The following is a 57671-nucleotide window of genomic DNA, read 5'->3' on the forward strand; positions in this document are numbered from 1 at the left end:
TGACGCACTGATAGCATTGATATCGGCATCTCTGTAACGCGAAATGCTTGTAAAATTGGCGTTAATCACGCCAGGGATAGTTGTGAAAGCTTCATCTCCCGGGTTACGCCACCTGTTTGCCAGCGCCCTGGTCGAACCTGCAAATCCAGGTGCTACGCCATTCAGCGGATAACCATTCGTGGTTACGTCCTGTTTCATAATCTTATGCCCCAGGTAGTAAGTGATCCTTGCCGAAAGACTTAACTGTTTGTAACGAACGGTATGCAGGAAACCACCAAACATCGGAGGTTGTCTGCGTCCCTGGTAGGTATAGTCCTCCGGTTTCAGTGCGCTTGCATCTGTAGAACTGATCGTTTTCCCTTCCGCTGTGCGGATCAACGTCTGCCCCCGATCATCCAGTCCGGCAAAATTCAATGCCATCAGGTAGTCAACCGGGTGACCTTCAATCGCTGTATTTCCGGTAATTGAACTAACCGTAGGGGCGAAACGGGCATCCGTCACTTTGTTGTAGTTATAAGAGAAGTTCAGGGTGGTATTGTAGCTCCAGTTTGCCCGGCGTATTACGTTGGCATTGATACCAAATTCAAAACCGTGACTGCGCATGGTTGCTGTATTATACCACAGGTTATCCCATCCGTAAGTCGTGTTGAATGGCAGGGAGGCGATGATACCGTAAGAACGCTTGCTATAGATATCAAAGTTAAGTGCCAGTAATCCATGAAGGATCTGTGCATCCAGGCCTCCATTGAGTGTAGCGGTAGTTTCCCAGCCCAGATCCTGATTACCCGGTGAGCCAATCGTGGCATATGGAAGACCTGTATTTACAGGCGCCGGATAAGTATTTACTACAGTAAAATTGGAGCCACTCATAGGAGCAGTACCTGCTGTACCATATGTTGCACGCAGCGATAAAGCGTCCAGCCATTTTATGCCTGACATGAATCTTTCCTGGTTCATATCCCATTTCAGACCAGTAGACCATAATGGAACGGCCCTGTTACGGCGATCCAGTCCAAAGACACTGAAATCATCAAATCGTACGCTACCTGACACATGGTATTTACCCATCAGGGAATAGTTGGCGTTGGAGAAGTAAGACAGGTAACGTCTGATATCCGCTGTTAACGCTCCATCCTCAAATCCGATGGAAGTATTACCTCCATAGAAATTACGGTACAGTACGGACGGATTAAACGGCTGGGCGGTACCCAGGTTCTCATCAAAACCGTATTGCGTCTGTCTGTAACCCTTCGATTTGGATTCACGGATGTCGGAACCAGCCAGTAATGTCAGGCGGTGGATGGTATTCCAGGTTTTGTTAATATTCAGCTGTACTCTTCCACTGTAATCTGTAGCGAAACTATTGGTACGTCTCAGCATACCTCCTACGGGAATACCGTATACCGGCTTTCCGTTCTGTATAGATGTAGCTGTATTCAGTTTATCTCTGGTAATATAACTTTCCAGTTCATCCAGCTGCGTCATTTCCTGAGAACTGCGCTGGTACATACCTGCTACCTGCAACTCGGCCCATGAGGTGATGCGGCTGGAAAGGTTCAACTGCATACGTGTGGCCTGCTTCAGGAACCGGGTATTGGAGTAGTTCAGCTGGTCGATAGCGCTGTATGTCCATGGCAGCATGCCCAGCTTATTGCGGAGACTATCTTCTATCTCCGGTTTGAACAGGATACTGTATTGTTTAGGGTTACCCTGTTCATCCAGTAACTGATCATAAGGTCTGAGGCCGAAAGTACCCGGTACCATGGCATTAAGTGCAGCTGAGTTCACGACGCTGTTAGAGTAGTTATGATTTAACCCCGCAGTCATCCTCACACGACCTCCCAGCATATCTGTTGTAAGGCTGCTGTTCATAAAATAGTTGGTCGTACCATTACTTTTATAAACCGGCTGATCTTTTGAATAGTTACCGGATACAAAGTAACTGCTGTTTTTTCCGCCACCGGATACAGACAGGTTATATTGCTGGGTGACCGCTGGTCTTAACAGCTCATTGCGTATCTGCGACTGGTTATTGGTATTCGCAAGTCCTTCCAGTACGGCGTCTCTCTCCTGCTCGGAGATTTCCCCACGTCTGGCGCGGAACATAGTAGCAATTGCCTGACTGGGGTTCTGGTACCGCCAGTGAGTAAATGGATCCTGGTAGAAGTTGGCGTCAAACATTTCCCTTTCCAGGTCAACATACTGACGGCTGTTCATGGCATTCAGGTTCTTCATATTTGCCGGCGCAGATATACTCATGGCAGCACCTGCTGAAACAACCGGCGTTTCTCCTCTCCTTCCTTTCTTCGTTTCAATAACGATCACACCGTTTGCTGCACTCGAACCCCAGATGGCAGTGGCAGCTGCATCCTTCAGGATGGTGATGCTTTCAATGTCTGTAGGGTTGAAAGCGCTCAATACGGAGCTGTTGGTACCTACCTGGTCACCGTACGTAGGCGTATAACCGGGACGCAGGTTAAGGTTCTGCTCCAGTGCCGGGAACCCGTCAATAACGATCAGCGGAGCGCTATTACGGAAGTTATTGACACTTCTGATCTGTATGTTATTGGTACGCGGATCAAAGCGGATACCTGGCTTCAGGCCTTCCAGACGTCTGGTGATATTGATATCCGGCGATGCCTGTATATCTCTTTCGGAGAAGGTCTCCACCGCTGCCGGTGAGTTAGCCTTCTCCATTTTCTGATAACCAGTGCTGATGACAACTCCCCTGAGCTCTACCTGCTGTGGCGTCATGGCAATCTTTACCTGCATATCGGCATCCTTCACGGTGATCTTCTTATGCGCAGTCAGAAAACTCAGGTGTCTTACCTCTAACGTATAACTACCTGGAGGAACATTGCTGAGTGTAAATGTGCCATCATCATTGGTATTAGTGCCGATATCGGGGGTCGGCATCAGGCGCACAATAGCACGCATGACCGGCACGCCTCTCTGGTCCACGATCACACCGGTAATGGCAACATTCCTTACAGGTATTGCATAAGGTACCGGTGTCGGCGTTTCCCTACGGGAAATAATAATAGTTTTATTCTCAATAGAATAATCCAGCGCCTGGTCATCCAATGCGTCCTTCAGGAATGATTCCAGCGGAAGATCTTTAGCGGAGATAGTTACCGGCCTGGTTCTGCTCATGATGTCCTGATCATAGAACACTACATAGCCTGTCTGCTGTTTAATTACTTTAAATACCTGTTCAAGAGGCGTATTACTGCACGAATAGGTAATACGCTGCGAATAGCTGTTCCTGGCGCTCGCCTGCATAATGAACACCAGCAGGATCATGGTTGATAATCGCATAACACGTCGCGTTTGATTCAATAACCGGCTACCCTTCAGGATAGGCATAGGCATCCCCTGCCGGTTACAAGAAGCTTGAAAAATCATACTTTTGTACTCGTTGTGGTTGATAATAAATAAGCGTCCGATGAAGACTGTTTGTTTATCTGTCAGCCAGACTTCAGCCGTTCTACCTGACCGTAGAGCGGCTTTGCTGTTGGTTGCTGTTTGTCCCTTTTTACATTACTATTAATCTGTTACCGTTCTCTATCCTGCATTGAACATCCATCTTTTCCAGGATGCGTAAGACCTGTTGTAAGGTGAGATCCCGCTGTATCTCTCCTCCGAATTTCCGGGTAGGAATTTTCCCTTCAAATACTACTTCTACATCGTACCATCTGGCCAGCTGCCGCAGTACTGCCGGCAGGTCCAGTCCGTCGAAATTGAACATGCCATTCTTCCAGGCCATGACCTGCTCAATGTTCACAGTGCTGTTCAGCTCAAGCCGATCTTTGTCTGCCACGGCCTGCTGAAAAGGATTCAGCACAACGCGCCGGTCAGGAGCATTGCTCCCCATCATCACTACCTTACCATCCAGCAGCGTTGTGCTGATCGGGCTTTCATCGGAATAGGCATGGATATTAAAGTTTGTGCCCAGTACTTCCACTACTGCGCGGTCATCGACCTGTACGCGGAATGGCTGTTGCGGATTTTTTGCTACTTCAAAATAGGCTTCCCCTTTCAGTGTCACGACCCTTTCTGAGCCGGTAAAGGCTGTAGGATAACGCAGGGAGGTAGCTGCATTCAGCCAAACGGCTGTACCATCAGGCAATACTACCTTGAACTGTCCACCGCGAGGGGTACTCAATGTATTAAACCCTGCTCCGGCACTACGATCTGCCGCGCGGTATTGCAGTACACCTCCGGCTTGCTGCACTGCAGTGGCTCCCTGTACCAGTTCCTGCCGCCCTGCACTATCCAGCGGTACTACCGTACCGTCTGCCAGTGTCAGCACTGCTTTATCTGTTCCCGGTGCTCTGTCATATGTTGCTACAAGCTGCTGTTGTGGTTTACTTGTATACAGATACCAGGTACCAGACGCGGCCAGTAGCACAACTGCTGCTGCTGCCCACCAAAGGCGTCTTCCTGACCGGATACGTAAGCCGGTCTCCTCTTTCGGCAATTCGTCTGTCAGGAATGACAGTCTGCCGAATACTTTGTCCACCGGCTGCCGGTGCCTGGAATACAGTTCTTCTGCTGTACCTTCTTCTTCAACCTCCGCCAGCATCTCCTGCCACACAGCGCTGAACCTGTCATTTGCAGCGTATGCGATCAGTTTCCTGACGTCGCCTTCAGTACAGGTCTTACGGAGAAATGCAGCAAACAGTTTACGCAGTTCTTCCTCATGAAAAACATCTTCCATAATAGCTATTACGAACGAAAAGGAATAAATAACTACTCCCCGTGAAAAATTATTTTATAATAAAATAGAGCAGGATCATACCAGCAATATCCGGGTGACCAGCCAGATATTCTCTGAGAAACCGGGTCGCCTTCACCACATGATTATTTACAGTAGAAGGAGAAATGCCCAGTAGCAGACTTACTTCATCATGACTCTTCCCTTCGAGCTTGCAAAGGGTAAATACTAATTTGCGTTGCGGGGGTAATGCATCAATAGCTTTCTGAAGGAGGAATGCATTCTCCTTTTGCTCCAGCCTTTCCTCTGTATGCGTGTAGTGATCTATACTAGCCTCAAGAAGCCTGTTAAGCAGCAGGGTGCTGCGGTTGGCCTTTCTGAAAAGATCTATGGCCAGATTATCGGCTATTTTGAATAAATAGGACCGGAAGGAACGTGTAGGATCAATCAGTGTATGTTTCTGCCATACTACTATAAATACTTCCTGCAACAGTTCTGTTGCCAGGTCTTCCGAATGCAGCAACTTCAGCAGCTTACCATAAATACGTGGTGCATAATGATAATAGATTGCCTGGAAGGCATCCTTATCACCTGCTGCCATTTTTTCAAGTAGAGCTGTTTCGTTTTCTAACATTCCAGGTAAATATAGGAATCAGCAATAATGAACCAGTAACTTATCCTCACTTGTGCGCCTGATTCACAACACTGTCCTGCGATTTTGATTACATTACTATTTCTGCAAATATACTCAGCGACCAGGCAATGCCACCTCACTGACATACAACGCTAATCACATGACGATATCTGTAAATATAACAGGGTGCCCCGGTTGTGGAAGCACCCTGACTAACTTTCAAGGGTTAAAAATAATAAATAATTTTCCTCGCGCAAATCACACATAGATGTAGCATTGCTGATCAGCAATGCCCTTCAGACTGAAATATCATGCTGTGATATTTATCGGCGTGATTCCGCAAACGTCCGTTTATACTTGTGCTAACACGGTACTAGTTCTTCACCACCGCCTGCCCTTCTGCAATCTCCTTCAGCTTCTCCAGCGCTTTTGGCCAGGTATTATTAAAATACTCCATATGGCTTTCAACAATATCTGTATGTACTACCAATTCGGTCTTACCATCTACGGCCTTCAGCGTATAATTCTCATGTGCGCCAGCCCATTCTTTCACTTCCGGACTCTCTGTATCTTCCTTACCTTCCTTTACATACCCAAGATGTTCAAACGACATGTATTCATTAGGGATGTTTTCTGCTACTGATGACAGCATCCCGCAATTTTCTGCATCCATAAAATATACTTTACTACCCTTCTTCCAGTCTGTTTTTGCCCACGATCCGGGTGCAAATGCCGACGTCCACTCTCTGTAAGTCTTGTCATCCCATAATACCTGCCATACTGTTTCCCGCGGACTATCAATCAGTATTCTAAATTCTTTCTTTTCCATAATACGTGTTTTTAGGTTAAAAGATAATGGCTCCTATAAGTGCTTGTTCAACAAAGGTGGTCAACTTTGGGCTGTTCCAGGTGGTGTGGATACGACATCTTAACGGGCTGAATGAGACGGAAAAGCGCCCGGCGACGAGCAACATTCCTCAATAGTCTGGGTACGTTTGTAACGGCAGTATGTAGGCCGACGCTAGGCCTGGTGGCAGATGATCGTTATTGCATATGGTTCCGGGAAGGAGCCCGGGGGGTATAACTTTGGCCCGCATGCACTATCTGGCGGATTCAACGTAATATTTGTCTGCGTATTTGTGTCCTGAAGTATACTTGTTGCTGTCAACCATCTCACAAAGGCACCTTTTACAATTCGCAAGACTATACTTACAAATCATTGATTGTATGTGCGTTATGATTATTTGTCTAAGTCAACATCAACGTGTAAATACAGTAAGCTGTATGATTCTGCGGTGTGTGCCCCCCGAAGTCAACAGTTCCCGTCCCGTTTGAAACACTGTTCAGATAGCTGTGTCAAATGCTATAGATATTTATAACCAGATACGTTTAATTTATGTCATATCCTCGGGGAACGTCAAAGAAAGACAGCCAATAGCTCTCTCTGACACCACAGCAGACGAAGACTATATAGTTCCTACAGACAAAACCAGACATACAAAACGTACACCTGGTCCGCCGGTTAATAGACCACTAACACTGCGCCTTTCTGCTGGATAGGCTGCCCAAGAATATCGATGCCCTGTATCAGCCAGACATATCCGCCGGAAGGCACCTTTTTACCATTGAAGGTACCATCCCAGCCGGCATTGATACTCTTAGTACTAAACACACTATTCCCCCAGCGATCCATTACAGTAAAGAGCGTATACGAGGCTACTCCCACGCCACGCGGCTTGAAGATATCATTCTGCCCGTCGCCATTAGGTGAGAAAGCAGTAGGTGCATATACTTTGATTGCATCCACCACATCTATCTTGAAGTAAGTAGTCGGACTGATACACTCGCCGAACTGATAGTTGATGCCAAAAGTGGTCGTAGTCGTGATACCGGTCAATGTAAATTCGCCCGTAGTGTTAGTCTCCTTCCAATCAGTACCCTGACGGAACAGGGTGTAATTACCCTGTAGCGGATTAGCAACTTTAACCTGAGCGCTCATGCCATCCATGATGACGATGTCCTTTACAGGCGGTGCAAGTAACAGGATATCTACCGCATCGATCGTGAATGGATCACTGTATACGATACAGCCATAACCATCCGTTACACGTAAAGTATAATCAAAGCCTCCTCTTAGTCGCTCGGCCCTGAGTGTAGTAGAGATGACCGCACTATCCGGATTCAGCCATTCATAACTCATCGGTTCCTTTCCGTTCACTGCCAATCCAGCAATCAGGCCGGTAGTGGTACTACAGATATCATCCAGGATAGAGACAAAGGCTTCATCAATAACAGGCAAATTGGGCGTCTTCAGTATGATGGTTGTTACTAGCTGCTCACATTGTTCAGCATCCTTCACATATAATCTGTAAATGCCATCTCTTGCATTATACAGATCTTTTACTGCACTTACTTCCGCATCTGCTCCGTCCAGCCAGCGATAGCTTACGGGTGTGCCACCGGAAAACGTCATGCCTGTAACGCTGCCGTTGTTCAGGTTGCAGACCGGGTTCTGCGTATTCACTGCTGATACGGTGATCAGCTCGGGTTGATGTATAGGGATCACAAAATCCTGCGTAGCATTACAGCCATAGGTATTAGTGATCTCCAGACGATAATTGCCCGGTGCCCTGTTGGTGAGATCCAGCCCACTACCCAGTAGCAGGCCATTCGTATCTACCCAGCGGATAATCTCCGCATTGGTTGCCTGTAAACCGGTGATGCTGCCATCATCCACTGTACAAGCAGCCTCCCTGATGGTCAGCGAAGTTCTGTTAATGAAAATCTCTCCCGGCGAGGTGATTACAAAAGGCTGTGATGGCGCTGCCGGACAACCCGACTGATCCGAAAATGCTAAAGTATATGTGCCGCCGGGAACATTAGTCAGGTCAGGTGTGCTGCCGGTAATATCGCCGCCGGCATTGGTCCAGGCATAAGTAATGACGCCTGTACCAGTTACCCGCAGACCGGTGACGCTTCCTGTCGGCTGACTACAAACTGCGTTCTGTACCTGCGCAGCACTGGCATCGAGTACAGGGGCATTTATGGCGCTGATCTCATAAGGACCGCCAACCACAGAACATGTATTTACCGTATCTGTTACTACCAGATAATAACTGCCCGGTGCCAGGTCGCGTATATCAGGTGCTATACCGATTACAGTAGCTGGCGCAAGTGCATTATACCAGGAAAATCTGAGGTTGATGCCGCTGATCTGTAAACCCGTAACACTGCCGTTATACAAGCCGCAGGTCGCAGGGCGTACAGTGCCAGTAGCTGCCTGTATGAGCGGCGTCCTGTCTTCAATAGTGTAGTAAGGTGAATATTGTATACACTCCGGACTGTTACATCCTGCTGCATACATCACCAGCCGGTATCGACCAGCAGGCACATTCTGCAGGGATGTATCTGTACCAACTGTATTGCCATTATCATCTTCCCAATGAAATGGCGTTGCATTGAACAAAACTTTATTGATGATACTCCCTGTTGACTTTCCACAGGCAGTATGAATGATCTGATCAGTAATATCCTCACTCCATACAGGGTTGCTGTAATCTGATGTTGCGCCTCCGGCGTCTGTAGCAGAGAATATTACGCCGCTGCGACCTTTTAAGGCGTAGGTCCATGCACCATCTGCGCCTGCAAAAAACGTTTCGATATAATTACGGCCGTCACACTTCCTGGCATCTCCGCACCTGTGAGGCACGAAGGCTTCCATCTTCGCATTTGGTGTAGCCTTTCCTGTTATAGTTGTAGCATTACATGTCAATACATGTACAAATGGTTTCTGCCTACCATCTGCAGGATTCCAGTTCATCAGGCTGATACTGTTTGCCGGACCTGTCTGAGTAGTATTGGTGTTATTGCAGAACATCTCATTCTGAGAGACCGTCACCTGATGAGAGGATACAATTGCTACCGGCACATCGTAGCTGCCGGCAATAATATTTTTATCTGCCATAGAACCGCCGATGGTACCTCTGCCACAGTCGCTGATCAATATACCTGAAGAACGCTGGCCGAGTACCGCACTGCCTGTCACCTCTGTACCAATCTTATTGCGCTGAATGCTGAAAGTACCGTTTCTTATTCCGTAAAGGCCGATACCATATATACTTCGTCCGGCAACCAGGTTATCCGTTACCGTTATCAGACTATTTGTACTACCTGCTATACTGAGATACGCCTCCTTTAACTGAGCGGATGCCGTTCCTTCCGTACCGGAAAAACTAGTGCCTATCTTATTGAAAGCAACTGTAACATCACCGGCGTCCGCAGAAAGATATGCGCCATACTCCATACCTACGATCACGTTACCCAGGTCAGTGCGATTACCTCCTAATGTTACGCCATTAAGGTGAGTGACCAATATAGGCTGATAACAGGAGCTGTCTGCACTCAGCACACCTCTTACAGGTATACCAATCAGGTTGGATTGTATTGTCAGATTTGAAATAACTTTAGGATCATGGTTAGGAGACACACCATAAATACCATACTTGAAACCATAGATAACGTTGCCTTTACCTGTACCACCAATAACGATGTTGTTACAATTACCAATGAGCTGTATTCCATAACTTTCGCCACGTATAGCACCCGTTGTGATGCATAAGCCATAGATCTCAACGTTGTTGGCGTTTTCGATCTTCAAAGCAGTATAAGTTGCTTCTGTATTGGCGCGCGTTATCCATACCCTGGCCGTACTGACCCCGAATACAGGCGACGCCTGTGTGGATGCATCAATGACGATGTTACTGGTCAGTGCAGGCAGCTCGTTTATCAGTATAATCTCAGGAATACCTCCGAAGGGCACATTGAAGTTGAAGTAAATGTAATCTCGTTCGGTTGTACCGTTACTATTAGCTTTTGTAATTGCATCTCTCAGAGAACCGGGGCCACTGTCGTTATGGGAGGTCACGGTAAAAACTGCCGCCCAGGACGAACTAAAAACACACAACAAAGATAGGGTAAGAAGCAGGAGTTTAACACCTGTAGGTTTCATATTAATCAAGTATATGGGATATTTAAAGCAGTGTTTCTGATGCTGCCAGCCGGAAAAATACACATATTTACCAAGAATGTAATATCAACAATGGGAATATTATAAAGATTTTAAAAGAAAAACACAGGCTGGAAGCGCAATTGCTTCACTATCAGTTACTATTACACTGACAAGCCATTCAACAATCGTAAAGGCATGAAAGCGCACAGGTAAAACTACGTGTAATACGCTTATGGTATTGAGTTACAGGCGATTTATGATTATAGCAATTTAGCGCTCGGCGGCTGGTCTTGTACAACGATATATGTACAGACATACATGCATGTCTGCATACGACGGCCTATTCCGATTGATAACAAAGACATTAGGCAGGTGTATAACCTGCGGTGCTGTTAGAATGTCCACATCAACCAGCGCTTTACCTGACGAAACCAGTCATTAACACAGTGCTGAACAGTTAAATAATCAGCACGTCTCTTACCGTCTCTTTACCGGGCAAATCCACGGCCGTTACCACAATTTCGCCCCCTGGAGGCAGCGCTGATGCTTTGTAATACCAATCCACACCGTTACGGCCTAATACAGCAGCTCCGCTTTCTGTAGTTACGCCTGCCTCATTTTTTACCTGCACCTGTACAGCCGCTACGCGGAATTTGTCCCGGGCAGTCACGACTACTTCATTGTCTTCCAGCCTGATATTTTGAATTTCCGGAGAGTTATACGCGTCCTTTATAGCCATATTATAGGCGTTTTGCCCGGGTCCGGCCAATGAGGCATAATAGGCCTTCAGTTCAGGATCGCTCAGCAGCCGGCCCGCATATGCCGCTGCAATGGTCATCTTATACCTCGCTTCCAGCTGCTTTGCAGTAGGCTTTTTATTGGACGGGCGACGCTTCTGCGCCATGATAATCTGTCCATTCCTTTCATAGATAGTGACTTGCTTCCCGATACTACCTCGTACCAGTTGCAACAGGATATTGTCTTTTACAATGGCCATACTAATTGATTTTCAGGGTTACAGCTACAAAGGTACAGTCTTCTACTGCGACGGGATTAGTGTTTTACATAAAACAGGCACCAATTCTTCATATGGATATCACTTCAATATCGATGGGATGTACAGATGCTCTCTACATGTCCTTATGATGACGGGATGAATTGCATATTAAAACGAAGCCAGATACAGAAGTATCCGGCCTGCTTTAACCACAGCGGGGAGGAACACAATTCCGCCCCCAGCGTCTTAGTAATGATATGTATAAGTGAAATTATGCTGATAAATGAACTGGCAGCATAAGTATGCATGGCGAATGCGCTGCACCCACAAGGCATGTACAGGGCAGCTGATTTATTGTAAACCAGTCAGTTACATTAAACTGCAATATATCAGTCGTATATGCCGGCTGTCACAGTGCATTCTGCAGATTACCGCTATAAACAATGCAGTAAGCATACAGGCTTTGGCCTGGTTTGCCGGGTAAAAGCCGAAAACAGGACAGGTAAATTATCCGGTTGGATAAGTGGGATAGCCGGCCGTTGTAGCAGGATTGACAGGTAATATCACCAAGGGGACTGACCGTCAATAGCGTAGACCGGACGTAAAGATTATCAGGTTTTCAATTTGAATAATGTGGTGTCTCACATAAATATACAAATCTTATATAAAGAAGTTATAACTTCTTTATCAGGAACTTTTGTCCTGGGGAGTATTTCTCTGAGCGTTCAGAAACTCGATATACAACGGCAATGTATCAAGTGTTGGGAAGTCTTCCGCCATCTCCCCTTCTGGTAATTCCCTGACAAGATACACACTGATGTTACTGGCAAATGTCCTTTCTCCTAACAGGCTCTGTAGAAGGATGAAGACTGCGTCATCCAGATTCTCATTTTCCTTCAGCAGTTCATAGTCCTGTACATGCACCAGGATATTCAGTTTATCCGGGGTATCAGGATCTTCTACGGCCGTATACCACATTTCCGAAGCAACCAGTTCGAGATCGCCATATTCTATACTGCCGCCGTTTTCATTATCTGGCTGAATAAGTGCGGTGAATGTCCACCGGTCAAGTACAGGAGCCTGCGACACAAGATATTCCGCATCATCGAAGAAGGCCTCATCACAGTTTGCAGTGATGACCATTTCCGCCTCATTCTGCTCGTTAACGCGCATCTCGAAAAAAAGGCTGTTACAATATTGGTGAAGCTTCTCTGTAAGTTCATCAAACAATGCCACGATCTCATCCTGGTCCATTTCTCTGAAAAAGCGAAAGTCATCCCGTCTTACTTCGAACCACTTCCAGAATCTTGCCGCATCATTACTTCTTAACATATTTCTCGTTTTATAGCTACTATAGCCGGAGTTAACAACTATTTGTTACCCGCAATTTACTTTTTTTTGTTATCTTTAGAATAACACATACAAACCCAAATTTATGCCCATTGTTGACACCACCAGCATCCCACTGAACATTACCAGATATTTACTGATATTGCTGCTTTGCGGCACCTGCATGCTGTTAACCGTCATCAGTCTGCGTATTAATGGCGCACCTGATTTCCCCACTGCACTGATTTATCTCAAAAACACACTGGCAATATCTGCATTTGTGCTGCTCGCGCTGGCTGCTGTAATGATCATAGCTGTTATGCTGAGACGTTCCGGCGGATTAACCATTTCAGAGGAAGGCGTTACAGATAACAGTAATATTGCTATTACAGGCCTGATCCGGTGGAATGAGATAGCAGGCGTTGAGACTCGTAAGGTATTTCATTCGACCTTCCTGGCTATTAAGCTCAACAATCCGGAAGCGTTCATTACACGTCAGAACAATCCCATTAAAAGACTACTACTACGGCAAAACATCGTTCGATTTGGTACGCCGGTGTTTATTTCAGCCAGCAATATAAAAGCAGATCCTTACGAGTTGCTGGATCTGCTAACAGTCAAGTCACCTGGCAAAAGGCTATTGTAACAATCATAAAGAAGCCGCCTCTTTAAGCAAAGGCGGCTTCCTGTTAAACTATAAAACAGACGCTGAAGCTATACTTCGTTAACCAGCATGAATATGAACAGGTATATAGCTAGTCCGCCGATGGGGTACCATATCCATTTAGCGGCTAATTGGTACCTTTTAGCAGCTACCCAGGCACCTAATGCCATTCCTGCCAGGAGCCCGAGTAAGGTCCACCATACTTCAAATGCTACCAGTGTACCTCCACGAAAGAGCTTATGCAGGAAGAGGAACGTGTTGTAGCTGATAACCAGCAGCGGCTTAAGGATAACCGCCATGAAGACGAAACCGCCAAAAGCAATCCAGCATCCGTGCTTCTGAGGTTGCGTTGAATCAGTCATAGATATTCAGTTTATACTGTTTTTTGATATACCAGAAGGCCCCTGCTATGCCGCCTATCAACAAGAGCAACAGGAAGAGATATCCGACACTGAAGCCGGGCAGGTAGCCGGAGGAGACATCCAGCGGCAGGTATTGAGCAGTTGCTACCTCGTAAGTAGTTCTGTCGTCAATAGCTAAACCGAAGAGGCCAATCATCAGGAAAAAGATAGCACCCGTCAATCCCCACTGGTACATGTGATTGATATATGCCCTGCGTGGGAATACGAGACACAAAGCCACCGGTACCCGCATCTCTTCATGAATACTATTTACTACGATATCAAAAGTATATGCCGTATCCTTTTGGAGATAGATGGGATCTATTGCAAGCCTCAGCTCACATTGCCGATTGTCAGTTAATCCGAAGAACTTGATAACAGACTTGTCAAGGCTTACCCCGGGAAGTTCCGGTTGGAGACGTACAGCTGCTTTGACAAATCCGTCAGTAGCCAGCTGGAACGTAATAGCAGTACTCATCACTTCACTTACTTCGATATTATTCAGAGAAAGCGCCGCAGGCGTAGCAATGATACCAGGTACCGGCGAGGATTCATCCAGCAGATTGATAAATGCCTGTACGACAGCCAGCTTACGGTCTTCTTCAATATATAACGCTGATGTGTGAAGCGTGGCTATCTTCTTCTCCAATTGAGCTACTAAAGAGAGATACCCCTGGGCAGTCAGCCATATATACAGGTGTTTGTCAGCAATAGCCTGATACACATACTGCCATAAAGCGCCGTTTGTACGGGTTGCAGTAACGAGGTGCGCCGGTGATGTGTAAGCTTCTCCGAATAGATAAAAGGGATAATTCGGGTTAACCTGATATAGCAATTCCAGGAAGCCACTTCTGTTAAGACTGGCAGGTAAGTGAGCCGCTACGGACGACTGCGCCTCTCGCTGCCAGATGTGTATATGACCTTTGGAGTAGATACCTTCCAGTTGTTTGAAGGCAGCCTGTGAGGAACAACCAGCAGTCAGCAGATCCGTAAGAGTAGCAGGCATGCGCCCCCGGAATGGAAAGGGCAGTTCATTATTTAGCCTGTATACAATAGTGAGGTACCGCCTTTCCATATCCTTCTCTTCTTCAAATATCTTCTCGAAACTATAGGCAATGGCAGCGCTACGGGTCAGGAGTGTAACAGTGGATGTAAGGTAGGATTTGTGCTGTAACAGAGGATATGTTTCTTCTTTCCTGTTAAAAAGAATCTCTCCTAGCTGCTCAGTAGTAATAGCCTCCATGCCACACCATTCAACCGGCGGTGCCTGTACACGGTATAGCTCCCAGGCACTGTCAGTCATCCAGGGATCGCGGAAAGAGCCAATATCAGGAGCAGGATGCAGTCTGGGGCGGAAGTTGTGAGGCTCCCTGCTGATGATGGAAATGATATAGGCAGTTGCCTCTGCAGGCGTCAGGTCATCTTTTACCTTCTCTATTATGCGTTTAGCATCGGCATTAAAGAAGCGGCCTTGTACGAACGAGGGGTTACTCATTACCAACTGATCGATCGTCTTGTAAGGACGCCAGTCGGTGCTTTCATATATACGTCCGGCGATAGCTGCCAGACCATTCATATCATAGCCTAATTCTTTCCCGGCACTGATCAGTTCAGGATACAGCTGAATGTTAATGTCCAGATGATTTGTAATGAGCAGCTGTTTAATATAGGCTTCCAGTTCATCGGGTGTTTTCATACATGATTGTTTAAGGCCACTAGTTAAAGCTGATCTTTGCAGGCTGACGGATGGTCCACTTATCTCCGTTGAGGAACAGTTCGCCCGGAGTATTTGTCACAATCTCACTTCCAGCAGCAGGCACTGTTTCGTAGGTACAGGTGTTACCAAAGAAATAGGCAGCGTTGGACAATGCATAGCGCTGCGCCTGTTTGTTTCTGCTGATACGGAATGCCCCTGTATCCGGAGTGGTGATTGTAATCTCAAAGATGGTTTCATTATCATCCTGATCCAGGAGATCTTCAGAAGAGAAGCCGTCGCCTTTATCCGCATAACGGGCAAACTTCACCATGGGTACAAACCCTTTAGAGAGGGTAATATTGGGTGCAGGAGTTGCAGGAACCGGCGGCTGGTGTGCTTCATTTATTTGTTGCTGAAAGCGTCTGTATTCGTCAGCACGTTTTTCAGAGAGCTCTTCAAACTGTTTTCTGGACTCCTGTAACTCAGCGCGTAAGGCATTTATCTGCGCATGCAGCGGCTGAGATTCATCTTCCCGACCGGCCAACTGCTCTTGTAGTGCTTTTACCTGCCGCTTTAAGGAGTCCTTCTTTACCAGCTGCTTCCTGCGATCAAGGAAAAAGTATAGCGCCAGCAGCAGCGCGCAGAAAGCCGCAATGATGAATAACCAGGGGGTTTGGGCCTTGTTCTCCCGCGTGACGTCAATAACAGGAAGCGGCGTCATATTGCCTTCATCTGTTACTTCCTCTGCTGCATCTATGGGTGGTTCATCGGTGACAGCCGGCGTAGCAGCAACTTCCGCAGGGGCATTAGCAGTTGCCGCGCCATTGATAATATCCAGGACAGCCTGTTCATACTGGGCATACCCGGCATACTTCAGGCGTTTTTCTTTGCGGGCTTCTCCCGTAGTAATATCCCTGACCAGGGCTTTGCTGAAAAGGATAAGGTCTTCCTTCGTACGACCTACCTGTGTTTTATACCACCTGCTGATCAGCTGGTCTGCGTTTTTCATCTTTCTGCTGAACTTCATCAGCTCATCATAGCTGGTACAATCGTTACAGGTAAAGGCAGTCACTTCCCTGAAACTTACAGTATCTGTAGAAAGAAATTCAACCGTCCGCTTGACAATATGGAATTTAGCCATGCTGACCGGGTCGTTCTGATCAGGTGACTGGGCAAAGGTGTGAATATGGAAAAACAGGGGCAGGATGAATATGTATACTTTCATATTACACGGCTTTTTTGGCAACAATTTGTTTAGACAATCTGTACAGGGATTCTTTGAAGGCAAAGAAGAACAATGATTGTGGCAGGGCTTCGTCCTGGTCGCGCGACCGCAGATCATTAAGTACCTTCCGGTAACTGTCGTATATAAGCCCCTCCCCGTTTTCAATATTGCCGTTCCAGCGAAGTACTTCGTAAGTCTCTTTCAGATTCTTAATCTTGAACTCTCCCAGGAACTCTATCACTTCCCGGTTATTCAATGTCTTTTCCAGGAAGCGGTTCAGGTTACGGAGCACTGCAACATTCAACGGACTACTGATCTCCTGCACATCACCCAGCTGGAAGGCCCCCTTTTCAGTGCTCCTGAGCTTATCTGCAAAGGCGGCATCCTGCAATGGGTCGAATCCCGGATGTACAAATTCTGACAGGCTGTTATAGCGTTCTGTCTCGTTCTTATCTGCCCTTGCGTACAGTACGGAACCATTGGCAGTTACTTCCTTCGGGTTTGCATTCAGTATTACTTCAAAACCACGCTGCAGTTCGCGTTGGGAGTAGGTGTTGATAAGCAGGCGGGTAAATTGCTCCAGCTCTTCTTTTCCGCCACCACATAATAACCGGATGTACTGGCTGCCTTTACCGGTAAAAGAGAGATATCTTGGCAACGGGTAGTCTTTCAGTTCCACGATCTCGACAATATGGTAAATAATAGCGCTGTAATGCAGGTACAGGATGGTCTGCATCTCGGGCCTGCCTATGGCAATAGAATCACTGAACCGGAACTTATGGTCGTACCGGAATAAGAGGCTGACGAGATCATCTGACCGCAGGCTGCCATCTTCCTGTGCCCGGCAGAGGTATTTGCTTTCATTGGCAGGACTGATATTGTTTGCCCGCTGGTATTCATAGTAGTTAGTGATGAAACCATTATCTTTCAGCTTGCCGTTAAATCCACTTCCCCACAGGTCATTGCCTGCAAAACGGAAAGAGGTGCTTATATACTTGTCATTGCGCTGGCCGGAAGACTCCATAAACATCATTACGTCGGTAGTACCACCACCTATATCCACGTTGACAAGATTGGCCATATCATGTAAAGCATTCTCTGTTTTAGTGAGATAGAAGTATGGCGCTACAGATTCAGGGATTGAGGGTAATAAGGTAGCGCTGGAACCATCAAACACTTCCTTGAATACTTCGGTAAATGCATTCTTTAGTGTCAACCGGTTACCTTTAGACATGCTGAGTGGTAGCGACCAGGCGAGCTGCATTTTATCCAGATCACCGTTGTTCAGAACTGTTTTCACTTTGATCTGTGTAAGAAGCTGCTTCAGGAAGAACATAACACGGTTCTTATTGGCATGGTCAGCATTATTCTCCAGTAACCATTTCAGGTTGGTGGTATAGCGTACATCTCCCTGTGTTTCTTCCTGGTCTATGTAATAGCCAATATTAATGTGACTGAAAAGGTCAATATTGGCGTCATCCTGCTTACCAAAGCTGCTGACCTCACAGGTGGCAGTCTTGAAAGGGAACGATACAGTAGTCCGGCTCTTATCGGTAATGACTGCCGGCATAAACTCCCGCCGTAAGGTCTGGTCTATCGCCGGGAACTGTCCATAGAAAGCGAATCTGACACCGGGGTTAGCGTCGGTACCGGGCGCATTCAGTAGTACCATCTGCTGGTCAGCCTCCTCGATTGTAAAAGGCATTGGCAGCTCAGTGGCATTGTCCATATAGGCAACATGCGTGTTAGAAGTACCGAAATCAACTGCATAAGTGAAGGCTTTATGCTGATTCACAGTAATTACCCGGTTCTCGAAGTCAGGGATGATCATGCCTTCGCACTGTACACCTGCGGGATCTTTATAGGTCAGGGTCATGTAGTCGAAGGAGTCATTCACCTTGTAATATTTGGATGTAGCAGTCGCCCCTCCCTTATCAAAGACCGACCTTTGCGTCATACGGTGAGGTAATGCACTACCCTGCTGACCGGCTGTCTTATAGGTATAGAATTGCAGAAGAATACGTTCAGGCCCTTCCTGCTCTATACGATTCGCAAGTAAGATATCGAAGCTCTTCAGGGCTTTCAGAGCAGGCGCGTCTCCTTTCACTTTGTAAAACGGGTATATGCCTATACCCATACGACATTCAATGATATTACCTTTGGGTTTGGCGTACTCCTTCACAAAGAGTATTTCCCGGGGACCTTTCTTGTTTTTAATAGGAATAGTGAGCGCTACTCTGACTACCCCGTTCGTCACAGTAATTGCCAATGCGCTTTTCAGGTCTTCAAAAGTAAAGAAGTTGAAATATGCCTTCTTCACTGGTAAGAGGTACTTAAAGTCACCGCGGAAGCCTGAGAAGAACTTGGTACTATTGATATGATAAGGTACTTCCAGCAGATAGTCTTCCAGGAGGTCCTCAGTAGTAATGAAAGGATACATTACGGCAGTACCATTACCCTGTGGCAGCTTTCTTTCATAAAGCGGCACTGCACGATGGTACAGGTCACGGATCACGGTACTGGGGTTCCACGGTACATTCTGCTCAATGTAGTCTCCGCTGATATTCATGCCATTGATCAGTACCAGTGGTGGGTGAACAAAGACCGGCTCATTCTTTTCATTGAACTGCTGCTGGTAGTTATCGGTGGTCGCGTTGATAATGAAATCACTGTATTTCCGGACTTTCTCCTTTTCACGACCTTCTTTTAACCGGTGGTAGTATAGTCCGCCGATAGTGAGCTGCTTATTATCGACGTTGGTCATAATCTTACTGTATTCATCTTCCAGCACTGCCGACGGACTAGTAAGCGTGTTGTTCAGCAACAGATCAGAGAAGCGTCTGCTGGCAGCTACGGACCTGTTTATATACCGTCTGAGGCCCTGTGCTTTCCTGAAAGCCTCCGGTTCCTGCCTGCATAGTGTGAAGAGGTACCTTACAAATTCTTCGTCTCTCAGGTGTAGTGGCCGGGTGTCTTTATCAAAAAAGACATCGCCGTCGGCACTTTGCGGAATGTGCTGGATGATACCATCTTTTATCTTACGCGTCCAGTTAGGGCTGGTAAAGAAGAGCGTCAGCGGCGATGTACCACCTAAGAGTACATTTTCATAGAAGATCAGGAAGATGCTGCCGGTGTTGGCATAAGCCGGGTTATCTTTATCAAAGAATATCTGTTCCAGCGATTTGCCCAGCAGATAATTCGGATGCTTCTCTCCTTTTTGCTTCAGCTTTTCTATATTCTCTGACACCAGCCATTCCTTGAACCAGATCTTCTTGCCCGGGCCAATGTCTTCCGGGCGGCTACTAAAGATCAGTTGTAACACGTCAAGGCAGTCAGACACAAGCTGGTGGTAGATGGTATTGCCTTCCAGGCTGATATTATCAGAAGCCAGGATGTTAAATGCAGTATCAAATAGTTCCATTCTTGCCAGGGGTGATGGTATAGCAGTTCCTGCCTTGGAGGATCCTTTGGAAGCCGTGATGTTCTCTACCTCGAAACTGTCGGTATTAATACCGGTGCTGGGCGTCCAGCACTTGATTTCATTAGGATTATATCCTTTGTATTTTCTGAAGATATGCGGGGTCATAAGTCACACGTTTTAGTTCATGGAAGGCAATGCTTCCAGTTTGGAAAAGCATTCAGCTGCCACTCTGTTTAGTAGTTTAAGAAAGCGTTTATCTTTCTCAGTATCCGGGATGGTCTTTTTAAGTTCGTCTTCGATGTGGCCGAACTTCGTCTTTAACAGGGAATCGGTAATACCACCATTGATGGTTATACCCAGCCGCTTGACTACCTCAATTGGCTTACCTCTTACCAGTGAGTTCAGGTCAAGTTCTACATTAAAAGGCTGGAACTTACGCTCATTATCCATCATCTCTTTTAACCAGGACCTGTAATGATCTCGGAAGAAGCTGGTGAGGTGCTGGAAAAAGATGTCATTTTTCAGTTTACCTTCCAGGTCCAGCTCTTTGTAGAATGATTCATTGCTGAAGCGGGGAATCACTTCGAGGAACAGCTTCTTGGCATAAGTAAACAGCGTCAGCGGCTCCATGATAGTGGAACGTGTACTATCGAAGAAGTGACGTACATCTATCACCTGGTCTTCCTGCTTTATACCAAAGTCGAAATAGGCGGTTTTCTCTCTTGACCTGAAGCTGTCGTCCGGTCTGTTAACGAAATCAATAATAGCAGTAGCGCCAAGCAGCTCAAGCAGGTGAGCGTTATTCTTCTGTTCCTCCCCGCCTTCCTTGTTATCGTATTGTTTCAGCGGATTGTCCCACAGCTGGTAGAAGCAATTAATCTTCCCTTTCAGGTACTTCGCGTAGTAGGTCAGGGCAGCTTCTGTCTTAGAGTCAAACCGATCTGAGTTAATGGCACTCTTCTTATCATCAGAGACTTTATAGTACGGCATAACTGTCAGTGCGCCAAACACATTATTACGGAGCCGTTCTTCCTCCTGCAGTAATCTGACCAGTTGAGGAAAGCCGGAAGAGCCGGTACCACCAAAAATAGAACTGATGATAAAGATCCTGTCGTTCTCTCCGATGCTCTTCATCACAAACTTAAACTCTTTCGTAGCTGCAAGGTTGTTGAAGACAACACACCCGATATTAGGATTACCTTTGAAGCCCATATCGAGCCGCAGGTTCAGTTCTGTATGGCTGTAATCCGGATGACCAGCGGGGGTATTGTCATACAGCGCGTCCAGGAGGTCCATGGTAACATCGCCTACCAGTTCTTCGTCAGGATCAATGTATTTGATAAAGGAGGTTTCCAGGTTCTCAAACTGTAACTGGAAAGAGTCTTCCAGCTTATCTGTAACGCCTGTTTCCGGTTTGATAGAGTTCAGGGTATTCAGGTTTGTATTAAAGAAACCTTCCCTTATATCCTCTCTGTCTCCGTATCCCCTGGAGCGGATCAGCTTATAGGACTCAAGCGCTTTCAGGGTGCGGGTGGTATCTGCATTCTTTGCATCAACGTCTATGATGATAGGAATGATCTTATTGGTGTTATTCAGCTTTACGCCCGACGCAAGCAGCATAGTCAGGGAGCGTAGTACTCTGGCTCCGGTGCCGCCGACACCGAAAACAAATATATTTCTGGTCATGAGTAAGGGTATTTAGCAGGTATCAGAATGGGGTTCGTTTAGCGAATATAGATGCACGCTTGAAGAATACAGATAAGATGATAAAGTATATCACTGCATATAGCGCATTGATCATGGAAAAGGTGAGCATGTACGGATCTCCCTCTTCCTGTGTACCGTTTATCGCCTGACCGTAAGCCAGTCCGGAAGCAATAAACGCCAGTATCACAGCGGTAATAACCCAGTGTTTCTGCTTATCCCAGACAGGCTTCCAGCGGCCCAGTAATACATAGAATATTACTGCGAAGACGACAGATAGTATCAAGGTAAACAAGCCAACAGCGGGAAAGATAGATGTTTGGTAGGCAGGGTTATTATGCTCGCCGCCCAGCAATTCATACAAAAAACTAAACATAACTGATCTATTTTTTTATGGGTATGGAAATATCAATGTAATGCTGACTACTATTATCATAGGCTAACCGGACACCATCTATCAGGTGTTCCAGCGCAAAGGTCTTACCTGGTATATCGGTCACCTTGCGATCGTCCATAATAGACAATGCCCTGTAAGAAGTATCATACTGTAGCGGCAGGATTAAACCTGTCTGACCTGACTGATGGAGGTCATCCATACGGAGCACAAATATGTGCGTACCAGCTTTTACTTTATCTATCTCGCCTGATTTAAGTTTGCTGCCAGCAACATTCTCTGCCAACAAAATCTTATCGATATGACATTTCAGATCGGTTGGGGCTGTCTTGAGATGACTTCTGAGATAGCTGGTATCTCTGGCGTATGGCGGTAGTGAAGACAGATCTGTAACAACAGCAAATACAACCGGTTCTTTAGCAGAAGGCTTCACATTCTTCAGACCATGCATTTCACTGTCTACTGACCAACTACCCTTCTTACCATAGTCGAACAGTATATCGCTTTCAGTTACCGCCTTTCCGAACACGCCAAAATCCATGGCAAGGGTATAGGGTTGCAGACTCTCCAGAGTACTGATCTGCTTATTGAAGCGTGTAAGCAGTTCTCTGTTTCCAATCACCCATAGATAATACGGCCGGGATACGTTTCCTGCTAAAGGAATCACCTTATTCTGGTAGGTGTAGTAATTGCCAATAAACGTTGAGTTAAACCCATAAACAGTAGCACACATTTTCTTTTTCCGATGCAGTTCCTGGAAAGCACTCGTTAAGGTTGCCTTCAGCTCACCTTCTGCATTATATTTATTGATCTCCGGATTTGCCTTCACTACCTTATCAGGATAGGAAAGAATACAGTCTGACACAAACAGCGAGATGTCATTGGTACCAGTATGCTGTGCAATCATCTCGAATATCTTATGCATTTCAGAGCTCTTATTACCCGGCGGTGGCTTAACGGCAAGAGCATTAATAAAGTCCTGGGTAGAGCCGTTGAAAGGTACAATGGAGTCGGCGATATAGTAATTGTGTAACCGGAGCTTGCCGGAATCCACCCTTCCTTCAATGCTGACAAGCAGATTAGGTATTCTTTTGCTGAAGTCTGTAGCGCCATGCAGGTAACCGGTCATACTTCCGGACGTTTCCATAAAGAAGTTAATCTTCTCTATTTGTTTCTCTTTGGGTGCAGGCTTCGGAGTCTTTGGATCCCTGAAGGAACACGCATGGAAACAGGTAATTGTGCTTATGACAATAACCAGGGATAAAAAGTCAGTAACATACTTGCTCATGAATTGGAGTTTTTAAAGCTAATGTTGAGGGGTACCATAAATAAGGGATTTTTTAAAGTAAAAAGGTTAATCGTCAGTTACAGTAATGCTATTTATCTGATTCTGCTTACGCATGTAGCATTGTGATCGCTGCGCTGACGGTCACAATGTTAGGCATTCAGCCGATTGCATTTGTTAATCCCATGTTAACACGGTTTTTTCCCCTCTCGCTGTACCGGGAAAATCCCCTATAGTTTATTGCTGAAGAACACACGCTTTCTGAGGTTAATTTCTTTATCTATTCGCCAGGTGATTGTTGCTTTTTAGCAGCTGCTGTATTGTAATATTCTCTCCCTCCTGACGCCCTGACACCCCGAATTGGCAAACATATTACCTTGCCGGCTGCATTCATCGGGGCATAACATCCGGGGCCTGCACTATTGGTAGTCCGAAACGATATATGAACCGTCGATTACTGTTTTGTTGTCGTATTACACTTTCTTTTATCCAATATGCTCGTTAATGATATGCCATTGAAAGACAGGCCCAGTATTTGTGCTCTATCCGCATTTACAAACAAACTCAACGCAATGGCAGTATCTGATCATATTCTGGCAATCGATGTAGGAGGTTCCCATATCAAAGGCACAATCCTCAACAATAAGGGTGAATGGCAGATGGAATACAAGCGGGTACCTACACCCAAAGGAGCCAAACCGAAGGATGTACTCGACACAATTGCATCCCTGGTCAAAGGCATGCCTGCTTTTAACAAAGTCTCTGTCGGGTTCCCGGGTTACGTACGAAATGGCATTGTCTATACTGCACCCAACCTTGGCAATCCTCATTGGAAGAATATAGACCTGGGGCAGCAGATAGCAGACATGCTCCGGCAACCCGTAAGACTCGTCAATGACGCCGATCAGCTGGGACTAGGTGTCGTAAGCGGTAAAGGCTATGAACTGGCTGTTACCCTGGGCACCGGCTTTGGTACAGCCCTCCTCATAGATGGTTATCTGCTTCCACATCTGGAGCTTGCTCATCATCCTGTCACGAAAGAACATGACTATGATGAATATATAGGTAATAAGGCCCTGGAAGAACACGGAGAGGAAAAGTGGAATAAACGGATGGAAAAGGTACTTGAGATCCTGAAAACTGTCTTTAATTACGATCGCCTGTATATAGGTGGTGGCAGTGCTGACGAACTAACCATGCCCCTGGCTGACAACATCCATATTTTTACCAATAAAGATGGTATCAAAGGTGGTGCAACGCTGTGGGATATGGAGGATAAATATCATATCAGTACCAACTACCCAAAGTAGTCAACACGTCTCTCAATAACCGGAAGCAGGCGTCAGGCGGAGGCAGGTATGACTACACTGAACAATATTCCCTGTGTATCTGTCAGCGCTTACGCCTGACGGCTCGTGCCTCAATAATAAAGGGTGCTCATTACAAGCACCCTTTATGACTAAACAATCATAGATTACTCTCGCTCTGCGGCAATGGGTACCGCGCCCACACATCGTCGTCGGGCCTGTCTTTCGGCAGTGTACCCAATAAGTTATAACGTCTGAGATCCACCCAGCGATGTCCTTCCATAAACAAAGAATACCGCCTGTTATACAACAATTCTGTTATCAGCGCGGCCTGTGTAATAGCCCCGGCATATGGTGTCAGGTTATGTAATGACCTGATACGATTCAACGCTGTAATTGCATCCGGTATTGCATTGGACTGAATTTTGGCCTCGGCGTATATCAGTATCAGCTCTTCATTACGGATAATGCTGACTGGTGCATTCAATGAATTCCATACTACAACATCACGGCTGCCGGTCAGACCGTTCTGACTGATAGGTGCATTACGCAACGCGGTCTTCGTCAACCGGTCATCCCCGGGTATAATATTCGTTGCATATGAAGGGTGTGACACTCTTACTTCCCCGTTCGTATTAGGGGCCAGGTACAGCGTATTGGCCAGGTCACCGCCATTCGTAGAGAAATAGTGGTATACTCCTGTATTCAGACTACCATTCAGATCAAAGAACGACTCATTCAGGGCTGTCAGCGCAGCAGCCCACTGCTTCTTGTAAATCAGCACCCGCGCTGCCAATGCACGATTGAAGCGTAATAGTCCGGCTGCGTCTTTAAACCCTGCAAAACCATTTGACAATGGAAACATTACGTCTGCGCCGGTCAGCTCTGCCTTACCTTCTTCCAGGAACTTCAGCACTGAATCCATCACTATACCCGGGTCAGTAATTATCGGACCTAACGCAGCGCCATTACGCACTGGTATACGCGCGCCGCTTGAATCTGTCATATTGATATTCAGCAATAGCTGGTAACCGAGTATAGTATGGGCAAATCCCGCAAATGCCTTCTTCTGAACATCAGACGCAATGGCGGTACGGGCATTATTGGTGGCCTCCAGCAGTATAAAACACTGCCTCATCACCTGGTAACGTGAACCCCAGGGATTTGTCAGATAAAAGGTATTATTGTCAAGCACCCTGCTTCCTCCTCCCAGCAGGTCAGTCGTATAGCGGGGCTCTGAACCGGAGAAACGATAGATCTCCCGGCCTATAACACCTACTCCATCCAGGTAGCCGGCCAGGTTATTACGCATACCTGATTCAATACCTGTTACCAGGTTAAACAGGTCACTCCGCGTCGGATTACTGGTAATATTACCTACTACGGGGGTATTCAGACTGTTAATCTCACCCTTCTGACAGGCGCTCATCAGCAACAAAGCAACAGCGGCAGTTATTATTGAGAAATAGTTCTTCATGTGTAATAGTTTTTAACAGATGGGAAAATGATCAGAAATCAACACCTACATGGAAACTTGCTCTTTTTGAAGCAGGGAATGGTGTTACGTCAACACCGGTAGACAAACCATTACTTCCGCGGCTGGAAGAGGTGGTTATTGTATTACTACCGAAATTGGATACTTCCGGATCATATCCTACGTAGTCTGTCCAGGTAAAGAAGTTATTCGCAGAAACACCAAAACGGATGCCTTTCACCACATTTGTCCGTTTCAGCGGTACATTGTAATACAGCCCGATTTCACGAATACGCACATAAGACGCATCCTGCACATAGATAGATGCATCCCCTGCGCCGGTACGGTAAACGCCTGCTTTCTGGCCCTTCATTTCATCATCATAGTCAAAAGATGTCTGTCCAAGGTCTGTCAGTAGCTGTGTAAGATTGATGTTATCCCCTCCTTTCTTCCAGTGTATCAGGAAACGAAGGGACAGGTTCTTAAAAACTGTTATCTCATCAAAGAAGCTCATCTGAAACTTAGGCTCTGAATTACCTATCAGTTTCAGCTCACCTCCTACGGTACCTTTGATCTGTGTAGCGGGTTCTCCTTCCTCCAGGTAGAATGTACCCAGGGAGTTACCAAATGCGCCAATCGCATAAGGCGGTATCAGCAAGGTTGTTACCCTGGAACGGTTACGCCACCAGTTAATAGTAGAACTCCACCTTACATTCTTAGTATTTACCGGAATAACGGTCAGGCCGATCTCAATACCTTTATTTCTGAGATCGCCGCTGTTCTTCCATTCGTTGGCATAACCGGACGAACCAGGTAGTGCATGACGCAGCAATACGTCCTGTATACGCTTGTTATAATAGGTTGCTTCCAGGTTAATACGACCATCCCAGGCACTGATGTCGATACCGGTTTCAAACTCTGACTGGCGCTCCGGCTCAATGTCAGCGTTACCCAGCAGATTATCTACCAGCACGCCTGGCAATCCACCAATGTTACTACCCAGCATAGCGGTAAACTTACTACCGTATGGCGGTACGTTTCCTGACTGGCCATAGGCGGCGCGCAGTTTCAGGCTCTGGATCTTATCTACTCCCCAGAACTTCATACGCGCTATATTCCAGGAAGCTGCTGCTTTAGGGAACACGTAGTACTTCTTATAATCGCCGTTATTGGTAGAGCGGTCAAAACGAACGCCTCCGCTCAGTGTAATAGCGTCCAGTAATGAGAGGTCTTCCTGTATAAACAGCCCGTTGTCGCGGTATTTCTGCCTGAACTGACGGGTAGTCGTATTAGCGCTTGCATCCAGATTGCTTTGTCCGGCCACCAGGTTCGTAGCGACGGTCACAATATTGTCCATGAAACCGGTCTCCAGGGTAGCACCCAGGGTACTGGTCAGACTTACATTCTCATTCGGTGTGAAGGTATTGGCAAAGAAGCCACCCAGGTTGGTATTGATATTATTGGTATTACCTTGGATGGAGTGACCCTGTAATGCGTTTTCCTCAAACTGCAGATCCCGGGGAAACAAGGCCGCCGTTTTATAGTTAAAATAGTCAACACCGCCTCGGCCAATGAACTTAGTAGAGGAATGTTCACTTTGCTGAAGGCGTATCTCCAGATTACCACCGCCTACAAAACGGTTGGTCATCTCATTATTTTCCATCTTGTCGCGTGTTTCCAGCGGATTGGAAGCTGCGAATGGGTTACGGGGATACTCACCCAATTCATTTGGATACAGATCTACAAAGTCTGGTGTAGAGGACAAGGCCACGCCATAAGTTACCCCGTTGTTATCATTGTTGGTCAGTCCTCTGTCAGCGTTGGAATGTATATAGTTCATCGTAACGCCGAGGGAGATACGGTCTGTCAGTTTATGATCTACATTCAGGCGTACTGAGTTATTAAAGTAACCGGTATTCTTCACAATACCTTCTTCCTGGCGACGGTTGCCGGAAAGGTAGAAAGTGGTTTTATCAGTACCGCCGGATACAGATAGTCCGGTGTTGAGTATCAGACCGGTCTCGCCGTACATCTCTTTCTCATAGTCGAATATCTTGCCTGCAGCAGCGGCTGCGTTATACTGATCCCGGAATGCCTGACGGCGTTGCTGGATCACAGGGTCTGTGTTATCGGCGCTTCCTGCCAGGTCGGCGGCCCTGTCAGCATTGAAGGTACGTACGCCCATTAGGTGCCTGACTTTGGCAAAGCCAGTCTCCTGGTTTACGCTGACCTTCGTCTTCCCTGCCCGGCCTTTTTTGGTAGTAACAATCACCACCCCGGCTGCTGCCTTTGCACCATACAGTGCAGCGGCGGATGCGCCTTTCAGTACCTCAATATTCTCAATATCTGCGGGGTTAAGATCTGCAATACGGCTGGACGGATTGTCCTGGTTATTGGGGTTACCGGCGGTGGCTGCTCCGGTAACATCATTCAGGCCGGCTGGTATACTGCTGTTGTTGAAGAAGATCCCATCCACTACATACAGTGGTTGTGAATTACCGAATACCGACGTGATACCTCTCATTTTAACAGATATACCACCTCCGGGAGCGCCTGAGTTAGCGGTAATCAGTGCGCCAGGTACTTTACCGCTAAGGGCTGCATCAAATGTCTGTGCGGGAGCGGTACCGGCCAGCTGGTTTGCATTGATGGTCACAACGGTATTGGCCAGGTTGCTTCGTTTAACGCTGGTAGCCAAACCTGTTACCACAATTTCATCCAGTTTGGCAAAGTCTTCTTCCATAGTAATATCTCCTACATTACTACCGGGGGTCATTTTAATGGTTTGGGTCTTATAACCGGTAAAGCTTACAATTAATGTGGCAGTACCTGAAGGTACAGCTAATGTGTAATTACCACTGGCGTCAGAGATAGCACCTCTGTTGGTACCTTGTACCCTGACGGTAACACCTGGAATCGGTTTTCCATTCACAGCATCCCTGATCTTGCCTGAGATATTTTGCTGCGCGAATAATGCCAGTGTATTGCATAAGAACAGCAATACAAGCAAGCCTGTTTTGGGTAGATGCATAGCTTGTGCGATTTAGATATGATGATTGATAAAAACTACAGTCTCATAACCTGTTTCCTGATTTCGGTCGATAGATACTTAAGCGCCTGTTTCTGTTAACATAACAGATAAATGTTCATTGTGGTTCCCTGCCATGGCGGTCAACTACTGGGGTCTTATTACTTTTCTCTTAAGCAGGGTTTCTCATAAAGCCGGTCTGATATAACGTTGAATTTGATTCGGCAGATTACGAAAAACTCAATGTAATTCACTTTTTTTTCTTTGATCTAATTATATTATATTTTTGAGGCCTCACGCATTGATTATTACCAGGTTTTAGAGCATATACGCTCATTAATACAGATAGCTTCACAGCATTTACTATCCAGGTACACGCACCCTCCCACGCCGGATGTAGTACACCCGCATGACAGGAAACAGCCCAAGCCCTGTTACTACTAACAGAGCTCAGGACAGAAAGTATATGCTCATGTGAGACAGTCAGGGCTTAACGCCACCCTCAATCACACCAGTAAGGTCTTTTGATATCAGTGTTGCACCGTCGTAGAAGGAAACGGTCGCTTTATCTTTTATGCTGAACAGTGGTCTGCCGAATAATACTTTGCCTTTAAAATTATCAAGCGGAAGCACTTCTCCGGTTGTATTCTTCTGCACCTGTATATAAGCAATCGCATCAGGAGCTTTAGAGAGATCTGCGTAGAAAGTATAGTAGTAATTGCCGTCTGTCTGGTGACCAATTTCTGTAAATCCTGGTTTATTAGGTTGGGTAGCGGCGATGCTATTACCCAGGAATGTCATAACTGTTACAATCGTCAGAAAAAGGTATAATACACGCTTAATCATAGGGATAGGTACTTTAGATAAATAAAAAGGTTCGCGTTCTTGTTACAATTTAACAATTATTTATATCTAAAACTAATTTTATTTCATTACTCTCCGCGCGCCTGAAAACCACCTGACTAAAATAAATTTATAAAAAAATTTATCTACTGTATATCAATAACTTATATCAAAAGTGAATTTACCCATAAAAATAGTTTCCTCTTCCCTGACCACTCTCACTCCACTTCATAAAACACATGTAATAAATTAGTTACACATTACTTACCGAAGTATTCCTGCTTGTTTTATTATCCCGGAGAAGAATTTCCCCAAACAGATACTTTAAAATTTTTTTTAACCCTTGTACGCATATCGGTATTTAAATGTTGTCTTATATGCAAAGGGTTCAAAATATAATTCGCGTTTAAATTTTGGATAGACTTTAGATATTTCGTGTAACCATGATAAAGGTAAAACAGATGAATAGATGCTTAGCGGTTATTGCGGCCTGCTGCATGGCGATGCCAGCGATGTCGCAATCATTTCAGATAAAGGGAAAGCTCGGAAGATTACAAGCGCCTGCCAAAGTATATATTGGTTATAGTTATGATGGCAAAAGTGTGTACGACTCCGCTGATGTAGATGGCGGTAACTTCTCTTTCGACAAACCGGTAGCATATCCGACTAACATATTGCTGACTGTAAGCAGAGACGGAGAACCACAGACGTTCTTCAATGCAAGCGACATCGCTCACTTGTATGTTGAACCAGGATCTATTGTATGGGTCACTTCAGATGAGAGTATAGCTAACTTCACTTCCAACGGATCAAAATCTCAGGATGATTATGATGTGTACCTGAGACATATGGAAGATGCAGAAGAAAAGCTGTCCTTGCTGACCGTAGAATCATCCAATACCTTACAGAATGATGTTACGGAAAAGGGCCTCGCTGCCAAAAAGCAGTACATGGAGCACTTCCGCGCTGCAATGGCCAACAGGAAAAAAAGCATGAAAGAGTTTATCCAGCAACATCCTGATATGTATATCAGCCTGGATATACTGGAAGAATACGCTGGTAACTTCATCGACTTCCGTGAAATAGAACCTATGTTCAAAGCACTGGTAGAGAAAACCCGTACTTCTGTAAAAGGTAAAGCATTTGATAAAAAGATTCAGGCATCCAAGCGTACCGCTGTAGGTGCACCGGCTCCAGACTTCGCCCAAAAAGATCTTCAGGGTAATAAAGTAACGCTTTCTTCCTTCAAGGGTAAAGTGGTAATACTGAACTTCTGGGCCAGCTGGTCAGCAACTTCCAGACTGGAAAACCAGGAACTGAAGCAGATCATAAAAGCTTACAATCAGAAAGACCTGGTAGTGATCCATGTGTCACTGGATGAGCGTAAAGAACAATGGGCACAAGCCATCACCGATGATAAAATGACCGGTTACAATGTATCCGATCTGAAATTCCTGAGAAATGAAGTAGCAGAACTGTACAACATTCACGCTGTTCCACAGAACGTAGTGATCGATGCAGCAGGAAATATCATCGGTAGAAATATCAAAGGAAATCAGCTCTCAGAAAAATTAGCCGAACTAATTGGTAATAAATAAGTAAAGAGTGTAATCATAACAAGTAGTCATAGTGAATTAATGCAAAGCCGGCAGGGCACGTGAGATATATCTATATATCACCAAAACCTGCCGGCACTTTTTTTTAGGTCCTGCCCCCTCACCCGCCTGTTTTTCCATCATACCTTATTATATGATTGACCGGTTGCCCCCCTCCTTATACATCCACCTCTCTTACCACAAGTTTTCACCTGATATACAAATTACCAACTGCCGCTTAGGCTCCGCTCCAAATCCCGTCTCCGGATATTGACATTCCTGCACCAATATTTCCATATACCGTATCCACCATAAAACCCGTATTAATCTGATAATCAGCTATCGGATCATCGCTCGAAAGAGTCAATCCTAAAGCAATATCACTTCTTTTATCGCCATCCGACCACAGCAGGACTCATTCATTCCACCGTCTACCTGCTATCCAACACCATTTCTCATCATGCCTTACATTTACCGGCTTCCTCCTTCCCCATAAACATGTACATCTGCGGAAGCGCCTCTCCGCCACAACTTACGTCTCCTATTTCCTACATCTGAATCACCCACTACCCAGACCAGCACTTTCATCAACTTGCTGATAAACAGCTATTTACTTACCGGCACTACATTCAGCTGCCATCCGGGCATGCCAAAGTCCCTATAGCCCTCCAATCTGATTCCATTCTATTTGATTTGCCGATTGCTATACGCCCTTCTCTGTCGCACCCATTAAAACGGTCTGGCCCACCGATGCTCCGGCTATTATATTCTGTCAAATAACGGTTTATCTTTTATACCAACCCGCAGTCAAAAGGTCACTAAGAGGTCACTTCAATATCCCAGGGATATTGAAGTGACCTCTTAGTGACCTTCTGGTGAAGGAATAATGTAAAACATACACCCTGATCAGGTCGAAAAAAGTACTACCTGCCAGGAAGCGTGTACCCGCTTCCAACTACTTGATTACACCATCTATTCAGCGCCACCAATCCGGTTTGATAAAAACTACCGCTGCTGAAGCCGCTTCCGCGTCGGCGTTGCATTCTGGAAATACCGCAGGCTGACACCTGAAGAATGATGTCTTTAATTGTTGCTGTGTCAGCAACGGTTCATTGATTACTAACAGCTTACGCCCCGGCAGCCGCCTGCCCACCCCTGTAAAAGGCTGCATTACCATCATCAAAATGCTTATTTTGGGCGGCATAACAGTCAATATGAATATGATCTTTTCCCCGTTACGGACATTTGTTACCTCCGTATTGTTGCTGCCGGCAATTATGCTATCAGCACAATCCGGCACTGTTGTTAAAACATCCCGCGGTTATATCCGTGGCATCACTGAAAAAGGGATTCTGGTATTTAAGGGTATTCCATATGCAGCGCCTCCTGTTGGCAAGCTTCGCTTCCGGCCTCCCGTTCAGGCTCCGGCCTGGAAGGATACCTTGGCCTGCACTTCCTTCGGATCTGTTGCCGCCCAGTTTGACGGCGGTACGCGTAAACTCACCGGTGATGAAGATGCTTTGACCTTGAACGTATTTACTCCGCAGCTGAAGCCAACCAAAAAGATGCCTGTGGTAGTATGGGTACATGGGGGCGGTATGACGGGCGGCAGTGGTATTGGCATGAATGGCCATGCATTCGCAGATATAGACAGCATTATCTGTATCACCATCAACTACCGCCTGGGCGTATTCGGTTTTCTTTACCTGGATGACATTGCCGGCTACAAGGCTACAGGCAACAATGGCCTGCAGGATTGCATGATGGCGTTACAATGGATCCGGAAAAACATTCGTTCCTTCGGAGGAGATCCCTCCCGCGTCACCGTCATGGGTGAATCAGCCGGTGCAAAACTGATCTCTGCCTTACTCGTTGCCCCTGCGGCAAAAGGCTCCTTCCGGCAGCTGGTACTCGAAAGCGGCGCAGTGAATTGTATACGGGACATCAAAACCGCGCTGGCCATCCGCGCACGACTCATGGATACCCTCGGCATCACAGATCCCGCAGCACTGCTGCAAATGCCTGCGTCCCAGCTCATTGAAGCGCAGGCAAAAGTACTTGGAGGAGCCAAAGGCACTAATTATTTCGGTCCGGTGACTGACGGCATAGTAATCAAAGAAGACGCGCTGGCATATATCAGGAAACGTCCGAATAAAAATGTACGTGTATTACTCGGCTCTAATAAAGCGGAAGCTATCATGTTTATGAACGCAGACCGCCGCCTGTATACGCCGGATTCTGCGTCCCTCAGCGACTGGTTCGGCGATAATTACCACTATGCGCTCGACGCCTGGAAGCGGATCACCAATCGGCCAAAAGATACGGCGGCTATCATCACCCTCAGTCGCTATATGTATCAGTTGCATACCTTCCGCCTCGTAAAAGCACTGGCTGCCGGCAGTAAAAACGTATGGCTGTATTCATTTGAACAACCTAAGAATGGTGTTCCCGCAGTGCATGCTGACGAACTGGCTTACATATGGTATGTACCCGGAGAGGGAACACCACCATATAATCCCGAACTGGCTACACTGATGCACCAGCACTGGACAGATTTTATAAAGGGATATAAACTGTGGCAGCCCTACGATCAGCAGCATAAAGGCATGTTGTATGACAATAACAGCCGGGAAACTGTGCTGGATGACTATGAAGATCCTGCTCATCCCACCATGGGATTCATACTGCATCATGAATAGCAATGCCGGCAATTTAACACTGCCGGCATATCATATCATTACCTTCACGTGGCGTCTTCCACACCGCGTGAAGGTAACTTCGCAATCAGCATAGCCTACTCCGCCTCTTCCCTGTCCAGCGAATCTTTGGCATTACCCCTTCGCAGTTTAACTACAGGATTTTTTTGCGTACCACCAACAGTAAATGGTATGCCCAGAATGCCAAAGGGTGGCAGTCCTACACGTCCTTTCATATTCAGGCGTCCATCAAAGCTAACCTGGCCTTCAAACCGCGGACGGAAACCTGCAATGCGCAGCTTCGTTCTTTCTATAGTGATAATATTATTGGCGATAGATGATCTGATATCTACTTCGGAAAGATGTGGGTCTTTAATATCTTTACGGCCCGTAGTATTCCCCACCGCATTCAGCATCCTGAAGCCTTTCAGTTTAATCTTTTTCAATGACAATACGCCTTCTCCTTTAAGCGAAGCATACACCGGATGCATATGCTCATTCAGACGGCCGCTGACATGATAATCCAATCCGACGGTACCGCTTGCAGAACCGGCAGAAGTAGCCATATCATGAAACAGTCTGATTTCGTTATAGGCACGTTTGATATCAAACGCCTTTGCGTTAATACGATAGTCAAAAGCAGCAGACTGTTTGCTGAGCGGCGTATATACAGCATCCATGGTAACCGGCGCGTCAATGATACTGAAACCGGTTTTATTCAATTGCAGACTACCGCTATTCAGCAACAGCTGACCGTGAAACCTGCTGATATCAATACCACTAAACCGTACCTTGTCAGCGTTTGCCGTCAGCGAGAGCGACAGATTTGGCGGAAAGGAAACCACCTGCGGAGGCTCAGAAACACCAGCAGCTTCTGCGCTGCCAGACGGCTTTAATTCATCTACCAACAGATAATTACTCTTCATCTGAAAAGCGCCCTGTAATTGTTGATTCTTCTGAGTAGCATAGGCGATGAGATTATACAGATGCCCATTCAGGTGAATGTTTGACTGTCCATACCGCAGATCAAATTTATCAAACCACATCTTATCTTCTTCAAAACGGAAAATCCCGTTTTCTATATGGAAAGGCAACGGGAACCGCGCTGCATTTATCGTTACACCTCTGACAGTCAGCGAACCTTTATTATTCAGGTTGGCGTATTGTCCGCTCATAGCATCGGCCTGGGTACCTTGTAAAGACAGGTCTGTTTTGATCATTCCCTGTACATCATACCCTTCTTTTCCCAGTACTTTATAGATCCGGCCAAGGTCTATGGTACCACTGGCGAGGATATTATACCGAAGGTTCTCGAAGTTATCCAAGGCAGCTTTCAAGGTAAATTCCTGTCCTTCAAACAGGAAAGATACTGGTTTCACATCTACCTTCAGGGCCTGCAGGCTACCTGCTGTATCAGTGAGTACCGCATTGACATTTATCTTTTCAATGGGATGTTTGTAATACTTCGTTTGCAGTATACCGTTATGCATGTGTAAGGAAGCAGTAGTGACAGGAAACTGACCTGCACCAGGCTTGTAAACACCTTTGCTTAAGATATTGATATTCAGATCGCCACCCAGATCTATGCCATCCATAGGGTAGAACTTTTCTACATCAGCCATATGTACAATAGCCTTCAGACTGGCATCGACGTGTGGTTCCTGTCCGTTATTGAGATGCAGATATCCTTTGATGTAATTGTTCAGTACTTCCGCGTTCAGGCGGCTGACGTTCACCTGTATATTGGCGTAGTTATTATCGGGGCAGTTGGCTGCAACGTTAAAGCCGATATGATGGATGGATTCTTTGACACCATCAAACTTAACATATCCATCGGTAAGTGCAGCATTGAAATCAAATGCGGGAATACTGCTGATAGCGATGGAAGATTCCTGTCCGGCTCCATTATTAACACTGTTCTGAATATAGCGGCCATCCGCTTTGAGGTGAGAGGTAAAGTGTCCTTTCAGGTCAAACTGCTCCCAGCCCATTGCCTCACCCCATTTCTGCATATCAATATCAGCCTCCATACGCGCATGTATATCGGGGCGGTATAGACCAGTCATGTTAAGTGATGAACTGAAATACCCTTTATCCAGCGTAAAGTAAAGAGAATCAAGCCCTACATAGAATTTGTCGGTATTCATCTGTGGCAGTTTTGTCTGGAAATCCAGCCGCAGGTGTTGTAGTTTGCTGGATGCGCCGGAATGGGCGATCACGCCGTCTCGTACTTTGATATTGAAGGTAAAGTCGGGCATTTTATTGGTCCGCGCGATGTATTTACCGGTCAGGGACGCAGTTACTTCGGCGGCACCTTTAACATCCGTATGTTCCATCCAGGAGATATAGTCAGCCGGCAGAGCGCTGAACAGTGCTTCCAGTGTAGAGGCACCGGAACTGAGATTGAAGTCCATCTGGTAGCCATTCCGCAGGAAGCTGAAAGTTCCTTTCAGTTGGACCGGTAACTGGTTTATTCTCAGGTCGTTTCTTTCAAAAGTGAAATTCAGCGATTGAGTATTGATCTTCGTGATCAGGTCTCCGTGCAGTTTTTTGGATTGTATATAGGGCACTTCCCCGTAAGACAGATCCAGGGAGGAGATAGCTATTTTTGAGTACAGGTCAAATTTGGCAGACTGCAGGTCTCCTTTACCGAGATAGTTGACATCTCTGGCACGTATGAGGAGGCCCAGCGATTTATCATGATATACGATACCGCAATGTTCCAGTTGGATACGGTCTATTTTCAGGGAAGCGCCCAAGCTGTCTGCCGGTTCCTTTGCTGTGGCAGGGGCCTGGAAGACGTTATAATTAGGACGGCCGTCGGCATCCGCCAGTACATGTATATGTCCCTTTGTCAGGTATATTTCATCTATTCTGATGGTTTTGGAGAAGATGCTGCTAAGATCTACACCAAGGGATACCTCTGCCGCATTGATGAGTGTATCTGATTCAAAGGGAGCGGATCCTTTCAGGCTGAAATCATGTAGCGTCAGCGTCAGCGACGGGAAATGATTAAAGAAGGATAGCCTTGCACGGGAGAAGTTCAGTTCAGTAGTGATGCTGTTGTTAGCCCAGGCTTTTATTTTTTTTGAGACCGCCCCGGGAAATAGTAGTGGTAATAGCAATAGTAATAGTAGTATTCCCATAAGGGACGCCGACACAATCTTCAGTGTTCGCCACGCGATTCTCTTCATTCTTCCATTAAGCATAAGGTATAGGATAGCGGCATTTAATAGTCTGATGCACTTGCGGCCGCAAATATAGAAAAATTTTTCCCTGACTACCCAACCTTTCGTGCTTTAGGGACCGTTAACTATAGTAGTAAATCGAAAACTATGAAAAAAATCGGCGTCTACACACTCATGATGGGAGCGTTTATACTGGCTCACACAGCATGTTCCAAAGAGGAAGCCATTAAACTGGAGGGGAAGCGTACACTTGCAGGAGCGCAGGATACCATCCCGCATGACAGCATTCCGCACGATACTATCCCGCATGACAGTATTCCGCATGACTCAATTCCGCATGATACTGTGCCTTTCCCTGGGGATACGACTGTGTATCCGCCACACTATCCGGATACGACTTTCCCGCCTTATCCGCCTTATCCGGATACGACACATCCGTATTATCCACCGCATCAGCCGCATGACTGGGATACTATCCGTCCTTATGATCCACCGCATCAGCCGCATTATCCGGACACCAGTCATCCGCACAATCCACCACATTACCCGGACACGATCCGTCCTGGCCATCCGGTAGATACAACAGGATATAGACAAGTTGCCAATAATCCTGTAGGCCGACTAAGAGCCAGCGGTATATCTTTGTAAAAGGCCCGGGAGCGTGTCATATTTCACTTAGCCTGTAACTAATGAAGCAATTGGCCGTTTCAGGATAGACTTATGCCATAGCAAATTACTGTAGCCAGTTTGTCTGACGCCCGGGCCGCCTTTGGGTGGTTCGGGTACTTTGCACGTCGGACGTGCGAAAAGAAACCAATTCATAATACCTATAGGGAATCCTTCAGTTGGAAGAAATCAAGGAACTGATAAAATTATGCGCTGCTAATGACCGCCTGGGTCAGGAGAAACTGTACCGTAAGTTTTATCCTGCGCTGTTTCTATTGTGCCGGAAGTTCTTCCCCGGGCAGGAGGATGCGTTGGAGGCATTGAATGATGGGATGTTAAAGGTGTTCACGAACATTGGGAAGTACAGTGATGATAAAGGTGAGTTTTTCAACTGGGTCTATACCGTCGTGCGTAATACAGCACTTGATAAGCTGAAAACTGCAGGGTGGCCAAGGCATATGGAGGTTGGAGAAGTGCTGATTGCAGATGAGGGCAACCCGTTGAAAACACTTGAATCAGCAGATATTTATAAGCTACTGGATGTATTACCGCCTGCCACAAGGGCCATCTGCATACTATACTACCTGGAAGGATTTACGATCCCACAGATCAGTGAGCAGACAGATATTGCCGCAGGTACCGTCAAGTGGCATTTAAGTGAGGTGAGAAAGCGCCTGAAACCAGTTTTATTAGAGCATTATAAAAAATAAGGTTAAAAGTGTCTGAGCAAAACCTGAGTGATCAATTTTTCAACAATGAGGAACACACCATTCCGATTCCTCCTGTAGACCAGGGATGGACAGCTATGCAGCAGAAGCTGGATGCGGCAATGCCTGTGAAGGGGCCTGCATCTGGTGGAGAGGCATTGCTGAAGAAATCACTGTTGAAGAATGTGCTCATATCCGGTACGGCCGCTACTATTACCGCAGTAGCCATATGGCAGTTTATGGCCTCTGACAGCAAGAGACAGACACCGCCTGCCGTGGCAATACACCAGAGCGAGAGGCCTTTAAAAGGCAATATACCGACAGATACGGATAGTTTAGAACAGGTAGTGCAGTCAGGTCAGATCTATTTCCCGGGGAATAATGGCGCATATGCTGACAAGTCTTCCGCAATTGATCCGGCAGTACAGCCAGGCAACCGCACAGGCATTGACGGGGAAGCTTGCTCCATACAAAACGCTGACAGGTCGCACGGTGGACTACCAGCGGATAGTCGCCGCGTGCACACTGGCGATATTTACGTCACTGACCGGTCAGCGCCGGCTAATAATCAGATACAACAACCAGGCGGGATTACGGGTAAGCGTGATTATGCTGCAAAGCATAACGGAACTGCAAAGGGGCAGTTGGCTATCGGCAAGGATAGTAGCAGCAGAAAAGGACAAAGCTATTCGCCTGCCGTAACAGATAGCATTGGAAGTCATAGCTCCCGGGTGATACCTGTACCCGCTGCTTCAGTTGGTTACCCTCGTAATGGAGATGCGGTGATACCTGCAAGGCGGCCTGCAGGGGCAGGCAAACAGCCGTATAAGCAGGAAGCAGGCCTTTCCATCCATCAGCAGGATTTGAAGACCCCAGAAAAGCGTTTAGAAGATATGTCAACCGCCGGCGGGAGCACATTGGCCCCAGGCATCAGAAGGCCGGAAAAGGCGGCAAAGGATAGTAGTAAGGTGCGCAATAAGGGTATAACAGAAAATAGCCGAAGGCAGGGTGCTGTTACAGACAAACGTATAGAGGCTGCCCGCCGACAGGCGGATGGTACGTTGGCTGCCGGAGGCGATACACTGGCTTATAGTGGTGACCCGTCCCAAAAAGCGGCAAACGATGATAGTAAGGTGCGCAATAAGGGTATAACAGAAAATAGCCGAAGGCAAGGTGCTCTTATAGACAAACGTATAGAGGCTGCCCACCGACAGGCAGATGGTACGTTGGCTGCCGGAGGCGATACACTGGCTTATAGCGGTGACAGGCCGGAAAAGGCTGTCAAGGATGGTAATGTAGTACAAAATGGCTGGGCACTTGAACCCATCGGATATCAGAGTCAGAGGTTTAACAGTCAGCTACAGGTGAATAACGGAAACCCGGATCGGATAGCTATCAAGCCTGTGAATAAGAAGGGTACCAAAGACAACCATTCCTGGAGCATCTATGGACAGGTGAATCTGGCAGTACCTACCCATGAGAGTAAATATTATCTGACAGGGCCTGAAGGTAATAACCAGTACTTCCGGGCAGTCATACCGGCAATACGTATTGAGAGAAGGCTAGGTAAAATGGCTATTTCTCTGGATGCTATACCCATGTTGAGCGTACAGCTGAATGATAGTCTGCATCATCATGCGCCGGTAAACAGTACCATAAACAAGCCATATAGTACATCGACGCTGAAGCAGTTTGGTTACGGCTTCGCTTTACAGTATCAATACTTGCTGACCAACAGGTTGCGTATAAGTGCAGGTGCACAGCTGTCAGTATATAGCAAGGCATTGATGCAACATGCGGATATGAGAGATAGCTCACTCATTTATGACCCGCCCTACCTGCGTAGTGCCAGGAGCAACGAAAGGGATAGTCTGCCAAACATGCGGATAGGCGCAGTGATTGAAGCCTGTTACCAGTTTGGCCAATGGCAGACGGGTATTAAGACAATGATACCATGGCAGAACTTTGGGGGTACGCCGCTATGGAATCTGCGACCGGGGCCGCAGATTGAGCTGATCATCAGAAGACGGATTTTTACGCGCTGACACATCCCGTATCTGTGGAAGTAGGCGGCCCTGCAGGCATTATGTCTGCAGGGCCGCTTTATTGATGACAGTAAATGACAGGTTGATTAGTTAACCACCAGTTTCTGTGTAGCATTGACAGCAGAATTGGCAATCTTTACCAGGTATATACCGGGATGCAGGGCCTTGTCTTCGAGGGTAAACTGTTCAGCGGAAGATACACGTTGTAATACTAACTTCCCTGATAGCGTAAACACAGTGATGACACTCTTTTCTGCTTTTGGATTTTTGAAGCGTATCTGTACCTGCTCACCAGACACTGACGGATTCGGGAACAGCTGAAACTGTGGCTGGACAGGCGTATTCCAGTTGTACTCTTCATGTCTTGGCGCGCCTGTATACGGATGGGAGCAATACGCTGACCAGTCTATACCAGCAGTTGCAGTTGCCAGAGAGGTAGCGTCACTGGTTCGTGCGCCGGCAGGTAATGCAGCAGTATACCACCTGGTATTGACATTGGCTGCTCCGGAGATACCAGATACGAGCTGTAAGCGGTAATCATATTTAGCCTTCCTGGTAGCTTCCCCCTGGTAGAGATAGTTGGTATTGGTAATAACCGCAATCACGATATTGTTGGCCGCCGGAGTAGTCAGGTTCAGGGTACAGTTACCGGAAGATACATACTGGCTATACACAGGGGTACCGTTAGCCGTCCAGTATACCAGCTGGCAGGTCATATTAGCACCAATAGGCTGGAAGTTAACCGTCACCGTAGTTCCGTTGACAGTCAGCGGTATCTGGTTAGCGCCGGACCATCCGGGTAAGGTAGTCGTATCTGGTCGCAGCAGGCCATTAGTATTGGTAGTTTTGACATAAGGAGTTGCAATCCAGGGAGCAGGATTGAGCCAGGAAGGTTGCCATTCAGCGCCAATGGAATTACCAAATACACTATTCAGCAAGGCGATACAGGCCCCTTTCCATTTTCCGAAATCAACAGTTGCCTGTTTAGAGCGATATTCTGTAATCAGGCGGCGGGTCTGGGCTTCGCCAATACCACTGGCAATACCTTCTAAGACGCGGGTAGGCGCATACCTCCATATCCAGGGAACGGCGTTGTCTCCCAGCGTATTACCCAGGAAGGTAGGGAAAGAAGAGCTATACTGATGACCGCCGAGATAGGTTTTCCAGGTACAGATCTGCTGACTGCCATTGAACATGTTTACACCCTCTGCAGCCGGCCCACCGAAGCTACCGTCCTGCAACCAACCCGAGTAACATTCTATTGGCATAAACGGCGCAATAAAATCGGTACCGTTCAGGAAGCCCATAGCGCTGTAGTCGTTGGAGCGACGCGCATCAGCCGTCTGCTGGAACCATACGTTACCCCCTTCGTGGAACCAGGCAGCGTTTTTTACACCTGGCAGGTCAGCGATCATAGCATGAATACCCTCATGCGTCATGGCGCTTTGCTGGTAGGCCGCATCGCTACCGGTATAAGCAGGATCGAAGGCATATACAGGATAGTAGGATGCCAGTATGATAGGCCAGCTTCTGCCATTGTAGTATACGGCACTTTGCCAGCCACCCAGCGCTGTACTGTCTGCATTGTCGGTACATAAGCCCGAACCGTACAGGTACACAGCACTCTTATAGCCGCTTCTTACACGTATATCGGGGGGCCAGCCCATGGTATCGCGGAAGTACTTAAAGTCCTTATTTAGTCGCGCCAGCATAGGGGTAATAGCTGCCGGTGTTACGACAGACTTCTTCTTAGGTCCCCAGCGGAATGTCCACCAGTCGGAAGACTGTGTACCGACTACCTGCGGACAATCATTCAGCACCTGTGTAGGCATTGGCAGACTGGGATATTCACTTCTGAAGTCATAACTGATCGACGGAGAATAGCCAGGCCATGTATAAGCATTGCCGTTACCATTACCACCGCCCGGCGATACAGGGGTGCCGGTAACCCGCCATTCCAGCACACCAGTGGACTGCGTAGTGTTACGCATGGACAGGCGTAGCCGGGTAACGGCTGTTGAGCTGAAGTTTAGGGTGTTAAAAGCATTTTTGACAAGTGGTACATTACCCAGGGTAGTCCAGGCCGTGCCCGTCCAGGATTCCAGGTAAGCTGTGGTAGGTGTAAGCACGCCGCCGGCATCATCAAACCAGTATACCTGCACAGATGTTACATTATAGGCTTGTGACCAGTCATATTGTACCCACTGTAAGGAGTTCGGATTGTTCCAGTTGCCATAGGCACCATGGCTCTTATCATTTGAGCTGGCGGGCGTGAAGTTGTCATTCAGGGCAGTGATTGTTTCCCAGGAAGACACATAAGAAGTGGTGGCTGTAGCCTGTGGAGCGACGTTCGTTTGCGCGAAGGCGGTAAGCGCAGTGAACAACGACAGGACAGATGTCCATGTAAATTTGAGCATACGTTGATTGTTTTGATTATTTGAGAGAATTAAATAAATGGTTAAGCAAATTACTCGCTGATAGAAAAGCCGGTCTGAAAGGTCACAACATAGAATTATAGCATAGGTTTTTTCTTTAGGATATAGGTTACTCTAAGAGGATTTAATAGTGTCAATCTAACACACAAAGGTTTCGCTACTGAAGTAAAAGTAAGCCGTGTTGGGCGAATAGGCTGTCAGGATTTTAACCACTTCGGATAGCATTTTACCATATAGGCATTTTGGTATCTTGCCATAAGGTGCATCATATTATTTTATAACAGATGTTCATAATCTACTGCTGTTTATCTATTTTAGCAGCAGAAAGTGAGAACTTTGAGAGGCAATAACAGTTATAGTGACCTGGAGCTCATCACGATGCTGAAGAGAGGTAATATAGATGCATTTGACATGCTGTATGCCCGACATTGGTCAGCTATGTATCAGACGGCCTTTTATCTCCTTCGTGATCAGAACGCCAGTATGGACATAGTTCAGGATATATTTGCCTGGCTATGGGAGAAGCGTGAGCAGCTGGATATACAAACGGTTCCCTCCTATCTGCGTACGGCGGTGAGATTCAAAGTCGCTAATTATATCCACTCCGGAAAGATCAGGGAAGACTTCTATGAAGAATTATCAAAAGTAACCATACACCCTTCTTCCGGTCCGCAGGAACTACTGGAACTGAACGATCTGAAAACAATTATACAGCAGGCTGTGAATGGCTTACCGGATAAATGCAGGGAGATCTTCCTGCTTAGCCGGGACGGACAATTTACCAATCAACAGATAGCAGACCTACTGCACATCTCAGTAAAGACCGTTGAGGCCCAGAAAACGATCGCCTTAAAACGTATCAGGGCAGCCGTTGAACCGCATCTGCTAACCATCCTTATCATCCCCCTGATAACGTACTACCCATAACAGACAACTTTTTCTTAACTTTTTTTTACCCTGGTTTAGGGGTATGGGCTTTTTCATCTGCCTAGATAAATGAACGCACTTGTATGACCAGAGAGGAAGTATTATCACTAACGGAGAAAATTGTATCAGGTACTGCTACAGACGAGGAGCTGGTACAATATAACCGGCTGTTTGCTGCCTTCACGCAGGAAACGGAGTGGGATAATACCGTATTGGGTGATCAGCAGATGATCGGAGAAGCCATCCGGGAGCGAATACAGATGACTATTGACAAGCCTGCTGGCCGGGTTGTTAATATCAGCTGGCGTCGATGGAGCGTAGCCGCCGGTATTGCATTGCTGTTAAGTGGCGGGTACTTCTTCTACCAGAGAGGTCAGGTAGCTCCGCTGCCACCGCAGGCAGAAAGGTTCAAGAACGATATTGCAGCACCAGCAGGCAATCATGCTGTACTGACGCTCAGTAACGGCCAGAAGATATTACTTGACAGCGCCGGGAACGGCAGGCTGGCAATGCAGGGTAACGTGAACATCAGCATGAACACCAGCGGGCAGGTAGTCTATAATGGCGACGATAGCAAGAGTGCTATGAACACCATTGAAGTACCGCCCGGTAGCAAACCGATTGCTATTATACTGGCAGACGGTACAGAGGTTTGGATAGATGCAGCTTCAGCACTGACCTATCCGACGGCATTTACCGGTAGTACAAGAACAGTAACCGTCACCGGACAAGCATATTTTGAAGTAGCGCCCAATAGTAAACAACCTTTCAGGGTGCAGAACGGAACCGATGGATCAACAGTAGAGGTATTAGGTACCAACTTTAATATAAAGGCCTTCGGGCAAGAGCAAAAAGTAAAAACAACCCTGTTCAACGGAGCCGTTGCTATCTCCACCACCAATGCAAGGCAACAGCTCCAACCGGGAGAACAGGCAGTCGTCAATAATAGGGGGACTATTCGTGTTACGACTGAAGCAGATCTGAAAGAGGTGCTGGCATGGAAAGAAGGCTTGTTCTATTTCAATGGAACTGATATTCCGACCATCATGGCCGATCTGCAACGCTATTACGATATAGAGGTTGTATATCAGGCAAATGTGAACGATGAATTTGTTGCCAGGATACCCAGAGACGTCCCGGTGTCTCAACTATTAAACCTGCTGGAAATGACTAATCTCGTGCACTTCAAAATAGAGGGCAGGAAGGTTACCGTCATCAGGTAAATCATGCACCACATTACAGCAGTATCCTTATAAGATCTATGAGATTTTATAGGCAGGGAAAGAATTGTCCGTAAACCGCCCCGATGGCGGCATTATTTATCATCAATCAACCAGAGTCTATGCTTGAGAAAAAGTCATGGAGACAGCTTTGCCGGCATTCGTCAACCCGGCATGTTCGTAAGAAAATCGTACGCCTCAGCATCCTGTTGGGATGCCTGTTACTCGTGGGGCAATCCTATGCACAGAAAGTCAGTGTGAATTTAAAGGCCGGTACGCTTGAACAGGCCTTCCGGGAAATTGAAAAACAGACCGGGCAAAGCTTTATCTACACAAAAAGCCAGCTTAAACAGGCTGCGCCGGTTACTATCAGTGCCAGCAAAGTAGAACTTGACCAGGTGCTGAAAATGCTGTTCAGTAACCAGCCCTTTACGTATTCGCGCTCCGGTTCTTTCATCGCGGTAAGAGCTAAAGACGCACAGCAGGACGCGAATGCCCCTGCCAGAAATGAAATCACCGTAAGCGGTATTGTCAAAGATGTAAATGGTCACCTGTTACCTTCTGTATCTGTCGTTGTGCCTGGTACACCTTTCGGCGCAATGACCAATGAGAACGGTGCTTATACTATCAATCGTGTACCTGCGGAGGCTACCCTGGTATTCTCCTACCTATCCTACCAGCCGCAGCAAGTACCTGTGAAAGGCAAAACGAGCATCAATATCACCTTGCTGGAACAGGTAAGGGCACTGGACGAAGCGGTGATCATCGGGTATGGTACAACTACCAAAAGAGCTAATACCGGCGCTGTAAGCAGTATTACCGCGAAAGAGATAGGCGTTCAGCCAGTGGCTAACCCCCTGGCAGCTTTACCAGGCCGTATACCAGGCGTACAGATTACCCAGCAGAATGGCCTGCCAGGTAGCGCAGCTATTGTACAGATCCGCGGACAAGGTTCCCTGGGATATGGTAACCTGCCGCTATATGTAATTGATGGGGTACCCTTCACAAACTTCAGCGGTGGACAGCCCGTTACAGATAACCTGAACTCCTGGGGTACCAGCGCTGCTAACGGTGGTATCAGTCCTTTCAGCATGATCAACCCGGACGACATTGAGCGTATGGATATCCTGAAAGATGCGGATGCGACTGCTATCTATGGTGCCCGTGGTGCTAACGGCGTCATCCTGATTACCACGAAAAAAGGTAAATCAGGTAAGACCAGATTTAATGCAAATGTATATACCGGCACAGCCAAGATTGGCCGATTCATTCCGATGATGAATACCGAACAGTATCTTGACCTGCGCAGGGAAGCCTTCAAAAATGACGGCCTCACTCCTAACACCGCTAACGCTCCTGAACTGACCGTCTGGGATCAGAATGCCTATACAGACTGGCAAAGGTTCCTTATGGGCGGTACTGCCCGCAGTACCAATGCGGAAGTATCTGTATCCGGTGGCGATGCTAAGACGCACTTTATGTTCAGTGGCGGCTACAACAGGCAAACCACAGTATTCGACGGAGACTTTAACAGCACCCGTATGACCGGCAGACTGTCTGCCGACCATACTTCAGCAGACAATAAGTTCTATGCGGCTATCACCGGTAACTATTCCTACGACAAAACAGCCCTGCCGTTAAGCGATCTTACTTCGCTATACAATCTGCCGCCTAATATGCCACTATACAATGATCAGGGCAAGCTGGCCTGGTCGCAGGGCTTTAACAATCCGCTGGCACTGCTGGCCAGAAGATACACCGGCAACACCAGCAACTTCATCACCAATGCAAATCTGCGCTATACAATAATAAAAGATCTGAATTTCAAAGTGAACCTGGGATACACCACTACACAACTGGAGCAGATCTCTCCAACGCCTGCATCTACCCAAAACCCGGCTAACAACCCGACCAGTTTTGCTCTCTTTACCAACAACAAATCACAGAACTACATTGTAGAACCAACCCTGGACTACACCCGTCAGATTGGTGAGGGCAAGCTGAATGTACTGGTAGGTGGTACGCTGCAAAGAAGTCTGTCAAACGGAATGTATCTGACAGGGAATAACTACAGCAGCGAGGCGCTACTGGGTTCTATCATAGGCGCAGGTCTTGTTACAGTAAACTATAACAATTACTTCGACTATAAATATGCCTCGCTGTTCGGTCGTGTGAACTATGACTTCAATCGTAAGTACCTGTTAAATGCCACCTTCCGCCGTGATGCATCTTCCCGCTTTGGTCCGGATAATGCCATCGCCAACTTCGGAGCAATAGGTGCAGGTTGGGTATTTACACAGGAAGATTTCGTAGCTGACAACCTGGATTGGTTGAGCTTTGGTAAACTAAGAGGTAGCTTTGGTACAACCGGTAACGACCAGATCGTAAACTATATCTATTTACCACTACTGTCTGCCGCTGGTATCTACCAGGGACAATCTGCCCTGCTTCGTGCGACACTGCCTAACCCGGCAGTGAAATGGGAAACGACCACCAAGCTGGATCTGGCAATTGAGCTGGGCTTCCTGAAGGACAGGATCATGGTAACGGCAGACTACTACCGGAACCGCTCCAAGGACCAATTGCTGGCGGCGGCCCTGCCTACACAATCCGGATACAACAGCTATACAGTTAACCTGCCTGCTGTAGTGCAGAATACTGGTGTGGAAGTTGAGATCAACACCACCAATATCCAGCGTAAGCGCTTCTCCTGGAGAACCTCCTTCAATATCACCCTGCCTAAGAATAAACTGGTTGCATTCCCTGAGCTGGAAAAGTCATTCTATGCGAGCAGTTATCTTGTTGGCCAACCGATTGACCTGGTGAGAAGATATGTATATACCGGCTACGATCCGCAGACAGGTATGCCACAATACGAAGACCAGAACAACGATGGCGCTATTGACTTCAACAACGACAGAAAAGTGATCCATCCGGGTACGCCATTCTTCGGTGGCCTGAATAACACCTTTACTATCGGGAACTTTGACTTTGGCTTCTTCCTGCAGTTCAATCACCGTAACGGGCCCCTGAACAACTTCAGCACCCCGATTGGTAGTAGCAGAAGCAACCAGAATACAGCAGTACTTGACAGGTGGAGAAATCCAGGCGACGCAGCAGCATTACCTGCAGCTACTTCTACTTCGGGCACGCCTATTTATATGGCTTATACGCAGTATGGAAGCTCTACCGCCCTATGGGGAGATGCCAGCTATCTGAAGCTCCGCTCTGCCAATATAGCCTATACCTTACCTGCCGCCTGGCTGAAAAAGATGAAGGCAACCAACTTCAAAGTATACGCTGAAGCACAGAACCTGTTTACCTGGACAAAGAACAAGTACATCTTCGATCCGGAGACAAGCGTACCCGGCGGACCTCCAGGTCTTGGTACCGGTCTTATCGCAATGCCTCCGTTAAGAACGATCGTACTGGGCCTTAACTGTTCATTCTAAACCTAACTAGTCATGCTTAATCTTTCTTTACATAAAAAACTAATAGCCGGCCTCTTACTAACCGGATGTACATTCTCTTCCTGCAGGAAACTGGTGGAGATAGGACCGCCAGTAAACCAGGTCGGACTTGACCAGAGCTTCGCCTCTGATGCTACTGCTACCAGCGCTATTCTGGGCATTTACAATTCCAGCTCATTCCGTGAAGCAATCTTTGCTATGTCGGCAGCCCCCGGTCTCTCTGCCGATGAGTTACAGAACAACATCTCCTCTCCTACCTGGGACGAGTTCAGAACTAATGCGCTGACCATTACCAATGCCAATGTCTCCGGCGTACTATGGTATAATCAGTACTATTCTGTTGCACAGGCAAATGCCATGATAGCGGGTATAGAGAGAAGTACTACTTTGTCTACCGCTGTTAAAAATCAGCTGCTGGGCGAAACAAAGACCATGAGAGCCTTCTTTTTGTTCCAGCTGGTCAACTACTTCGGTGATGTACCCTTACCGTTAACAGACGATCCTATTGGCAATTCTACACTTCCAAGAACGCCTGCCGCACAGGTCTGGCAGAGAATCATCACTGACCTGAAGGATGCAGTGGCCCTGCTGACTGACACTTATCCCAGTGTACAGAGAAGCCGCGTAAACCGGCAGGTAGCCAATGCATTACTAGCCAAGGCATACCTCTATACCAAAGACTGGCAGAATGCAGAAGCAACCGCCAATACTGTCATCACTTCGGGCATTTACAGCCTGAGCCCTGATGTGAACACCGCTTTTGTAAATACCAGCAATGAAATCATCTGGCAATTCGCTACTCTAACCGGTGTATCCATCTTTACTACCAACACCGATGCCAGAGGTGGCAGCTATGCAGCGCCTGCAGGTGTAGTTCCTGGTTTCACCCTGACAGATACTCTCTACAATAGTATGGAGGAAGGCGATCTGCGTAAGGCCAATTGGGTAACTCCTACGGTCATCGGGGGTACCAACTATAACGTGATTAACAAGTACAAAATACGTGTGCTGCCTTCCGGTACTGCCAACGGTAACGAATTTAACGTGGCACTACGGCTTGCCGAGCAATACCTGATCAGAGGTGAAGCCCGTGCCAGACAAGGTAACAGAACGGGGGCCATTGCTGATGCAGACAGCATCCGTAAGCGAGCTAACCTGCCTATGCTGGACGTCAACCTGACTAACGAACAGGTGCTGCTGGCTATAGAAAATGAAAGAAAGGCTGAGTTGTTCGGAGAATGGGGTAACAGATGGTTCGACCTGAAACGCAATCCAAGCGTCGTTAGTCCGGCAGATAAAACCCGTGCCGACGATGTAATAGGCGGTTTAAGACCTGCCACCTGGAACGTGACAGACATCCTGTATCCTATTCCAGATGCACAGCGTACCGCCAACCCGGCATTGACACAAAATCTTGGATACTAATAACGACCCTTAAAACAGATCCACCATGAGGAAAACATTTCCGATAATCTTAAGTGCTGTTCTCGCAGCAGGTATACAAACAGCCCATGCGCAGAAGACACCCGCAGCAGACACCCTGATAAAACGCTACCAGGGACTTCTTAAAGGCAACGACGCAGACCATGCAAAACTGGAAACAGAACTCTATGCCCTGCTGAAAACAAAAGAAGAAGCCAAATGGCTGACTGCATCCAACTTCTTCTACCAGCTGAAAAAAGTAAATGTCAGCGACTCTATTCAGGCGGCGGCAGAGAAGCGCTTCCCAAAGGGTACTGTCGTGCGTAACAAGGCAGTACAGCTGATATACGATGAAAAAGACCCGGTGAAAAAGGAGGCCATGTACAAAGCATGGATCAAGCAATTCCCGCCAAAGAACTTCAACAACGAGCAGCTGGCATATGACTATGCACGTAATGCTGTAGGTTCCGCTTACCTGGAAGCAGATAACATCCCTAAGGCGCTGGAATATGCCAACAGCATACAGTCGCCTTTCTGGAAAGGACAAGGATGGGGAGGGACCGCTGAAAGACTGATGAAAAAAGGTCACTATGCGGAAGCAAAACCTCTGCTGAAGAAAGCCGTAGACGATGCATGGGAGTTTAAAACGACCCGTAAAGACGAAATGGGTGCTCAATTTGCCGCTATCGGCTATCCTGGCTACCTGAGTTCTTACGTAGCCTGCCTGTTTGAAGAGAAGAAGTATGACTCGGCCCTGATCTATATTAAACGTGCCGAAGCGGCGGAAAACCCTGTCAGACCAGCAGTTACTGAGATGTATGCCAAGATCCTGTTAAGCAAAGGGGATTATGACACTGCCTATGCTAAACTTAGCGGTCTTGCCGGACGTGGCATGCTGAATCCTGTTACGAAAGCGCAACTGCAGGAAGCATATGGTAAAGTAAGAGGCGGCAATGGCTTTGAAACCTACCTTGACTCTCTCAGAGGACACCTTAATACCAACATTGAGGCGGAAATGGCTAAACAGATCATCAATGTTCCGGCTCCGGCTTTCACCCTGAAAGATGTAGACGGCAACACTGTATCGCTGGCTGACCTCAAGGGTAAAACGGTGATACTGGATTTCTGGGCTACCTGGTGCGGCCCTTGTAAAGCGTCCTTTCCTTCCATGAAAAAAGCGATGGATAAATACAAGGATGATCCGAATGTGAAGTTCCTCTTCATCCATACCTGGGAGAAAGAAAAAGATGCTACTGCCAATGCTAAAAAATATGTGACGCAGAACAACCTGCCTTTTGAGGTACTGATGGACCTGAAAGACCCTGCAACCGGCGAAAACAAAGTAGTAAGCAGTTACGAAGTGAAGGGTATCCCTACAAAGTTCGTGATTGACAAGAACGGTAATATCCGTTTCCGCTTTACCGGCTTCACTGCTGGTGAAGACGCCGCGGTGAGTGAAGTGGCGGCCATGATCACACTGGCCAACAAACAGTAAGAATTTGCTATTGTCAGTGAAAGGGGTGTCATATTACATGATGCCCCTTTCCGCTTTACCGGCTTCACTGCTGGTGAAGACGCCGCGGTGAGTGAAGTGGCGGCCATGATCACACTGGCCAACAAACAATAAGAACTTGCTATTATCAGAGAAAGGGGTGTCATATTACATGATACCCCTCTTTTTGTGTAAAAGCCGCTGTACTACAGAAAGCCATACTGCCCTGCCAGTTTGATTGCTGCGGCCACACTATTCACCTCAAACTTGTCCATCAGGTTTTTCCGGTGACTTTCCACTGTATGCGGACTGATAAAAAGCTGCTCTGCTATCTGCGCAATCGTCAGTCCTTCGGCGGCTAGCTTCAGTATCTCTTTCTCTCTCCTTGTCATTTTAGGGAGCTGTGTCAATCCTCCGTTACCGCTTTGCCGGCGTAATATTTCCCTGGATTGGTAGCATACATAGATTCCTCCTTTCAATACGTCCCTTATTGCGGCCACTATCATCTCACTGAGGGCATTCTTCTGTATATAGCCGCTGGCACCCTGCTTAAGGATGCTATTGATAATAGGCGCTTCATTGTGTACGCTGAGGGCGATGACATGTACGTCGGGGTGTCTCTTTTTTACGTCAGCACAGAGTTCAACGCCGTTGATATCCGGCAGGTTGATGTCCAGCAGCAGGATGTCAGGCTCCTGCGATGAGAAGGCTTCGAGTGTTTCTTTGCCGGTGGCGCAGGTACCTGTTACGGAAAGCCCTTCTGTTGCATTCAATACATTCTTAAGGCCTTCCACTACTATCGGATGATCATCTGTGATAAAGATTCTTACCATAAGCTTAGTTAATCGGGAAATTGATCTCTACTGCGGTCCCCTCACCCGGTGCAGCATGAAATTGTATGTCTCCTTTCAGGTAGGCCACCCGGGAGCGTATATTGAGCAATCCGGCGGACCGTGAGTTACCCGCCCTGGTCATATCAAATCCTTTACCATCATCTTCCACAGTCAGGAACAGCTGCTTCCCGTTCTGTTGTAACTGAACCAGTAAGGTACTGGCCTTCGCATGTTTAATCACATTATTCACCAGCTCCTGTACGATACGGTATACTACAATCTCGCGGATAGGGTCCATTTTTGCCTTTAAGCCTACTATCTGGGTAGTAATCTCGAGCTGGTCATTACTAAGGTTCTCGCAGTAATTACGCAGGGCTGCGGCCAGTCCCTGGCGGGCCAGCAATTCCGGGGTCAGGTTATGTGCTACCAGCCGGAGTTCTGACACGGCGGCATCAATGCGGCCAAGGGTCTTTCGCAGCAGGTGCTTCTGGCCGTCCTGTTCCAGCATCGGCAGCATCCCCGACAACTCAATCTTTGTACCGGATAACAATCCCCCGAGGCCATCATGCAGGTCTCTGGCCAGCCTGGCCCTCTCCTTCTCCTGTCCGTCCAGCATAGCTGACAAGGTGATGATCTCATTGTCTTTATTGATACGCTGTATCTCAAGTCCATGCATGCGGCTTTGCTGCTTCATACTCTTCGAGCGCTGGCGGTAAGCATATATCATCAGTGCCAGTGCTCCTAAACTGGCGACGATCAGCAGGGCATACACCGTATTGAGACGGCGGTTGTAGGCCATCTTCTGCTGTATTGACTTCAATTCCTGGTCGCGTTGTCTGGCCCTGAGGTTTGCCAGCGACAATTCCTGTTCTTTCTGTTGTGCGCGCAGCCCTGCAAGGGATAACTGCTGCCGGTTCTTTTCATCCTGTAACTGCATATAGGCCAGCTGCTGTGCGCGTTGCTGGTCGCGGAAGTGCAGGCGGTCAATTTCGCCTGACTTTCGCTCGGCGTCCAACTGCATGAAAGCCAGCTGTTTCTCTTTCTTTTCCGCCTCATATTGCGCTTCGAGGCGTTTGCCGGTGGCCATCTTCTCTGCATCATATACATCCTGGTATACCTGCTGATATTCCCGGTAGTAGTGCAAGGCGTCTATATAGTTACTGTCCCGCTCTGCCAGCTGCGACAAGCGCAGGAAAGTACTATACAGGATGTTCTTATCATACAGGGTTTCCTGTTGTATATAGAATAATGCTTTTACCATGAGATCAGCAGCGGTTTTATAATCGCCGTCCAGTTCAGAAAACTGGGACAGGATACCATATGCGTTGGCGACGAAGGAATACTGCTTTGTTCTGAGCGCATCTTCCAGTCCGATGTTAGTATACTTTAATGCACTATCGCGCTGACGGTATGCCTCGAACTGCGTAAAGATATTAGCGAGGTTGATGGCAACAAATGCATAGTCAGAGGCCGACTCCATGACGGACCGGCGCTTTTCATATAGCCGCAATGCCTGTGTATAGTAGTGGTAGGCAGAATCCAGTGGACGGGTGGTAGCGCTATTCAGCCGGTACTGGTATTCAAAGGTAGTGCCGATCATGCGGTAGGCATTGAATACTGTATTAGGATTCCGGGTTCTGGCGGCCAATGCCAGGTTGAGACGGGCATATTTCTCCTGCGTGCTGTAGTCGTTCCACTCTGCGTAGATGCTGTATAGCTCTCCGTAGATAGCGCCCTTAAAGTCATCGGTACCGGCGGCTTCCAGGTGTTTTAATCCGCTGATGAAGCTGTTCACAGCGTCTGCAGGTTGATTATCCCTGTTCTGCAGCCATCCCCGGCAGTAATCAACGTACCCTTTAATACGGGCATCCTGGGTGCGGGCGGCATAATGTACGGCGCTATCCAGGTCATGCTGCGCAGCGTCCTGTTCATCATTAATACGGCGGCTCATGCCACGAATGGCATACAGATAAGCGGCATATTTGCCGTCAGGCATACGTCGCGCCTGTATCAGCTGCTGCCGTAAAATGCTGAAAGCCTCTTCCTCCTGTCCGCGGAAGAAGAGCGCAGAAGCATATTTACCCAATAACATCATACGTTCTCCCTTTTCAAGACCGGGACGGCGTAATGCAGCTTCAAGCGTATCCGCGCCACGCTGTGCGAACAAACTGCCGGATATCAGAAGGTGGCTGAGGAACAGGAAGATATATATACGAGGCAATACTGGACTTTTATTCAACAATAGAAAGCGTAAATATAGGACAAAACGGCTGTAGGAAAATTGGTGGAATTTAGGGAGAAAAGACGCCCATTGTTGCGCCTACCTTTGACCCATCAACGAAAACAAAACCCATATTTATGTTCGGATTCTTTAAAACAAAACCTGTCCGCGATGACTTCTATCAACAGCACCAACTACCCGCTGAGTGGGAGCCCTACCTGAATATAGGCGCTTTGCTGATAGAGGGTAACCTGCGCCGCGACTCCCTGACGCTGCGTTCAAGGCTTACACCCAAACAGATAACACCATTACTGCAGCGTGCCTGGAACATTCATAATGGTGCAGATACCAAAGTGCTGGTAGAAGACCTGATGACATTGCCGGTGATGCAGCAGCAGGCCTTCATTACATCCGAACAACTCATGGATTATGCACTGTATCAACGTATCAAAGATAACTGTGAAAAGAACTTTTCACAGCACAACCTATACTTCAGCAAAGCCTATTTCGATGGCGTCAAAAACCTGGCTGCCTGGGATATTGAACGGGCAGGCCTCGTGGTCCGTTATGCGTTTAATGCCGGCTGGCTGACGCAGGAAGAAGCACTACAGTACCTGCAAGGCCTCCATAAACTGGCAAAACAACACTATACCAACTGGCTGGATTACTACCTGGGATACCTGAAAGGCAGGATCATCATCTTTGACAACTCTACTGATGATGCGCTGGATTACATATTTGCGCTGAGTTCCTTCTACAAAGAAGAGTTCTTCGTTGTCGCTCATCCGTTGTAACAATATTCGTTTGATCCTTTGTGTTACCCTGATACTTCCGGTATAAGGTCTTCATGACTTTATACCGGGTATCTATCGAAAAGCGGAATATATGCCGATAGAAAAGCAATAAAATACCGGTATCCCGGTATTTTTAATCATTTAGTGCGCCGTAATTTTGCCATATGTTTATAACTAAACCTCTTATCTGGTGTTTATGCCTTGTTGCCCTCCTCTGTACATCATGTTTTGAAGTCATTGAGGATATTACTGTGAAGAAAGACGGCTCAGGCGCTATGAAGCTTACCGTCAATTTCAGCCAGAGCCGTACCAAGATTGCTGCGCTAATGGTCATGGATAGCGTCCATGGCAGAAAAGTGCCGGATCGGGCGGAAATAGAGGCGAAGATGCAGGAAGCAGCTGCAAAACTCCGGACGATGAATGGCATCTCGAACGTCACACAACAGACTGATTTTAACAACTATATAGCAACTATCAGCTTCTCCTTCAGGAATACAGCAGATATCAACAACCTGACTAAAAAGCTCCTGGCTGAATATGATGTTAACACCAATATTGCTGCTACCTACGCTTATGACCAGGGAAAGGCGACATTTACCAGGGATTACAAGCATTCAGGCGAAGTAAAAGAACAATTTAACAAGCTGAAAGACAGGGACAAAGAGATACTGAAGGCGGCCTCCTACATCAGCATCTTCCGCTTTGAACAAACCGTGAGCAGTTATAGCAATCAGGCAGCCAGGCTGGCCAAGAATCAGCTGGCAGTGATGCAACGCCTTCCACTGTACGACCTGGTAAGTGGTAAAGCGGACATTTCTAATCAAATACAATTATCAAGATAGCATGAAACGAGTTTTGCAACTAGTAGCGCTTGCCTCGTGTACAGGCCTGACAGCCTCCGCACAGCAATATGCCTATAAAATACCCGAGAACGCATTTACTGTAGCCACCGTTCGCGGTGAACAATTATTTAAGCTAACCTCAGTAAAGAATGTCAATGCATCCGTGTTTGGCAAGAAGCTGCTGAAGGAACTATCCAGCGTCTCCAACCAGGACATCAAAAGCATAGATGACTTTGGCCTGAACCTTTCCGCCAACATTTATTACTATAACCAGATCACAGACAGCATCGACTATAACTGTGTACTGTTTCCCATAGCCGACGCGGCCAAGTTTAACGCTTTTATGAACAATGGTTCAAATCCTGTACAGGCAAGGAATGGCATGAATATGTCTTTCCGCTCTTCAGGTAAAACCCTTTTTGCCTGGAACGATCAGCTGCTGTGCATTGTCTCCGGTAAACAGCAGTACAGGTTCTTCAAAGACTCTACTACTGCAGCAAGATATGGTATAGAACTTCCTGAAGACGACTATCCTGTAACGGTAGACGTTCCTTACAACGATGACGGAGCGGCAACTGATGATCCTTATGCTACTGTTGATACAACCGTTGCGGAGCCTGAAACAGCCATCATGTACCCGGATTCTATTCCGACAGTAGTACCTGATGATGCACCTCCGCCGCCGAAGATAGACAATGACTATTACGATTACCAGGAGAAAGACAGATCTTATGAAAGGAACAACCTTATCAAGGACAGTCTTACTATGAAGTGGGTCATGAATACCGCCGAGCAGCTATTGCAAAAGCAGGAAGGCACGCCGTCTATTCTTAACAATCCCGGCTTCGTACGTGCATCCGATCCGGCAGCAGCTGCCACCTTCTGGCTCACGGATATGCAGAGCATCTACAGTTCTTTCCTGCCTTATTCAATGCTCAAATACGGCTATATGATGCGCGGGTATGGCTCCTTTAATTCCAGGCTGTACCTG

The 57671-nt window shown here is 47.1% G+C and carries 36 protein-coding genes (2 of these 36 cut by a window edge); 15 read left to right on the forward strand and 21 right to left on the reverse strand.

Going from position 1 to position 57671, the window contains the following annotated elements; translation table 11 throughout:
• The 7 genes from K1Y79_RS22375 to K1Y79_RS22405 form a co-directional block, all read right to left on the reverse strand.
• Nucleotides 1–3318: the 5' portion of a SusC/RagA family TonB-linked outer membrane protein gene (locus K1Y79_RS22375; protein WP_220252425.1), read on the reverse strand. Its footprint begins 225 nt before the window's first position; the window shows 3318 of its 3543 coding nt (coding positions 1–3318); it begins with the start codon at nucleotides 3316–3318; its stop codon lies beyond the left edge, outside the window.
• 217 nt (nucleotides 3319–3535) lie between these two features.
• Complete coding sequence (locus K1Y79_RS22380; protein WP_220252426.1) at nucleotides 3536–4720, reverse strand: FecR family protein; 1185 nt, start codon at nucleotides 4718–4720, stop codon at nucleotides 3536–3538.
• Nucleotides 4721–4769: 49 nt separating this feature from the next.
• Nucleotides 4770–5351 (reverse strand): RNA polymerase sigma factor, encoded by a 582-nt coding sequence (locus K1Y79_RS22385; protein ID WP_220252427.1) that lies wholly within the window; start codon nucleotides 5349–5351, stop codon nucleotides 4770–4772.
• Nucleotides 5352–5724: 373 nt separating this feature from the next.
• On the reverse strand, nucleotides 5725–6180 hold the full coding sequence (locus K1Y79_RS22390; RefSeq protein ID WP_220252428.1) for an SRPBCC family protein: 456 nt from the start codon (nucleotides 6178–6180) through the stop codon (nucleotides 5725–5727).
• A 693-nt stretch (nucleotides 6181–6873) separates the two neighbouring features.
• Nucleotides 6874–10359 carry a gliding motility-associated C-terminal domain-containing protein gene (locus K1Y79_RS22395; protein ID WP_220252429.1) on the reverse strand — a complete coding sequence of 1162 codons (3486 nt, stop codon included), beginning with the start codon at nucleotides 10357–10359 and terminating at the stop codon, nucleotides 6874–6876.
• A 457-nt stretch (nucleotides 10360–10816) separates the two neighbouring features.
• On the reverse strand, nucleotides 10817–11356 hold the full coding sequence (locus K1Y79_RS22400) for a hypothetical protein (RefSeq protein ID WP_220252430.1): 540 nt from the start codon (nucleotides 11354–11356) through the stop codon (nucleotides 10817–10819).
• A gap of 687 nt (nucleotides 11357–12043) precedes the next feature.
• A complete protein-coding gene (locus K1Y79_RS22405) occupies nucleotides 12044–12688 on the reverse strand; it encodes a hypothetical protein (protein WP_220252431.1) in 645 nt (214 codons plus the stop codon).
• Between the two features lie 103 nt (nucleotides 12689–12791).
• Here K1Y79_RS22405 and K1Y79_RS22410 point away from each other — a divergent pair, with 103 nt between their 5' ends.
• The gene (locus K1Y79_RS22410; protein ID WP_220252432.1) at nucleotides 12792–13331 is read left to right on the forward strand and encodes an STM3941 family protein; all 540 of its coding nucleotides are present in this window, start codon (nucleotides 12792–12794) and stop codon (nucleotides 13329–13331) included.
• A 68-nt stretch (nucleotides 13332–13399) separates the two neighbouring features.
• Here K1Y79_RS22410 and K1Y79_RS22415 read toward each other — a convergent pair whose 3' ends face one another.
• The 7 genes from K1Y79_RS22415 to K1Y79_RS22445 are packed head-to-tail and all read right to left on the reverse strand — an operon-like array spanning nucleotide 13400 to nucleotide 23478.
• On the reverse strand, nucleotides 13400–13711 hold the full coding sequence (locus K1Y79_RS22415; protein ID WP_220252433.1) for a hypothetical protein: 312 nt from the start codon (nucleotides 13709–13711) through the stop codon (nucleotides 13400–13402).
• Nucleotides 13704–15446: a hypothetical protein gene (locus K1Y79_RS22420; protein ID WP_220252434.1), complete on the reverse strand. Its 1743-nt coding sequence runs from the start codon at nucleotides 15444–15446 to the stop codon at nucleotides 13704–13706. Before K1Y79_RS22420 ends, K1Y79_RS22415 begins: the two co-directional genes overlap by 8 nt.
• A gap of 19 nt (nucleotides 15447–15465) precedes the next feature.
• The gene (locus K1Y79_RS22425) at nucleotides 15466–16671 is read right to left on the reverse strand and encodes an OmpH family outer membrane protein (RefSeq protein WP_220252435.1); all 1206 of its coding nucleotides are present in this window, start codon (nucleotides 16669–16671) and stop codon (nucleotides 15466–15468) included.
• A 1-nt stretch (nucleotide 16672) separates the two neighbouring features.
• Nucleotides 16673–20257 carry a hypothetical protein gene (locus K1Y79_RS22430; protein ID WP_220252436.1) on the reverse strand — a complete coding sequence of 1195 codons (3585 nt, stop codon included), beginning with the start codon at nucleotides 20255–20257 and terminating at the stop codon, nucleotides 16673–16675.
• A 12-nt stretch (nucleotides 20258–20269) separates the two neighbouring features.
• Nucleotides 20270–21778, reverse strand: a complete 1509-nt coding sequence (locus tag K1Y79_RS22435; protein WP_220252437.1) for a hypothetical protein — start codon at nucleotides 21776–21778, stop codon at nucleotides 20270–20272.
• Nucleotides 21779–21800: 22 nt separating this feature from the next.
• The gene (locus K1Y79_RS22440) at nucleotides 21801–22172 is read right to left on the reverse strand and encodes a hypothetical protein (RefSeq protein WP_220252438.1); all 372 of its coding nucleotides are present in this window, start codon (nucleotides 22170–22172) and stop codon (nucleotides 21801–21803) included.
• A 7-nt stretch (nucleotides 22173–22179) separates the two neighbouring features.
• Nucleotides 22180–23478 (reverse strand): hypothetical protein, encoded by a 1299-nt coding sequence (locus K1Y79_RS22445; protein ID WP_220252439.1) that lies wholly within the window; start codon nucleotides 23476–23478, stop codon nucleotides 22180–22182.
• A 569-nt stretch (nucleotides 23479–24047) separates the two neighbouring features.
• Here K1Y79_RS22445 and K1Y79_RS22450 point away from each other — a divergent pair.
• Nucleotides 24048–24785 (forward strand): ROK family protein, encoded by a 738-nt coding sequence (locus tag K1Y79_RS22450; RefSeq protein ID WP_220252440.1) that lies wholly within the window; start codon nucleotides 24048–24050, stop codon nucleotides 24783–24785.
• A 157-nt stretch (nucleotides 24786–24942) separates the two neighbouring features.
• Here the strand turns inward: K1Y79_RS22450 and K1Y79_RS22455 are convergent, their stop codons facing one another.
• The 3 genes from K1Y79_RS22455 to K1Y79_RS22465 all read right to left on the reverse strand — a co-directional run bounded on the left by K1Y79_RS22455 (nucleotide 24943) and on the right by K1Y79_RS22465 (nucleotide 30130).
• Nucleotides 24943–26259 carry a RagB/SusD family nutrient uptake outer membrane protein gene (locus tag K1Y79_RS22455; protein WP_220252441.1) on the reverse strand — a complete coding sequence of 439 codons (1317 nt, stop codon included), beginning with the start codon at nucleotides 26257–26259 and terminating at the stop codon, nucleotides 24943–24945.
• Nucleotides 26260–26290: 31 nt separating this feature from the next.
• On the reverse strand, nucleotides 26291–29287 hold the full coding sequence (locus K1Y79_RS22460) for a SusC/RagA family TonB-linked outer membrane protein (protein ID WP_220252442.1): 2997 nt from the start codon (nucleotides 29285–29287) through the stop codon (nucleotides 26291–26293).
• 480 nt (nucleotides 29288–29767) lie between these two features.
• On the reverse strand, nucleotides 29768–30130 hold the full coding sequence (locus K1Y79_RS22465; protein ID WP_220252443.1) for a hypothetical protein: 363 nt from the start codon (nucleotides 30128–30130) through the stop codon (nucleotides 29768–29770).
• 458 nt (nucleotides 30131–30588) lie between these two features.
• Here K1Y79_RS22465 and K1Y79_RS22470 point away from each other — a divergent pair, with 458 nt between their 5' ends.
• Together K1Y79_RS22470 and K1Y79_RS22475 are read left to right on the forward strand one after the other, a co-directional pair.
• Nucleotides 30589–31725, forward strand: a complete 1137-nt coding sequence (locus tag K1Y79_RS22470) for a TlpA disulfide reductase family protein (protein WP_220252444.1) — start codon at nucleotides 30589–30591, stop codon at nucleotides 31723–31725.
• 1211 nt (nucleotides 31726–32936) lie between these two features.
• Entirely contained in the window at nucleotides 32937–34421 is a 1485-nt protein-coding gene (locus K1Y79_RS22475; RefSeq protein WP_220252445.1) for a carboxylesterase/lipase family protein, read from the forward strand.
• A gap of 95 nt (nucleotides 34422–34516) precedes the next feature.
• Here K1Y79_RS22475 and K1Y79_RS22480 read toward each other — a convergent pair whose 3' ends face one another.
• Nucleotides 34517–37612, reverse strand: coding sequence for an AsmA family protein (locus K1Y79_RS22480; protein ID WP_220252446.1), 3096 nt, complete (start codon nucleotides 37610–37612; stop codon nucleotides 34517–34519).
• A gap of 141 nt (nucleotides 37613–37753) precedes the next feature.
• Here K1Y79_RS22480 and K1Y79_RS22485 point away from each other — a divergent pair, with 141 nt between their 5' ends.
• From K1Y79_RS22485 to K1Y79_RS22495, 3 genes are all read left to right on the forward strand, one after another.
• Nucleotides 37754–38254, forward strand: a complete 501-nt coding sequence (locus K1Y79_RS22485; RefSeq protein WP_220252447.1) for a hypothetical protein — start codon at nucleotides 37754–37756, stop codon at nucleotides 38252–38254.
• A 197-nt stretch (nucleotides 38255–38451) separates the two neighbouring features.
• Entirely contained in the window at nucleotides 38452–38982 is a 531-nt protein-coding gene (locus tag K1Y79_RS22490; protein ID WP_236059775.1) for an RNA polymerase sigma factor, read from the forward strand.
• An 8-nt stretch (nucleotides 38983–38990) separates the two neighbouring features.
• Nucleotides 38991–41024 carry a hypothetical protein gene (locus K1Y79_RS22495; protein WP_220252448.1) on the forward strand — a complete coding sequence of 678 codons (2034 nt, stop codon included), beginning with the start codon at nucleotides 38991–38993 and terminating at the stop codon, nucleotides 41022–41024.
• Nucleotides 41025–41110: 86 nt separating this feature from the next.
• Here the strand turns inward: K1Y79_RS22495 and K1Y79_RS22500 are convergent, their stop codons facing one another.
• Entirely contained in the window at nucleotides 41111–43441 is a 2331-nt protein-coding gene (locus tag K1Y79_RS22500) for a T9SS type A sorting domain-containing protein (protein ID WP_220252449.1), read from the reverse strand.
• 345 nt (nucleotides 43442–43786) lie between these two features.
• On the opposite strand from K1Y79_RS22500, the gene K1Y79_RS22505 reads away from it, so the two are divergent.
• The 5 genes from K1Y79_RS22505 to K1Y79_RS22525 all read left to right on the forward strand — a co-directional run bounded on the left by K1Y79_RS22505 (nucleotide 43787) and on the right by K1Y79_RS22525 (nucleotide 51993).
• A complete protein-coding gene (locus K1Y79_RS22505; protein WP_220252450.1) occupies nucleotides 43787–44386 on the forward strand; it encodes an RNA polymerase sigma-70 factor in 600 nt (199 codons plus the stop codon).
• Between the two features lie 83 nt (nucleotides 44387–44469).
• Nucleotides 44470–45609: a FecR family protein gene (locus K1Y79_RS22510; protein WP_220252451.1), complete on the forward strand. Its 1140-nt coding sequence runs from the start codon at nucleotides 44470–44472 to the stop codon at nucleotides 45607–45609.
• An 83-nt stretch (nucleotides 45610–45692) separates the two neighbouring features.
• Nucleotides 45693–49058, forward strand: a complete 3366-nt coding sequence (locus K1Y79_RS22515) for a TonB-dependent receptor (RefSeq protein ID WP_236059776.1) — start codon at nucleotides 45693–45695, stop codon at nucleotides 49056–49058.
• 12 nt (nucleotides 49059–49070) lie between these two features.
• Nucleotides 49071–50501 carry a RagB/SusD family nutrient uptake outer membrane protein gene (locus K1Y79_RS22520; RefSeq protein WP_220252452.1) on the forward strand — a complete coding sequence of 477 codons (1431 nt, stop codon included), beginning with the start codon at nucleotides 49071–49073 and terminating at the stop codon, nucleotides 50499–50501.
• A gap of 25 nt (nucleotides 50502–50526) precedes the next feature.
• Complete coding sequence (locus K1Y79_RS22525; protein ID WP_220252453.1) at nucleotides 50527–51993, forward strand: TlpA disulfide reductase family protein; 1467 nt, start codon at nucleotides 50527–50529, stop codon at nucleotides 51991–51993.
• 203 nt (nucleotides 51994–52196) lie between these two features.
• Here the strand turns inward: K1Y79_RS22525 and K1Y79_RS22530 are convergent, their stop codons facing one another.
• Entirely contained in the window at nucleotides 52197–52823 is a 627-nt protein-coding gene (locus tag K1Y79_RS22530) for a response regulator (RefSeq protein ID WP_220252454.1), read from the reverse strand.
• 4 nt (nucleotides 52824–52827) lie between these two features.
• Nucleotides 52828–55044, reverse strand: a complete 2217-nt coding sequence (locus K1Y79_RS22535; RefSeq protein ID WP_220252455.1) for a sensor histidine kinase — start codon at nucleotides 55042–55044, stop codon at nucleotides 52828–52830.
• Between the two features lie 137 nt (nucleotides 55045–55181).
• Between K1Y79_RS22535 and K1Y79_RS22540 the strand changes: the two genes are divergently transcribed.
• The 3 genes from K1Y79_RS22540 to K1Y79_RS22550 form a co-directional block, all read left to right on the forward strand.
• On the forward strand, nucleotides 55182–55838 hold the full coding sequence (locus tag K1Y79_RS22540; protein WP_220252456.1) for a DUF1266 domain-containing protein: 657 nt from the start codon (nucleotides 55182–55184) through the stop codon (nucleotides 55836–55838).
• Between the two features lie 164 nt (nucleotides 55839–56002).
• Nucleotides 56003–56680: a hypothetical protein gene (locus tag K1Y79_RS22545; RefSeq protein WP_220252457.1), complete on the forward strand. Its 678-nt coding sequence runs from the start codon at nucleotides 56003–56005 to the stop codon at nucleotides 56678–56680.
• A 1-nt stretch (nucleotide 56681) separates the two neighbouring features.
• A protein-coding gene (locus tag K1Y79_RS22550; RefSeq protein ID WP_220252458.1) for a hypothetical protein crosses the window boundary here: on the forward strand, nucleotides 56682–57671 show its 5' portion. Its footprint extends 909 nt past the window's final position; only the first 990 of its 1899 coding nucleotides appear in the window; it begins with the start codon at nucleotides 56682–56684; its stop codon lies beyond the right edge, outside the window.

It is taken from the genome of Chitinophaga rhizophila (assembly GCF_019492185.1).
Taxonomy (GTDB): Bacteria; Bacteroidota; Bacteroidia; order Chitinophagales; family Chitinophagaceae; genus Chitinophaga; species Chitinophaga rhizophila.

What these genes read in the sequence shown, in the direction of transcription:
- K1Y79_RS22450 (WP_220252440.1), top strand. Translation starts at nt 24,048, where the DNA reads ATGGCAGTATCTGATCATATTCTGGCAATCGATGTAGGAGGTTCCCAT.
- K1Y79_RS22485 (WP_220252447.1), top strand. Translation starts at nt 37,754, where the DNA reads ATGAAAAAAATCGGCGTCTACACACTCATGATGGGAGCGTTTATACTG.
- K1Y79_RS22415 (WP_220252433.1), bottom strand. Translation starts at nt 13,711, where the DNA reads ATGACTGATTCAACGCAACCTCAGAAGCACGGATGCTGGATTGCTTTT.
- K1Y79_RS22405 (WP_220252431.1), bottom strand. Translation starts at nt 12,688, where the DNA reads ATGTTAAGAAGTAATGATGCGGCAAGATTCTGGAAGTGGTTCGAAGTA.
- K1Y79_RS22440 (WP_220252438.1), bottom strand. Translation starts at nt 22,172, where the DNA reads ATGTTTAGTTTTTTGTATGAATTGCTGGGCGGCGAGCATAATAACCCT.
- K1Y79_RS22480 (WP_220252446.1), bottom strand. Translation starts at nt 37,612, where the DNA reads ATGAAGAGAATCGCGTGGCGAACACTGAAGATTGTGTCGGCGTCCCTT.
- K1Y79_RS22380 (WP_220252426.1), bottom strand. Translation starts at nt 4,720, where the DNA reads ATGGAAGATGTTTTTCATGAGGAAGAACTGCGTAAACTGTTTGCTGCA.
- K1Y79_RS22400 (WP_220252430.1), bottom strand. Translation starts at nt 11,356, where the DNA reads ATGGCCATTGTAAAAGACAATATCCTGTTGCAACTGGTACGAGGTAGT.
- K1Y79_RS22515 (WP_236059776.1), top strand. Translation starts at nt 45,693, where the DNA reads ATGGCGGCATTATTTATCATCAATCAACCAGAGTCTATGCTTGAGAAA.
- K1Y79_RS22410 (WP_220252432.1), top strand. Translation starts at nt 12,792, where the DNA reads ATGCCCATTGTTGACACCACCAGCATCCCACTGAACATTACCAGATAT.
- K1Y79_RS22390 (WP_220252428.1), bottom strand. Translation starts at nt 6,180, where the DNA reads ATGGAAAAGAAAGAATTTAGAATACTGATTGATAGTCCGCGGGAAACA.
- K1Y79_RS22525 (WP_220252453.1), top strand. Translation starts at nt 50,527, where the DNA reads ATGAGGAAAACATTTCCGATAATCTTAAGTGCTGTTCTCGCAGCAGGT.
- K1Y79_RS22520 (WP_220252452.1), top strand. Translation starts at nt 49,071, where the DNA reads ATGCTTAATCTTTCTTTACATAAAAAACTAATAGCCGGCCTCTTACTA.
- K1Y79_RS22545 (WP_220252457.1), top strand. Translation starts at nt 56,003, where the DNA reads ATGTTTATAACTAAACCTCTTATCTGGTGTTTATGCCTTGTTGCCCTC.
- K1Y79_RS22385 (WP_220252427.1), bottom strand. Translation starts at nt 5,351, where the DNA reads ATGTTAGAAAACGAAACAGCTCTACTTGAAAAAATGGCAGCAGGTGAT.
- K1Y79_RS22435 (WP_220252437.1), bottom strand. Translation starts at nt 21,778, where the DNA reads ATGACCAGAAATATATTTGTTTTCGGTGTCGGCGGCACCGGAGCCAGA.
- K1Y79_RS22470 (WP_220252444.1), top strand. Translation starts at nt 30,589, where the DNA reads ATGAATAGATGCTTAGCGGTTATTGCGGCCTGCTGCATGGCGATGCCA.
- K1Y79_RS22395 (WP_220252429.1), bottom strand. Translation starts at nt 10,359, where the DNA reads ATGAAACCTACAGGTGTTAAACTCCTGCTTCTTACCCTATCTTTGTTG.
- K1Y79_RS22475 (WP_220252445.1), top strand. Translation starts at nt 32,937, where the DNA reads ATGAATATGATCTTTTCCCCGTTACGGACATTTGTTACCTCCGTATTG.
- K1Y79_RS22540 (WP_220252456.1), top strand. Translation starts at nt 55,182, where the DNA reads ATGTTCGGATTCTTTAAAACAAAACCTGTCCGCGATGACTTCTATCAA.
- K1Y79_RS22455 (WP_220252441.1), bottom strand. Translation starts at nt 26,259, where the DNA reads ATGAAGAACTATTTCTCAATAATAACTGCCGCTGTTGCTTTGTTGCTG.
- K1Y79_RS22425 (WP_220252435.1), bottom strand. Translation starts at nt 16,671, where the DNA reads ATGAAAGTATACATATTCATCCTGCCCCTGTTTTTCCATATTCACACC.
- K1Y79_RS22465 (WP_220252443.1), bottom strand. Translation starts at nt 30,130, where the DNA reads ATGATTAAGCGTGTATTATACCTTTTTCTGACGATTGTAACAGTTATG.
- K1Y79_RS22460 (WP_220252442.1), bottom strand. Translation starts at nt 29,287, where the DNA reads ATGCATCTACCCAAAACAGGCTTGCTTGTATTGCTGTTCTTATGCAAT.
- K1Y79_RS22510 (WP_220252451.1), top strand. Translation starts at nt 44,470, where the DNA reads ATGACCAGAGAGGAAGTATTATCACTAACGGAGAAAATTGTATCAGGT.
- K1Y79_RS22420 (WP_220252434.1), bottom strand. Translation starts at nt 15,446, where the DNA reads ATGAAAACACCCGATGAACTGGAAGCCTATATTAAACAGCTGCTCATT.
- K1Y79_RS22445 (WP_220252439.1), bottom strand. Translation starts at nt 23,478, where the DNA reads ATGAGCAAGTATGTTACTGACTTTTTATCCCTGGTTATTGTCATAAGC.
- K1Y79_RS22430 (WP_220252436.1), bottom strand. Translation starts at nt 20,257, where the DNA reads ATGACCCCGCATATCTTCAGAAAATACAAAGGATATAATCCTAATGAA.
- K1Y79_RS22500 (WP_220252449.1), bottom strand. Translation starts at nt 43,441, where the DNA reads ATGCTCAAATTTACATGGACATCTGTCCTGTCGTTGTTCACTGCGCTT.
- K1Y79_RS22530 (WP_220252454.1), bottom strand. Translation starts at nt 52,823, where the DNA reads ATGGTAAGAATCTTTATCACAGATGATCATCCGATAGTAGTGGAAGGC.